The sequence below is a fragment of the Oceanobacillus jeddahensis genome (assembly GCF_000750635.1).
Lineage (GTDB): Bacteria > Bacillota > Bacilli > Bacillales > Amphibacillaceae > Oceanobacillus > Oceanobacillus jeddahense.
In genome coordinates, this window is record NZ_CCDM010000001.1 from 1,557,132 (window position 1) to 1,614,802 (window position 57,671).

A 57,671-nucleotide genomic window follows, 5' to 3' on the forward strand; every position below is an offset into this window, starting at 1 on the left:
GAAGGATTTTCCGTTATTGGTGGAGGAGACTCCGCAGCAGCAGTTGAAAAATTCGGTCTTGCAAGTGATATGGACCATGTATCTACAGGTGGAGGAGCTTCCTTGGAATTTATGGAAGGGAAAGTTCTCCCGGGAGTAGACGCATTAAATGATAAATAATAAAAATAGATGAGGTGAGCGCATGCGAAAAGTAATTATTGCAGGAAACTGGAAAATGAATAAAACATTAGCAGAAGCATCTGATTTTATGGATGCAGTGATTCCAAAAGCTCCAGGCGGGAATACAGAAGCAATTGTTTGTGCACCTTTCGTACATTTACCTGCTCTTGTTGAAAAAGCAAAAGGTTCTAATGTGAAAGTTGCTGCTCAAAATATGCACTTTGAAGAATCAGGTGCTTACACTGGGGAAGTTAGTCCAACAATGTTAACTGATATCGGTGTAACACATGTTGTTATTGGACACTCCGAGCGTCGTGAATATTATGCAGAAACAGATGAATCTGTTAACCAAAAAACAAAAGCTGCCTTTGCACATGGCTTAACACCAATTGTTTGTGTAGGCGAAACGTTAGAACAACGTGAAGCAAACGAAACAATGGATGTTGTCGGCGGCCAAGTGAAAAAAGCATTAGCAGGATTATCTGATGAGCAAGTGACGCAAACCATTATTGCTTATGAACCAATTTGGGCAATTGGAACAGGTAAAACAGCTTCCAGTGAAGATGCCAATGAAGTTTGTGCTAAAACACGTAAAGTGATTGCAGAAATTACTTCCGGGGACATTGCTGACCAAGTCGTTATTCAATACGGTGGAAGCGTTAAGCCGGCGAACATTGATGAATTGCTTTCTCAATCAGATATTGACGGCGCATTAGTCGGCGGTGCAAGCTTAGAGCCTGAATCATTTGTTCAATTAGTGGAGGCAGGTACAAAATGAGTCAAGATAAATTAGCTGCATTAATTATTTTGGATGGCTTTGCGATCCGCGATGAAGAAAAAGGAAATGCAGTCAAGCTAGCTAACACACCAAATTTTGACCGCTATTGGAATGCTTATGCGCATAATCAGCTGACTGCATCCGGAAATGCGGTTGGCTTACCTGAGGGGCAGATGGGTAATTCTGAAGTGGGTCACTTAAATATTGGAGCAGGCCGCATTGTTTATCAAAGTTTGACACGTGTAAATTTATCGATTGAAGAAGGCGACTTTTTCAAGGTAGAAGAACTTGTGAATGCTGTCAAACATGCGAAAGAAAAAGGTAAAGCATTGCACCTGTTCGGCCTGTTATCTGATGGCGGTGTCCACAGCCATATCAACCATCTTTTTGCTTTATTAAAAATGGCAAAACAGTATGATTTAGAAGAAGTATATGTACATGCATTTTTAGATGGACGTGATGTTGGTCCGCAAACTGCTGGTGAATATCTGCAGCAAACCGAGGATAAAATGAAAGAACTCGGTGTAGGTAAAATTGCAACGGTATCCGGCCGTTATTATTCCATGGACCGCGATAAGCGCTGGGATCGTGTGAAAAAAGCATATGATGCGATGGTTTATGGCGAAGGACCTTCTTATCATAGCGCTGCTGAAGTGGTGGAAGACAGCTATAAAAACGAAATCTATGATGAATTCGTAATTCCATCTGTGATTACAGATGAAAATGACAAGCCTGTTGCAACCATCCAGGACGAAGACGCGATTGTTTTCTATAATTTCCGTCCTGACCGCGCGATTCAAGTTTCCAGAACGTTTGCGAATGATGATTTTAGAGATTTTGACCGCGGCGAGAAAGCGCCAAAAGATCTTGAATTCGTGATGATGACCAATTTCAGTGAAACAGTGGATGGACATGTAGCATATAAACCAGTTAATCTGGACAATACCATTGGTGAGGTTTTAGCACAAAATAACCTGAATCAACTGCGAATTGCAGAAACGGAAAAATATCCACATGTAACGTTCTTTATGAGCGGTGGACGCGAAAAAGAATTTGACGGCGAAAAACGTATTCTGATTGATTCACCAAAAGTAGCAACGTATGATCTGCAGCCGGAAATGAGTGCTTATGAAGTAACCGATGCGTTATTAAAAGAGCTGGATGGCGGGGAGCAAAATGCGATTATCTTGAACTTTGCAAATCCGGATATGGTTGGTCATTCCGGAATGCTACAGCCAACCATTGATGCGATTGAAGCAGTGGATGAATGCTTAGGGAAAATTGTTGATAAAATTACAGAGTTAGGTGGACATGCTATTATTACAGCGGACCATGGTAACTCCGATGAGGTTATCACTTTAGAAGATAAACCAATGACTGCTCATACAACAAATCCAGTTCCTGTTATCGTGACAAAAGATGATGTTACATTACGGGACAGCGGTATTCTAGCTGATTTAGCACCAACTTTATTAGATTTACTTGATGTAGAGAAACCGGAAGAAATGACTGGTTCATCGTTAATTAAAAAATAAAATTTAAAATGCTACATTTAAAGGAGAGAATAAATTATGCCATATATTACTGATGTGTACGCAAGAGAAGTATTAGACTCAAGAGGGAATCCAACTGTTGAGGTAGAAATTTTCACAGAATCTGGAGCATTCGGCTCTGCTATTGTCCCAAGCGGTGCTTCTACTGGTGAATATGAAGCAGTAGAATTACGCGATGGTGATAAAGACCGTTATTTGGGAAAAGGCGTTGAAAAAGCAGTAGAAAACGTAAATGAAATCATTGCTCCTGAATTAATCGGTTTAGATGCAACACGTCAAAACATCATTGATGCCTTAATGATGGATTTAGACGGTACAGATAATAAAGGAAAATTAGGTGCGAATGCTATTCTTGGCGTATCAATGGCAGCAGCCCGAGCAGCAGCTAACCATTTAGAAGTACCTTTATATAACTATCTTGGCGGATTCAACGCTAAAACACTTCCAACACCAATGATGAACATCTTAAATGGTGGAGAGCATGCGGATAACAACGTAGATATTCAAGAATTTATGATTATGCCTGTAGGCGCAGTTTCTTTCAAAGAAGCATTACGTACAGGTGCTGAGATCTTCCATTCCTTGAAAAAAGTATTAGGCTCCAAAGGCTACAATACGGCTGTAGGGGATGAAGGCGGATTTGCTCCAAACCTTGGTTCCAATGAAGAAGCACTTCAAACGATTGTTGAAGCAATTGAAGCTGCCGGCTACAAACCAGGCGAAGAAGTAAAACTTGCAATGGATGTAGCTGCATCTGAAATCTACAGCGACGGTAAATACAACCTTAAAGGAGAAGGCGTCGTACGTTCTTCGGAAGAAATGGTTGACTGGTACGAAGAAATGATTTCAAAATACCCAATCATCTCGATTGAAGATGGTTTAGACGAAAATGACTGGGACGGTTTCAAAATCTTAACAGACCGCATTGGCGATAAAGTACAACTTGTAGGTGACGACCTATTTGTTACAAACACTGCTAAACTTTCTAAAGGTATCGAGCAAGGAATTGGGAACTCCATTCTTATCAAAGTAAACCAAATCGGTACACTGACAGAAACATTTGAAGCAATTGAAATGGCTAAACGTGCAGGCTACACTGCAGTAATTTCTCACCGCTCCGGGGAAACAGAAGATACAACGATTTCTGATATCTCCGTTGCTACAAACGCTGGTCAAATTAAAACAGGAGCTCCATCCCGTACAGACCGCGTAGCAAAATACAACCAGTTACTTCGCATTGAAGATGAATTAGCTGGCATGGGCGAGTATGGCGGATTAACTTCTTTCTATAATTTGGCTGATAAATAATAGATCAATTTAAAGGAAGGACCCTCTGTTTACAATGATGAATTCATTGTAGGCAGGGGGTTTTTATTGTCCTAAAAATTCGACATAGAATAAGAAGGGTATAATGTTGAAGCTTCGTATAAATGAATTTATCGCAGTGTAACTGACTGGGAGTAGAGCTGAAGCTGGGGCTGCGATTACTCGCCCCACCGAAGGGATTTTGTAAGACTCTCACTTCAAGAATGGAGAAGAATCGAAAATTCTAAGTGGGAGATCCTTGCATTTTAAAGAAAAACCACATCACTATTTGAACAATAAAAGAGCGGAAAATCGTAAAGATATCTTTACTTTTTCCACTCTTTTTATTAAAATATATGTAAAGATATCTTTACGGTTGTTTTTATTAAGGTAAACAATCGACTTTTCAGAATTGAAATATTACGTTTTGGGAGGCGTCCGCTATAGCAGTAATCAATCATATCCGCGAAATCCGCCGGAGAAAAGGAATCACGCAAATAAAAATGGCAGAAGATTTACAGGTTACACGCCAGACAATGAATGCGATTGAAAAGAATAAATATAATCCAAGTCTGGAGCTGGCTTTAAAAATAATTGCCTATTTTGATGTGCCGATTGAACAAGTGTTTATTTTGGAAGAGGAGGATGATGAATGAGTAGAAATAGCAATAGAAAGCAAGGAAAATCCATAGAAAAGTGGACGCCATTTTTAGGTATTATAGGTTCATTGGTTGGAGTGGTTCTTGGATCATCTCTTTATTACTTTTTTCAAGGAGAAGAATTTCCGTATGATGTATTACTGGGCGGAATAACTGGAGCGATTATTATAGCCGTATTTGTATGGATAATGAAAAAACGAAAAAAAGATAATACTCCGGAAGCAGATGAAAGAGTGCAGCACAATGTATTTCGCTTTTCTGCCTATGCATCCCATCTGTCTTTAGTTATTTTATTTTTGGGGCTGATGGTTATTACACTGTTTGGCATTGAATCCGTATCCATTATGTATCTGTGGATTTTCTTCTTTGCTTATATTTGGATTACAGGAATCGGCACGGTTATCGCGAGAAGACGATAATAAAAATAGAACAATTTTTCAAAATACAGAGTGAGTTATCTATCATTTGAATAATAAAGCAGCTATTCTTTTCAAATCTTTTAAAGAATAGCTGCATTATGTTAAATCGAGTTCGGTTAAGGAACTAAAAACGTACGAACATTTAAGAGAATATTTTTCCTGGATTTAAAATCCCTTTTGGATCATAAAGCTGCTTCGTTCGCTGCATCATTTCCAAAGCTGCGCCATGCTCGGATACCTGAAATTTTTTCTTGCCTAATCCAACTCCATGTTCACCTGTGCAAGTACCGCCAACTTCAATTGCCAGATTAACGATTGCATCGTTGATTTGTTCGGCTAATTCCTGTTCTCCATTTACCTCTGGATTATACAGAATACTAGTATGGAAATTTCCATCCCCAATATGTCCCCAGATTGCTCCTTGTAATCCGCTCTCGTCCATACTATTACGAGTAAAGGAAACCATTTTTGGAAGTTGTGAGATAGGGACACAGACATCGCCGCCAATTTCTTTCATTCCTTTTAAATCTTGAAAGGAAACAGCTAATTGTACTCTTGCTTCCCATAGTTTCTTTTTCGAAGTAGAATCACTTGCAGCATCCCAATTTTCGCAGCCAAGATCATGCATGATTTTTGAAGCGAGCTTCACTTCTTCTGCAACGGTATTCTTTGGACCTGCAAACTCCAAAAACAACGAATGCTTTACAGGAAAATCGTGTCCGCATTGCTTATTAATGATCCCGATGCTTACAGAATCAATTAACTCCATCCGCATGATTGGAATGCTGTTTAACAGTATATTCTGCGCTGCAATAGCACATAATTCCGGTGTTTCAAAGGTGCACCTTGCTACGGTGGAATAGTCAGGGATGCTATGTAGTTTTAAGGAGATCTCTGTAATGATCCCTAATGTACCTTCTGATCCGGTAAATAGGCTAGTTAAATGATAGCCGGAAGAGGATTTTTTTGCTTTTGTTCCCGTATGAAAGCTCATTCCGTCGGCCAGTACAACTTCTAAATCCAGGATTTGATCTCGCATGACACCATAGCGGACGGCTCTGGTGCCGCTCGCATTTGTTGCTGTCATTCCGCCGATAGTCGCATCGTAATCAGGACCTCCCGCAAAAAATAACCCTTGCTGACTGATGAACTGGTTCAGTTCACTTTTCATTATCCCCGGCTGTACGGTAACGCGCATATCTTCTGGAGAAAACTCCAAAACCTTATTCATGTTTTGAAAATCGAGGCTTATTCCTTTCTGAATTGGAATAACCTGTCCTTCCAAACCGGAACCTGCACCAAACGGTGTGACAGCTATCTGATATTCCGAAGCAATATGAAGAATGATTTGTATATCTTCCTTTGATTCTGGAAAACATACCACATCTGGATAGACGGCATCGTGCATGGATTCATCTTTGCTGTGTCTTTTTAATTCAGTTTCCTGTTGGGTTACTTTCTCTGTACCTAATTTTTCGTAAAGTTTTTCAATATATAACAAGAACTTACCACCTGCCAAATGATGATTTAGATATTAATAAATAATATGGGCGATTAAAGCAATAATCGGTAATGAAATAAGCGTACGTTCAAGGAAAATAACAAGTAAGTGCCATAATTTAACCGGTATTTTTGAAATCAGCAGCAGGGTGCCCATCTCTGTTAAATAAATGATTTGAACTAACGATAAAGCACCAATCACAAATCTTGTTATCTCTGCTTCAATTCCAGAGGCCAGCACAGCTGGTAAAAACATATCGATAAAGCCAATAATAGATGCTGGCGCAGCAGCTGCCGCTTCAGGAATCTGCAATAGATGTAAAAGCGGAATCATCGGCTGGGAAATCCAATGGAAAACAGATGTGAATTCAGCAATAATAAGAGCTATGGTCCCAATCGCCATGACTTGCGGTAATAAGACGAAAATAATTCCCAGAAATATTTCAGAGCCCTGCTTTAATTGATCTGTTAACGTGCCTGCTTTTTTTGCTCTTCTGACAGCCTGATCAATTCCCCATTTAAGCGGGGAAGTGTTTGCTGGAATTTCTTCTTGAAAATGACTTTCTTTATAATACGTATCCGGAATTCTGGAAACAGGAGGAATTCTCGGAATAATGATGGCACTTACGACTCCTGCAATCACAATCGTTAAATAAAAGACAGGAAACATATGTCCAACATTCAGCATGTTCGCAATGACGAGACAGAATGGCAGAGAGACGGTTGAGAAGCAGGTTGTAATTGCTGCTGCTTCACGTCCAGTATAAAATCCATCCTGATATTGCTCTCTTGTAAGAACAACGCCAACATTGACATTTCCGACCCATGACGCCAATAAATCAATGGCAGAACGGCCAGGCAGTGTAAATAATGGTTTAATGACTTTCCGAAGTAATGTCCCCACAAATTCCATCGCCCCAAAATTAATGAGATAAGGCAAGAGATAGGAGGCTACAAAAAACCAGACAATCAAGGTTGTCAATAATCCGAACATCACTTGACCGGTAATTTCGGAATGGATAAATGTAATCCCGGCTCCGTAGAATGTCATCACAGCGAAAATAGTTCCGAGCACTCGGACAACCATCCAGAAAAAAGATACATTAAATAAGGATGAAAGAAACTCTGAATTTACGATGAATGATGGCTTTAACAGCATTGCAATGAGCGTAAGAACAGTAGAAATAACCATTGTAAATGTAATGATACCAGGCAGGAGGTTCTCCAGCTGTTCAATAAGAAATTCAGTTATAATGCCCAGCGGTATATTAAACGTATCTCCATCCACGATGGGAAAAAGAAATATAAAAATACCAAATAAGGAGGGCAGCAAAAATTTCAGGAAATCTTTTTTGGAATGTTTTTCGGACACGATATGCTCTTCTGTTTGTTCACTATTATGGTTCAATGGTCTACCTCCTTATAAAAACGTGAGCTTATTTTTCGTTTTGAACAGCAGTCAATGCCTCTTCAAGTACTTTTATTCCTTCATCTACTTGTGCTTTTGTTACCGTTAATGGAGGAATCATCCGGATAATTTCACCGGCATTTCCGCATAAATAGAAGAGAACACCTTTCTCTAGACAGCTGTTTAATACATTCATCACAGCTTCCCCGTCAGGTTCACCGGTTTCTGCATCTTTTAGCGCAATTCCAATCATTAATCCAACACCGCGGACATCATGAATAATCGAAAATTTATCTTTTAACTGCATCAGCTGGTTAAGGGCATAATCCCCGACAGTACGTGCATTTTCAAGAAGTTTTTCTTCCTTGATGACTTCAATGGATGCCCGTGCTGCTGCGCAGGCGATGGGATTTCCGCCGAAGGTTGTTGCGTGAGAACCCATTGGCCATTGGTCCATTAATTCCTTGGAAGCAATCGTAACGCCAAGCGGCATCCCTGCTGCAATTCCTTTCGCGACAGCCATGATATCTGGTGTCACGTCAAAGGTTTGTGCTGCAAACCAGTTTCCTGTCCTGCCAAACCCGGTCTGTACTTCATCAAAAATCAATAAAATGCCATGCCGGTCACAAATCTCCCGCATTTTCTTCAGCCATGATTTAGGCGGGATAACATAGCCGCCTTCACCTAACACAGGCTCTACAATCATACAGGCAACTTCTTCCGGGTCAACCTGATGGCGGAATAAATTCGCTGCTTCTTTTTCAAGCTTTTCTGCAAAAAATACCTCTGGATCTTCCCCGGCCAGACAGTCCTCCGAATGTGCGTAAGGGAGCTGATAAGTTAACCAGGAAGGCTGAAGATGTTTTCTATATTTGCTTTTAGAGGTAGAAACGCTGAGTGAACCGATTGTCCGTCCGTGGAACCCGCCTGTAAAAGAAATTACATAAGGACGGTTAGATACATGCTTTGCGAGTTTTAGGGCTCCTTCAATTGCTTCTGTGCCGCTATTTCCAAAAAAGAAGTTATCCAGCTTGGGCGGAAGTATTTCCTGAAGCTCTTCTGCCAGCTTTAAAATAGATTCATAGATAATCACGCCGGATGGTCCATGAATCAAATGATCCGCGCTGTCTTTGATAGCCTGCACGACTTTGGGATGACGGTGTCCAACATTTTCAACAGCAATTCCCGAAGTGAAATCTAAGTATTTTTTGCCGTCTGTCCCATAGTAATAACAGCCCTCTGCCTTTACAACAGGTAAATTTGGATGGTCTTTTGCCATACTCGGAGCAAGGAAATTTCCAATCGAATCAACTAAATGCTCCCAATCTTCTTGCTTTCTTTCCATTTTAAATCCTCCATTTCATTACATTGCGATAAAACGAAACTTCATTCAGTGGGAGTTTTCGCCCTTCTCCCGCTGAATGAGCCTGAGTGATTCAGGGAGTTAGCGCCCGTTATCTCCCGCCTAAATAAATTTATTTTCGCTCTTTATTTTGAGGCGGGAGTTTTACGGGCGGTTCTCCGTGATAAAACAATTATTGCATAAGATGTATGATAAATATACATTATTATAAAAGACATAAAATATAATTTATCTAATATTTTTATAGTTATTCTAAAGGTTAGATGAAAAATAGCTTCGTTTAATTATAATACGTATTGTATAAATATACAATACGTATTTAATGGTTTTTTGAATGTGAATAAAGGGGATATTATATCGGCATCCGAGTAATAGAGATTCAACGATTCAGTATAGTTATTTCACTGCTTTAATCAATGTCCATCTGTCTCTTTCAACAACTTCTTCCATATCATCTCCAATCGAATAATCGATATAATCGCTTAAATACTGCAGCTCCCCATCTGATAATTCATGTAAAATACTGCGCCCGGCTCTGGATTGAATATCAGCGAGAAGTGCTTGTTTGTTTGGATATGTTTTTCTAATCTCCCAGAGGCGATGCGCTGCTATCTCTTTAAAACCAGCCTGCTGAAGACTTATTTTTATATCATCACTGGAGTATCTCCGTTTCTTTTCAAATTCTCTTAATCTCGGAAAAGCTTCAAAAAAGTATCCGCGGATGTGCTCTTTACTCCCTTCCAGTAAACAATCGTCCAATGTCCGGTCTTGAATAAGATAATAGCCATTGCTGTTTAATACCCTGTATGCTTCTGCAAATACGGAATCAAGACGTTTAAGATGATGGATCAATGCTCTGCTTAATATCAAATCAACACTTTCCGATTCCAGACTGGTTTTGTCTGCCAGCCCAAGCTGAAAAGAAATCCCCGGATACCTGCTGCAGCAGTTCTTCGCAACATCTAATATTGGCTTAGAAGAATCGATGGCTATGATAAAAGGTATTCCGATAGCAGCTAAAGCTTTTGAATAAATTCCGCCTCCGCAGCCTATGTCCGCAGCATGATGAATGGATGGAATATCAATAAGTTCTCTGATTTTTTCTTTCCACGCTGTATCCGCATCCCGGCCAGTATAACTGTACATATTATCTTTACTGTGAAAATCCAAATCATTCCCTCCTTGAATAGTGTTGTTATCATTCATTATAGCCTTCTTTGTTATCTGTGGATAATAGTGTTTTTTAATCGGAGGAGATAAGAAAATATGATATGGAATAGACTTAAATGGTAAAATAGAGAAAACGGTTAAAAAGGATGGAAAATAAATGGATGAACGCTATAAAATCAAATATCAAACACCGAGTATCGATGCTTTCAATCAATTAAGAGTGGAAGCGGGACTCAGCAGCAAGGAGAGGAAAGCAATTGAAATCGGCCTTCCTAATACATTATTTGCTGTGACCATTTATGATGAAGATACTTTAATTGGTCTTGGGAGAGTTGTCGGTGATGGCGGAGTTGTATTTCATGTGGTGGATATTGTTGTAAAGCCTTCCTATCAGGGGCAGGGAATTGGTAAAAAAGTGATGGAAGAAATTACGGACTATTTAGATGAACATGCCTATCAAGGTTCTTATGTAAGTTTAATTGCAGATATTCCTGCTGATAAATTATATGAACAATTTGGTTTCCAATATACAGCTCCGAATTCTGTGGGAATGTATCGGATGTATAAATAATAAAGTAATGATTTCTGTAAAAGCAGGGAACCCTTGCTGTGTTGTTAAAAGAATTCATATACCGGCTTTGCATGGTAAGTTTGGTGCCTTTGTAGTAGAATCAAAATATCTAAAAACAGATAGACTTGACTGGGTACTATTAAACAATCAAGAGAAATCATTTTCAACCTTATTTTTTAACTATTAAGAAATATATATATTAAACAATGATGGGGGAGAATGACAATGGCTCACAAGATTATTATGACAGTCGGGTATCCGGAGATGGCAAATACGATAAGACGTATTTCCAGGGAGCTTGGCTTTGATGTAGTTATTGTTGAAGGAATATTGCAAGAAGCCGCAAAAGAAGTGAAGAGAAATGTGGATACAGGTGATTATGAAGTAGTTGTCAGTCGCTCAGGTACCGCGAAGGAAATAAGTAAGATCGTTGATTTGCCAATTGTTTATAGTGACTCAGACCATTTTGACTTAGTAAAAGGATTTAAAAAAGCTAAAGAACTAGGCGAGAAAATTTGCTTTATAACGTATCCTGAAGAAGGATTTATGTTCAATTTTAAGGAAATCATTGACATTATTGGTTTTGAAGTTATGATCTTGCCTTATAAAACGCAAGAAGAATTAATTAGTCAAATAAAGTTTGCGAAAGAGTCAGGAATTGAGGTCGTGGTTGGCGGCGGAATTAGAGCGGCAGAGTTTGCCCAAAGCTATGGAATGAAAAGTATGTACCTATCCATTAGTGAACGCTCTATAAAAAGAACATTAATCTTAGCTGATAAAGTGGCTAGGGATAGAATAAGGATTAAAAAAGAGGCGGAAAGTCTGGATGCCGTAATTAATGCATCTGAAGAAGGAATTTTGTTTTTAAATGAAGAAGGAAAAATAGAGGCTTGTAATCAAGCGATAGAACGAATTTTCAATGTGAAAATAAAGGATTTAAGAAATAAGTCACCTGAAGATTTAAAGAATGATGAATTAGGAAAACTATTAAAAAACCAAAAAATATATATGGAAAAAGGGAATTTTACTTTGGGAAATATTAATATTTCTTATGAACCCGTTATTCTAAATAAAGAACGAATCGGAATAGTGATTACAGTAAGAGAAGTCAGCCAGGTCCAAAAGTTAGAGACAAAAATTCGGCGTGATCTACATAAAAAGGGATTATTAGCACGGTTTACATTTTCAGATATTACGCACCAAAGTGAGCAGATGAAATCTGTTATTCAGCTTGCGAATGAATATGCAGTAACGGACTCGACTATATTAATTATCGGTGAAAGCGGAACAGGGAAGGAGCTCTTGACCCAAAGTATTCACAATGCGAGTAATCGAAAAGAAAGGCCATTTGTTGCTGTAAACTGTGCCGCTTTGCCAGAGAATTTATTAGAGAGTGAATTATTTGGTTATACAGAAGGTGCTTTTACAGGAGCAAATAAAGGCGGGCGTCAAGGTGTTTTTGAATTGGCGCATGAAGGAACGATCTTTCTTGATGAGATTGGGGAGATCCCGTCCCATATACAAACCCGTCTGTTACGTGTTTTGCAGGAGAAAGAAGTCATGCGAATCGGGGCAGACCATGTTACGCCTGTGGATATCCGAATAGTCGCCGCAACAAACCAAAAGCTCTGGAATTTGGTACAAGAAGGGAAATTTCGATTGGACCTTTATTTTCGCTTGAGTGTATTGCATTTAAACATCCCGCCACTGTTTCAGCGGAAAGATGATATCCCGACTTTAGTTAATCATTTTTTAAGCAAGGTTAATGCTGATCAAACATTTGAAGATTTCTCAACGCAATTACAGCATTTTTTTATGACATATCGCTGGCCTGGTAATGTAAGACAACTTGAAAACGTTGTAGAACGCTACTATTTAAGAGTCCATCATACCAATATGGAAGAACAAGCATTTATGAATGAAATTTTAAATGAAACAGAGGTAGAGGAATCGCAAATAGGTGGACATGATTCAATGATTGTGGAAACCGGCACAATTGGAGAAATTGAAAAACAGGTTATTTTGCAAATGCTTGACCGGCATAATGATAATAAAACAATCGTTGCGGAAAAACTTGGGATTAGCCGGACAACGCTTTGGAAAAGGCTAAATGAAGATTAAAACGGGGATTTTTCCCGCTTTGGCACAATAATTGCTGCTCAATATATAAAAAAGAAAGGGATGAAATCATGACAGAACAGAGTAAAAATACAATGACGTACAATCCATATTGGGAACATATTGGATTGAGAGAGGTCGAATTAAAAGATGGACATGCCGTTTTGGAGCTGCCGATTATTCATGAAGTGACGCAAAGCAGACAAAATGTCCATGGGGGTGTTATCGCAAGTATGGTGGATGCAGCGGTTGGTGCAGCACTCCGTTCATTGCTTGAAGTGGGGAATGCCGGGGTCACCGTAGAGATGAAATTAAATTATTTGAGACCGGCGAATGGGAAGAAATTGATTGCTAAAGGTGAAATTATAAAAAAAGGAGGCTCTCTTGCGGTCGGTAATGCTGTCATCGAAAATGATGCAGGGGATGAAGTTGCTGCAGGGATGGTAACCTATATGATAAAAAGTAAAAAATAACGTAAAAATGCTGATTATTGTAATCAGCATTTTTTTAGTGGAAAGATTTTAAAGGACTGATTAAAGTTTCAATCTACACGATAGGAAAGAAAACGATGTATTCACTTAAAGACGAGTGAATACATCGTTTTTCTAATGAACAATATGCATATCAATTGTTCGAAATGTAAACACCATTCTTTGCACGCACTTTTCTTTTGATGAGAATACAGGCTTGTTAAATGGTATTACGCAACGGGGTCGAAGCTAATATGGAAAGTTGGCATGATAATTGCATTGTTAAAGTGACAAAGCATTCATGATTATAAAGTGAAACTTTCTAAAGCGGGTGTTTACAAAAAAACTTCGATAGGGCGAGTAATCACAATGGTTTTCAGTGGGTCGGGTTATCGCAGCCCCAGCCCCATTCCCGCTCCCGGCCTGTTACACTTCGATAAAATAAGAAGGTGGTGAACATTTCATGGAAAAAAATCGTGTAGTGGTAAATCAGAACAAAAACATAGCTTATATTCGTTTAAACGAACCTAAATCGCTAAATGCATTAAGCAATACATTAAAAGAGCAGTTGCTCTTAAAGTTAGAAGAAATTGAAAAAAATAAAGAAATAAAGCTCATCATTTTAGCTGGAGAAGGGAAATCCTTCTGTGCCGGCGGGGATTTGCGGGCCATGAAAGATCCTTATGACCCTATGGAAATTAAAAGGGGAATGGATTTATCAAAAAATATTGTTTTAAAACTTCGCAGTATGCCTAAAATCATTTTGGCTGCGGTTCATGGATATGCTGCCGGGGCAGGCATGAGTTTAGCTCTGGCGGCTGATCTTGTCTTTGCAGAAGAGGACGCTAAATTTGTGCTTTCTTTTAAAAATGTGGGGCTCATTCCTGATCTTGGTCTTCATTATCATTTATCCAGGCAGGTTGGTGAATGGAAAGCAAAGGAATGGATGTGGACAGGGAAAACGTTAACAGCAAAAGAAGCAATGCAGTATGGACTGGTGATGGAACAAGTACAAAAAGATCAATTATCCGATAGAGTTACGGAATTTGCACAAACACTTGCTGAAGGTCCGGTCGATGCCTATATTATGTCTAAATTAATGATTAACCAGTCTGCCGCAATGAGAATAGAAGATATGATGGAACAAGAAAACAATATACAATCCATTTTACGCGGCTCCACAGGGCATCAGGAAGCATTAGAGAATTTTTTAAATCGGAAAAAGAAATAGAGATATTCGTCTGGAAGGAGAAGTTTTATCACGGAGAACCGTCCGTAAAACTCCCGCCTCAAAATAAAGAGCGAAAATAAATTTATTAAGGCGTGAGATAACGGGCGCTACCTCCCTGAATCACTAAGGCTAATTCAGTGGGAGAATGAAGGAAGCAGACTAAGTTCGCAGGACTGCGATTACTCGCCCCATCGTAAAGAGTTGTGCGTCGAAAAACTCCCACTGAATGAAATTTCGTTTTATATGGAATGTAACAATATTCAGATCTATAAAGATGGGGCAATTGGAGTTATAAAAATGAATCGGCCAGATGTCAGAAATGCTTTAAATGCTATGACAATTCAAGAAATCAGCTCTGCATTAAAAAAACGAACACCTGTGTTTCAAGGGAAATAATAAAATGAACGGTGCGTTAACAAAATGAACAATAAAAGGGTATACATTGTTTCATTCGGAATGAAAAAAAAAGCTCTCAAGCTTATTATTATCATAAAACCCAACTTAAAGTTTTAAGTTGGCATGTTATTTGCAAAGGATTTATAGAGAGATATTTTTAATTAGAAGGAGAGTTGCAGATATGGATTTTAATTTGACAGAGGAACAAAAAGAAATACAAAAGTGGGCAAAAAATTTAGCGAAAGAAAAATTTTCGGATAAAGCATATACATGGGTGAGAAAAAATGAAATACCATGGGAAAATGCCAGGATTTTAGCGGAACAAGGTCTGATGGGGATGACAATTGCCGAAGAGGACGGCGGCCAGGGGATGTCATTAATTGAAGCTATTATTGTCATGGAAGAGATTGCCAAAGTCTGTCCAAGTACAGCAGATATGTTCCAGGTAGGAAATTTTGGTGCGATCCGTCAGCTTGCTGCTTATGGATCTAAAGAGCTTAAAGAAAGGACCTTACCGGGGATTTTGAATGGTGAAAAACTTATCTCTGTGGCTATGTCGGAGCCGAATGCCGGATCAGCGACAACGGATTTACAAACAAAAGCAAAAATTGTGGGGGACAAAGTAATTATTAACGGTTCAAAAGTGTTCAATACACATGGCCCTCATAATAGCTATTATGTTGTTTGGGTTCGATTTGGAGAGAGTGTGAAAACATCTGGCGCTATTTTAGTGGAGCGTGATTCTCCAGGATTTACTTTAGGTAAAACAGAAACACATATGTCGGGAGAAGAGCATAGTGCACTTTTCTTTGAAGATTGTGAAGTACCTGTAGAAAATATTTTAGTGCCGGAAGATGGTTTCAGGAAATTATTTACGATGTTTAATATTGAACGAATGGGAAATACCGCCCGGTCACTGGCACTAGCGCAAGCAGCTTTTGACATGGCAGTGGAACATGCGAAAGAAAGAGAACAATTTGGCCGTTCGATTGCAGAATTCCAGGGTATTCAGTGGAAAGTCGCTGATATGAAGATGAAATTGGATGCTGGAAGACTTCTCCTCTATCGGGCCGCAACGAATGCTGATAAAGGTGCACCAAGTCCATTGGAGGCTTCGATGGCAAAAGCGTATATTAATACAAGTGCGTTTGAAGTAGCCCATGAAGCGGTTCAAATTTTTGGTGGATACGGGTATTCTACCGATTACCCACTGGAGTACATTTTCAGAAGAGTAAGAGGCTGGATGATTGCTGGCGGTACACCGGAAATGCTCAAAAATAAAATTGCTGAAGATGTGTTTGGTATGCGCTTTAGCCAGAGAAAAAAGTAACGGAAAGGAGGTTTCATCATGTCTGAAAGCAGCTTGTTAAATAAACAGAATACAGAAAAAGAGACTTATTTTTTAATGGAGCATGAAGGGGCTGACTTAATCAGTAAATTTAAGTTGCCTGTGGCCGCTTCAAAACTTGCCAAGGATGAAACGGATGCCGTACTTTCAGCGAATTCAATCGGTTATCCCGTTGTTTTAAAAGGAATGTTCAAAGATATTGTTCATAAAACGGAGGCTGGTATCGTCAAGCTGGCGATAGAAAATGATTTACAACTAAAAGAAGCATATACAGAAATTATTGAAAATGCAAAAAAATATGATCCTTTAGCAGTCATGACGGGTGTACTCGTACAAGAAATGGCGGATAAAGGAATTGAATTAATTTTCGGTGTAAAAAGAGATCCCATATTTGGCCATCAATTAATTATCGGATTTGGCGGCACACTCGTTGAAATTATGAAGGATTTTTCGGTGCGGATGCTGCCTGTTAATGAAACTGAAGTGGAAGAAATGGTGAAGGAATTAAAAAGCTATCCCATATTGAAAGGGTATCGAGGTCAATCGGGAATTAATTTATCTGAGGTAAAAAGAATCTGTATGGGATTAAATAAATTAGTTCAAGAAAAACCGGAAATTGCAGAACTCGATTTAAATCCTGTTATTTTTAATGAAGAGAAAGCAACCATTTGTGATGTACGTATATTAATCGATGAACAAAAGGTAGAGCAAAATCAGAGCCGTTCTCTGGAGGCAGTGGAAAAAATGATCAACCCGCAATCTGTGGCAGTTATTGGAGCATCCACAAATGAAAACAAAAATGGCGGGCGTCTTTTCCGGTATTTAGTTGAAAATAAGTATCCAGGTAAATTATATCCAATTAATCCTGGAGCGAAGGACATAAAAGGATATAAAGCATATCCCAATTTAATAGATGTCCCTGGCGATGTTGATCTTGCATGCATTATTGTTTCATCAGACCGGGTTTCAGGTGTGATGAGAGATTGTATTACAAAAGGAGTAAAAGCGGCAATTATTTACTCTTCCGGATTTGCGGAGATAGGGGGAGAAGGGGAAAAATTACAAGAAGAAGTGCTTGCTCTTGCGAAAGAAGGTAATATTCGTGTATTAGGCCCTAATTCCATTGGTATTGCAAGTCCAGAAAAGCAAATTTATACAGCGTTTGGTGCTGCATTGGAATCCAAGGTAAAAGTGCCCGGCAATATCGGATTTATTTCTCAAAGTGGAGCTATGGGAAGTGCCTTGCTTAGTAAAGCGTGGGAACAGCGTGTCGGTTTCAGCCGCTGGATTAGTGTTGCCAATGAAGCAGATCTTTCCGCAACAGATTTTATTGAAGTATTGGCAGAAGATGAATTAACCAATGTCATTAGTGTGTTTATGGAAGGATTAAAGGATGCTGCTGCATTTGAAAGGGCTTCCAAAAAAGCGTTAGAAAATGAAAAACCCTTACTTATATACAAAACAGGGCGTTCGGATGTAGGCAAAAGGGCTGTTCAATCTCATACTGGTACGATTGCCGGGGATGATACGGTTTATTCTGCTGCATTTGATAAATGGGGAGCACTTCAAGTCAATCATTTAGAAGACCTTATTGATGTATCTGTTGCCCTTGATGTACAGCCGTTGCCAAATGGAAACAAAATTGGTGTGATGACCGCTTCAGGTGGGGCGTGTAGTGTGATTGCTGATTTATGCTCGGAAAAAGATTTGGATTTACCAGAATTAACAGAGGCGTCGGATAAAATTCTGGAATTAATTCCTCCTTTTGGCTCTGCGCAAAATCCAATCGATGTTACAGCGGAAATAATTGCTCAACCTGAGATGTTTAAGGAAGTTCTGGAAACGTTAACCCAAGACCCGGATATCGACGGTGTTATTGTTATGCTGACAACCAATGCAGACCCGGGTGCATCTGTTATCGCAAAAGCAATCCTTGATGTGTTTAAACGAAATGAAAAGCCGATTGTTGTGGGACGTCTTGGTGCGACAGCAATTGCCCCGCAAGCTATGGAGCTTTATTCAAATCATCATTTTCCAGTTTATTCTACACCTGAAAAAGTAGTCAATGTGATGCACTATTTAGTACGGTACAATAAATTATTTCAAAAAAAACAACGGTAGAAACATGATGTGAGGTGGTCAGGATGAAAAAAATCGCTGTTATTGGAAGCGGGTTAATGGGGAGAGGCATTGCGCTGGTAGGTCTGCTGAACGGATTTGACGTTCGTCTTCATGATATAAAAGAAACGCCATTAAAACAGGCTCAAGATTATATAGCATCTGAAATAAAAAAGGCGGTAGAGAAAGGGATTTATCAAGTGGACGTGGATACTTGTCTCGAGCATTTATCATGTTTTACGGATTTAGAGGACGCAGCGAAAGAAACAGATCTTGTGATTGAAGCAGTTCTTGAAAAGATAGAGTTAAAAATAGAGATTTTTAAAAAACTTGATGCTATCTGTCCAGCTCATACTATTTTAGCAACGAATACTTCTACCATGAGTCCAACGGAAATCGCTGCCCAAACTTCACGTCCTGAAAAATGTATCGCTATGCACTTTTTTAACCCTCCACATAAAATGAAGCTTGTGGAAGTAGTAAAAGGATTAGATACAAACAATGAAACCGTTCAATTTGTAAAGGAAATAGTTGCTGAAATGAAGAAGGAAATGATCGAAGTAAATGAGTTTCCAGGATTCGTAACAAGTCGAATGAATTGTTTAATTGGGAATGAAGCAATGAATATGTTGATGGAAGGCGTTGCTTCTGCGGAAGATATTGATAAAGCAATGAAGCTGGGATTAAATCATCCAATGGGACCGCTTGAACTCGCTGATCTTGTTGGTCTTGATACAAGGCTAAGGAATATGGAATATTTACATGAAACGCTTGGTGAAAAATACCGGCCATGTCCACTGCTCTCCAAATATGTGAAAGCTGGCAGATTTGGAAAAAAATCAGGTAATGGATTTTACAACTACAATTAAACAGAAGGATGGATACGATGCAAAATGCGGTAATTATTGATTCCGTACGCACCCCCATAGGAACACTAGGTGGAAGTTTGAAAAATATAGAAGTAGACAGCTTAGCTTCAACAGTGATTTCTGAATTATGTCATCGAACAGAGGTTGATAAACAGAGGATTGATGAAGTAATCATTGGACAGGCAAAACAGAGTGCAGATAGTTCGAACCTGGCCAGGCTTGCGTTATTAAGGGCAGGGCTTCCACATGAGATTCCGGGATATACCGTTCATCGACAGTGTGGATCAGGTGTGCAGGCAGTAAATAATGCTGTCCAGCAGATACAGCTTGGTTTATCAGATGTAGTCATTGCCGGAGGAGCAGAAAGTATGAGTACGGCACCGTATTACATGAGAAACGCGCGCTATGGTGTCGGGGCAGGAAATACCTTATTACTTGATCCAAATACAGAGAGTCAACCAAGATCACAGCCCTGGGAGGAATATGGTGAAAAGTTAACCATGGGAATGACTGCGGAGAACTTAGCGGAGAAATATAACATTTCCCGGGAAGAACAGGATCAATTTGCTGACCGCAGCCAACAGCTTGCACAAAATGCGATCGACAAAGAGGTATTTAAAAAAGAAATTGTCCCTTATAATGTATCGACTCGAAAGGAAACAAAAATCTTTGATACGGATGAACATCCGAGAAAAACTTCTTTAGAAAAATTATTAACCTTACGCCCTGTATTTAAAACAGGAGGAACAGTTACAGCAGGAAACAGCAGCGGGCGGAATGACGGTGCTTCTGCATTACTGCTTATGTCTGAGGAGCAGGCATTAAAGAATGGGTACCAACCAAAAGCGAAGATCATTGCCCAGGCATCGGCAGGCGTATCTCCAGAATATATGGGGATTGGTCCTGTTCCAGCTACATTGAAAGCGCTAAAAATTGCCAATCTTACATTGGATGATATTGGTTTAATAGAATTAAATGAAGCATTTGCGGCTCAGGCGCTTGCGGTTATAAAAGAATGGGGTATCGATGCTGATAAAATTAACGTAAATGGAGGAGCCATTGCACTTGGTCATCCGATTGGTGCAACTGGTGCTATTCTATTAACCAAACTGCTGCATGAAATAGAACGCCGCGGTGAAAGGTATGGTATGGTCACTCTCTGTATTGCCGGAGGTTTAGGAATTACTACGATTATAGAAAATTTACAAGTTTAAAAGTATTTTTTAATAGAGCGAAAGCAGGAGGGTAATAAATGGATATTTTTGTATTGATGAAACGCGTTTTTGATACGGAAGAAAAAATTATTATTAATAATAAAGAAATTGATGATAGTGATGCTGAATTTGTATTGAATCCATATGACGAATATGCAGTGGAAGAAGCGGTTCTTTTGAGGGATCAGCATGGTGGAAAGATTACGATTGTTACGGTTGGCGATGAAGACGCAGAAAAAGAGCTTCGAACAGCTCTGGCAATGGGAGCGGATAATGGCGTGTTAATTGACAATGAGGATATAGCGTATTCGGACTCTCTTACAACAGCTAAAGTACTCTCATCTTATTTAAAAACACAGGACTATGACCTTATCATTGGCGGAAATGTGTCCACAGATAATGGCTCCGGGCAAGTTGGACCAAGTATCGCTGAGCTTTTAGATATCCCGCAGGTAACGACAATTACAAACATAGAGATCCAAGGGGATACAGCAACGATTGAACGGGATGTTGAAGGAGATGAAGAAACAATCGAGGTGTCTCTTCCAGTTCTGGTTACAGCTCAACAAGGGCTAAATGACCCGAGATACCCATCTCTTCCAGGTATTATGAAGGCGAAGAAGAAACCTATTGAAAATGTAGATCTGGATGATATTGATGTTGAAGCAGAAGAGATAGAAGCAAAATCAAGGGTTACAGCAGTATTCCCGCCCGCGAAAAAAGAAGCGGGAGAAATGATTGAAGGAGAACCGGAAGAACAAGTGAAAACGTTACTTTCATACTTAACAACAAAAGAAAAAATACTCAATCAATAGGGAGTGATTAGAACAATGAAGAAAATATTAGTTATTGGTGAAATAAAAGATCAGGAGCTGCGCAATGTTTCGTTTGAAGTAATAACAGCTGCAAGAAAAGCTGCAATTGGTGGAGAAGTCGTCAGTGTACTGCTTGGTAATGAATGTGAGGAAATGGCTGGCCAATTATTTGATCATGGAGCAGATCGCGTTGTTATTGTAGATCATCCTGATTTGAACCGATATACAACGGATGCATATAAACAAGCGCTTTTGCAGGTTATTGAGAAAGAAGAACCAAACGGCATCATGATGGGGCATACATCAATAGGAAAAGATTTAGCGCCGCGGGTAGCCACGAAACTTGATTCAGGTCTCATTTCTGACGTGATAGCTATTGAAGAGGAAGATGAAGAACTTGTTTATACAACACCGATTTATTCCGGAAAAGCATTTGAAAAAAGAACGTTTGAAGATGATTTTATTTTCATAACTATTCGTCCAAACAACTTTGAATTACCTGAAGTGGATAACAGCCGATCCGGCGAAGTGATAAAATATGATGCCGAGATAAAAGATATTCGAATGATCATAAAAAATGTAGCTAAAAAAGCATCCGAAGGCGTTGATTTATCCGAAGCTAAAGTGGTTGTCGCCGGGGGACGGGGATTAAAAGATGCAGATGGATTTAACAGCTTATATGAATTAGCGGATTTATTGGGGGCAGCTGTCGGTGCTTCCCGCGGAGCATGCGATGCAGATTTTTGTGATTATTCCCTTCAAATAGGTCAAACTGGTAAAGTGGTTACTCCGGATTTATATATTGCGGTCGGTATATCAGGAGCTATCCAACATTTAGCGGGTATGTCAAATTCTAAAGTGATTATTGCAATTAATAAAGACCCGGAAGCGGATATTTTTGGCGTGGCAGACTACGGTATTGTAGGAGATCTGTTTGAAATTATTCCTATTTTAATAGAAGAATTAAAAGAATTGAATTTAGCAAAAACGCACTAAGAAGAAGTGAAAGGGAAATGTTGTCTAAATGTCTTTTTAACATCGGAGAAGGCAGGGGCAGCCTATCCTTTTCTTTCTTTTTAAAGGGGTTTTCTATCAAGTTTCCGAGTAACAATGATTTTCCAGATTAGAATAGGAGGATTTAGCCATGAAAAATCAATTTTCACTTGCGCATCTAACTGTATTAGAATGTTCACCTGCAGAGATGACTTATATTGCAGCGAAAGCCGGTTATGATTTTGTGAGTTTTCGTCCAATAGGTTTAGGAACAGTAAATGAACCACAATATCCATTGGCTGAAAATAAAAAGATGTTCCATGAAACGAAAAAAGCTTTGAATGAAACAGGTCTTCAATTACTTGATATAGAGATGGTGCGTATTTATGACGAGGTAAACCTGGAAGATTACTTACCTGCTTTTGAGGTTGCAGCTGAATTAGGCGGTAAACATGTACTTACGACGATTCAAACGGATGATAGAGAATTTGCGACGGAAAAATTTGCGGAAATTTGTGAATTAGCCAAGCCTTTTGGATTAACGATCGATTTAGAGTTTATTACATGGTATAACATTTCTACACTTAAGGATGCTGGTGACATTGTACGAAGGGCGAATTGTGATAACGGAGGTATTTTAATTGATTTACTGCACTTTGACCGCTCCAATGTAAAACTTGAGGAACTTGATTCTCTACCTGAAGAATGGTTTCATTATGCACATGTATGTGACGCACCAAAAGAAGTATCTGGAACTACAGAGGGATTAATATATACGGCGAGAGAAGACCGCTTATACCCAGGTGAAGGGGGCATTGATATGAAGCCTATTTTAAATCGATTACCCAAAATCCCTTATTCATTAGAAATTCCTAATGCGAAGAGGGCCCAGGAATATGGTTATGAAAAATTTGCCCGCTATTGTCTTGAAAATGCAAAAAGTCACTTGAGTACAGTTAAAAATTGATATAATAATAGAAGTGCCTTATCGTGGTTTTTAAATGAAAAATCCGTAATCATGTGAAAAATGATTACGGATTTTTTTCTCCTGGCATAAAAGGAAGTATGATGTTATTTATTAATCGTTTTTTCCGCTAAAGCAACAACTTCTTCTGCCGTACTTAAAGATAAGAATTGATCTTTAAGGCTTGCAAGTTCTTTTTTGTTCAGCCCAAGAATTTGTGTTCTTGCTGGTAAGATAGAAGTTGCACTCATGCTGAATTCATCTAGTCCGAGAGCAAGAAGTAGTGGAATAGCTGTAGAATCTCCAGCCATTTCTCCACACATACCAGCCCATTTGCCTTCTGCATGAGCAGCTTCAATCACATTATTTACTAGGTTCAAGATTGCAGGGTGGTATGGTTGATACAGATATGAAACCTGCTCGTTCATACGGTCTGCAGCCATGGTGTATTGAATCAAATCATTTGTTCCGATGCTGAAGAAATCAACTTCTTTTGCAAATTGTTTTGCAATCACTGCAGTAGACGGGATTTCTACCATGATTCCAACTTCGATACTTTCCGAAACTTCAACGCCATCATTTTGAAGATTGTCTTTTTCTTCTAATAGCAATGCTTTTGCTTGGCGGAATTCTTCTAATGTTGCAATCATCGGGAACATGATTTTTAAATTACCGTATGCACTTGCACGTAACAAAGCACGGAGCTGTGGACGGAATACATGCTCATTTTCCAGACAGAAACGGATAGCGCGGAATCCTAAGAATGGATTCAATTCATGCGGCATATCTAAGTAACTGATTTCTTTATCGCCGCCGACATCGAGTGTTCTAACAACGACAGGCTTGTCCCCCATTTTTTCCAATACCGATTTATATGCTTCAAACTGAACATCTTCTGAAGGCAATTCAGAGTTCCCCATATAAAGGAATTCTGTACGATAAAGGCCAACGCCCTCGCCGCCATTATTAAGAACTCCTTCCACATCGTTAGGTGTACCAATGTTAGCAGCCAGCTCCACTTGTTCGCCATCAGCAGAGAAAGTAGGTTCATCTTTTAATTTTGCCCATTCTGCCTGTTGTCTGGCGAAAGCAGCTTGTTTCTCTTCATATACTTTAATTTCTTCATCTGTCGGATTAATGATAACTGTACCTTCAATTCCATCAACGATAATTTGATCGTCTTTTTTCACTGCACCGGTAATTTCTTTTGTACCTACAACAGCAGGGATTTCTAAGGAACGGGCCATGATTGCAGAGTGGGATGTTCTGCCGCCAATGTCCGTTGCAAACCCTTTTACAAATTCGCGGTTTAACTGAGCAGTATCAGAAGGCGTTAAATCCTTAGCAATAACAATTACCTGCTCATCAATTAAAGCTGGGTCCGGGAACGTAACTTGAAGCAGGTGGGACATTACGCGTTTTGTAACATCCTGAATATCCGCTGCACGTTCACGCATGTATTCATTATCCATGCCTTTAAACATCTGGATAAACATTGTAGCAACTTCATCTAAAGCAGCTTCCGCGTTAACTTTATCATCATTGATTTTATCTTTTATCGGAGTAATAAGCTCTGGGTCCCCTAATACAAGCAGGTGCGCAGAGAAGATTTCTGCATGCTCTTCTCCAAGTTCTTTTAATGTATGTTCTTTGATTTTTTCCAGCTCTTGTCTGGAAATTTCTAGTGCGCTTTCAAGACGCTCAACCTCTGTTTCTGGATTATCAATTGATGTCTTGTCAAAGTTTAACTCAGGTTCTTTCAGTTCATATACTTTAGCAATGGCAATACCACTAGATGCAGCAATTCCATTCATTTTCTTCATCATAGAGCATCCTTTCTTTAATAAAGCTATTGTGATAATTATAACATATCTATACTAAATTAGCGTGTGTCAATGTGCAAGTCTAAAAGGCTATGTTAAAGTCAACATAAAAGGGATTAATTTACATTTTCTTTTAACCAATCACCGATAAATGCAAATACTTCTTCCCGGCAGGTATCATTTAACAGCTCATGCTTGCCTCCCTCGTAAACTTGAACAAGAATATTTTCAAGCCCGCTTTTTTGAAAAAGGTAAGCAGTTTTCCAAACTCCCTTACCATATTGACCAATCGGATCCTCATTCCCGCTGATAAGGAGAAGAGGGAGATTTTTACGTATGTTTTGATTAAGGCTTTGCTTTCTCGTCTGATAGATACCTTCCAATAAATCATAAAAGAAACGGGCTGTCGGAATAAAACCGGTATAGGAGTCTTCCTCATAGGCGTCTGCATATGCTTTCTCTCTTGTAAGCCATTCATGTTTATAATGTTTATCTTGTTTCATACTGTTCCCTAAAACGAGCTGATTCATGAATGGGGAGTTTTTCTTTGGCGGCAAGAAGGAAGCGATCGTTTTTCCTGCTATGGAGAGAACCCTGGAATAATGTCCTGTACCAGTTAATATTAATCCATCGATTTCGGTACTATCATGTTGAATGAAGTTTCGCATTAAAAAAGACCCCATGCTATGTCCCAAGAAGTAATAGGGGAGGCGCGGGAAAGCTTTTTTTCCGTATTGCATAATTTCATACAAATCTGTAACTACCCGCTGAAAACCGTTTTTCTCTGTGAAGTAGCCCTGTATACCTAAATCACCGGTTTTACCATGACCGCGATGATCATTACCAATAACGATAAATCCTAAAGAAGTACAATAAGAAGCGAAATCATGATAACGTTCAATATGTTCCACCATTCCATGAGCAATCTGCAGGATGCCGACTGGTCTTCTTTCGGGCAGCCATTGTTTGATATAAATGCTGGTACCATCAGAAACTGTCAGCCAATTTGTTTTTATCTCCATTTTTCCTCCCCTTTCTTTCATTACAAGAGCCTGCTATATTTATTATACGTTGCATACAGGCTTTTGGACAAACTCAAAAAAAGGAGTATTTCACAAATCAATCTTGCGCAATAAAATCAAAGTATGATAAAGTAAGAGTTAGGGATTGTCGGAACATAGGAGGAGTATGAAGACATGTTGTTAACTGTGGTTAATATTATATTAGTAATTGACGTTATTGTTATGATTGCACTAGTGTTATTGCAGTCTGGAAAAAGCGCTGGCCTTTCTGGAGCGATTTCCGGTGGTGCAGAACAGTTATTTGGAAAACAGAAAGCACGCGGAATTGACCTGGTGCTTCATCGTATGACAATTGTTACAGCGGTGCTTTTCTTTTTATTAGCTTTCTTGGCAGCGTACGTATTACAATAAATGATATTCCTTATCACGGTTGTGTGGTAAGGTTTTTTTATTTTCGCTTTTAACAATACAGGGTATACTAGAAATGGACTAACCAAAAAATGGTTTATCGCAACTTTACTAACAATAGGTTTTCTACACTTGTGAATGTAGAATTTTAAGTGAGGGACCATTTTTAGTATGAGAGAAAGTTCAAAAAGTCCAATAAAAATGTCAACGGGGCGAGTAATCGTAACCCAAACGGAATGTAGTTTATTTAAGAGAAGATGAAGGGAATGGATAATTGTGAAAATAAAGTTACCACAGCCGTTTACATTTGAAGCAGGAGAACGTGCTGTATTATTATTACATGGATTTACCGGACACTCTGCAGATGTCCGGATGCTTGGGCGATTTTTAGAAAAGAAAGGCTACACGAGTCATGCGCCAATTTATCGTGGGCACGGTCTGCCACCAGAAGAATTAATTAAAAGTAATCCAGATCAGTGGTGGGCCGATGTAAAAGCGGCATTTGATCATCTGAAGGAGTTAGGATATCAAGAAATTGCTGTTGCCGGTCTTTCTCTTGGAGGCGTATTAGGTTTAAAACTTGCATATTCGGAGAAAATTAAAGGTATGGTAACGATGTGTGCCCCAATGTTTTTTGATAATGAGGAAAAATTAACCAAAGGATTCCGGGAATTCTCCAAAGAGTTTAAACAGCTGGAGCAAAAGGATGAAGCGGTGATTAAAGAAGAACTCGATACCATCATGGATCAATCCAAAAATCTCTTTGAAGGTGTCAGAGATACAGTAAATGAAGTGAAATCTAATATTGATATGATTTATACACCAACCTTTGTGGTACAGGCAGAGAAAGATGAAATGATCAATCCAGACAGCGCAAATTATATCTATGATAATGTAGAATCTACACAAAAGGATATGAAATGGTACGCCAATTCAGGACATGTGATTACAATGGATAAAGAAAAAGATCAGCTTCACGAGGATATCTACAGGTTTTTAGAAAGTTTAGATTGGGAAGTATAGAATAGAGAGCAAGAAAGATGAATAGAAAGAAGGTGAAATAATGAAAGAACGTATTTTAACGTACATTAAAGAAAATAGTACGAAGCCCTTATCTGTCCAAGAGTTAGAAGAGGGATTGGCTTTAGAAGAAGCATCAGAATTTAAGGAGCTCGTTATTGCCCTGAATGAATTGGAATTAGAAGGGGAGCTTGTCCGTACCAGGAAAAATCGGTTTGGATTACCGGATAAAATGAATTTAATTAAAGGAACGATTCAAATGCATGCGAAAGGCTTTGCTTTTCTTATTCCGGAAGATGAAGATCAAACAGATGTATATATTCATGCCAATGATATGGCATCTGCAATGAATAAGGACAAAGTACTTGTGCGTCTGGAAAAGAAAGATTCAGAAGACGCTCGCCCGGAAGGAAAGGTTATCCGTATTTTAGAGCGTGCAGTCGTTACAGTGGTCGGCACATTTGAAGATAATCGTTCTTTTGGATTTGTTATCGCGGATGATAAGCGGATTCCGAATGATATTTTTATTTCTAAAGGAAGTACACATGGAGCAATTGACGGCCATAAAGTACTTGCACGTATTACCAAATATCCAGAGGGAAGAAAAAGTGCAGAGGGAGAAATTATCCAAATTCTAGGTCATAAAAATGATCCGGGAATTGATATTCTTTCCATTATTTATAAGCATGGCATCCCGATTGATTTTCCAGAAGAGGTTATCGAGCAGGCAAATACCGTCCCGGAAGAAATTAATCCGGATGATATTCACGGAAGAAAGGATTTGCGGGAAGAGGTTGTTGTGACGATTGATGGCGCAGATGCCAAAGACCTGGATGATGCAGTAAGTGTAAAACGTCTGGATAATGGAAATTATCAGCTCGGCGTTTATATTGCGGATGTCAGCCATTATGTAAATGAGGGCACGCCGCTGGATAAAGAGGCATTTGAACGTGGAACGAGTGTTTATTTAGTCGATCGTGTGATACCGATGATTCCGCATCGACTATCAAACGGAATATGTTCCCTTAATCCACATGTGGACAGATTAACACTTGGCTGTCAAATGGAGATTGATGCGAGTGGACAAGTCGTTCACCATGAAATTTTCCAAAGTGTGATCAATTCAAATGAGCGAATGACTTATTCTGATGTGAATAAGATTTTGGTGGACAAAGATGAAGAACTGCGAAAAAAATATGAACCGCTTGTTCCAATGTTTGAGAATATGGAAAAGCTCGCGGCAATTTTACGTAAGAAACGATTTGGACGCGGTGCCATTGATTTTGATTTCAAAGAAGCAAAAGTACTTGTCGATGAAAAAGGACATCCGACTGATGTTGTCATTCGAGAACGCTCTGTCGGAGAAAAATTAATTGAAGAATTTATGCTTGCAGCGAATGAAACAATTGCCGAACATTTCCATTGGATGGATGTACCGTTTATCCACCGTATCCATGAGGACCCGGATGAAGGAAAGCTGGAGAAATTCTATGAATTTTTAGCTGGACTAGGTATTTCTGTAAAAGGAACGGCCAATGAAGTTCATCCACAGCAGCTGCAAAAAGTGCTGGAATCGATCAAAGATGACCCGGAGGAAATGATTGTATCCAAATTAATGCTGCGGTCGATGCAGCAGGCAAAATATTCTCCGCAAAGTGTTGGTCACTTTGGCTTGGCAACGGATTTTTATACACATTTTACGTCGCCGATCCGCCGTTATCCAGATTTAATTGTGCATCGTTTAATCCGCACCTATTTAATTGAAAATAAAATGGATAAGAAAACAATGATCCATTGGAAAGACCGGATGCCGGAAATTGCCCGCCATACTTCGGAAATGGAACGCCGGGCAGTCGATGCTGAACGGGATACGGATAATATGAAGAAAGCAGAATTTATGAAAGATAAAATTGGTGAAGAGTTCACTGGTATTATCAGCTCTGTAACGAATTTTGGTATGTTTGTGGAATTGGAAAATACGGTAGAAGGTCTGGTGCATGTCAGCTATCTAACCGATGACTATTATCATTATGATGAACGCAGTCAGGCGATGATTGGAGAGCGGACAGCCAAAGTATTCCGTGTCGGTGATGAGGTTGATATTAAAGTAGCTGATGTCAATCTGGAAGAATACACCGTTGATTTTGAACTGACATCCTTAGGTTCACCGCGCCGTAAAGAAAGAAAACAGAAGTCTGAAGGAAGAGTTATCCAGTCTCCCGGAAAGGCGAAAGAAAAATCAAAAAACAAGCCAAAAGGCAAAGCAAAACCAAAAAACAAGAAAAAGAATAAACCGAAACGATAGAATCTCTTCCAGGAGATTTTATCGTTTTTTTCGACCCGTGAATTGCAGCGGATTAAATGTGTGAAAGCTTTGAGGTAAGGCATGTTTTTTGGTAAAATATAATGAGGATTCATTCATGGAGAAATGGATTTCTTTATGGATGAATAAGAACTTTTCAAAGTTCGATGGAAGAGGATGATTTCAAATGCCAAAAGGAAATGGAAAAACCATTGCACAAAACAAAAAAGCTTCCCACGATTATTTTATTGAAGAAACGTATGAGGCAGGTATTGTCCTGCAGGGTACAGAAATCAAGTCTATTCGTAATGGCAGAGTGAATATTAAGGATGCCCATGCCCGAATCGACAGAAAAGGGGAAGTGCAATTAGTGAATCTGCATATCGCTGAATATGAGCAGGGAAACCGTTATAATCACGACCCGACCCGCTCAAGAAAGCTATTGCTTCACCGCAAGGAAATCGATAAATTAATTGGATTGACCCAGCAGCAGGGCTATGCATTAGTTCCATTAAAGATTTATATTAAAAATGGCTATGCGAAAGTATTGATTGGCCTTGGAAGAGGGAAGAAGAAATACGATAAGCGTGAAGATTTGAAACGGAAACAAATGAAACGGGATGTCGACCGGGCTATTAAGGATCATATGCGTTAATCTGAAACCTGCTTGACAATTCGGCATGATTTGTTATAATGTAAGATACCCTATTCGCGGTACGCTGTGAAATAAACAGTCCATACCTTGACTACAGGGTACAGTTGAATAATTAAAAGTTGCTTAATTATTCCCTGTATTTTTATGATACGGGGACGTTACGGATTCGACAGGGATAGATTGAGCTCAAGTTGCACGTCGAGGTTACGGCTCGTAAAACGTTACGCCTAAATATAACTGGCAAAGAAAACAATCAACCTGTTTTAGCAGCTGCGTAAGTAGCCTAAAACGATCCTTCCTGCCATCGCCCGTGTGGCAGATTGAAGGGTCTCAAATGAAGCGGGCTATACTGCTATCCACCGTCTGAGGATGGGCAGAAGAACTAAATCAGACTAGCTCCATGAAAGCCTGTTGGTAGGCCGACATGTGAGCGAATGATAATATACCAACTAAGCGTGTAGATACTTGAGTGGCGATATCTCTGGACGAGGGTTCGACTCCCTCCGTCTCCATAAATATGAGGGTCAGAAAGCTTGGTATAAAAGGGTTTTAAAGGGTAAGGAGTTTCGAACCTCTTTGAACTCAAGGTAAAAAGCCCCTTTTTAGTACCCAGGTAAAACATCTCTTTTGATTCATTTTTTAATGAATCAAAAGAGATGTTTTTTTGTTTAACAGCCTTTTATATAGTAGAAAAACATCAGAAAAACTCTTAAAGAAGGGATAAATCATGTTATTGGTGGTGAAAGATATGGAACGTAAAATCACGAAAATCGAAGCAGCTATGGTGTAACAACCCCTATTTTACTTATTAACGGTTACAAAGGGCTACCTAAAGGATGGCTTTTTATTTTGCAATGAAACCCTTTAACCGTTGTATATAAATGAATCGTAAAACGCAACTTCATTCAGTGGGAGTTTTAAGAGCGGTTCTTCGTGATAAAAATTAAAGCTGCGGCCTTTTCAGAAAAGTGCTTTCAATTGGAAAGGAAAAAATTCATGATATAATGACTCTTGTCTGATTTTTTTGATTTGTTATACTTATACTGAAATGGAATTAACAGTAAAGAAATATGATTTTAGTAAAGGAGATATTATTTTTAACGCTATACAGCTGATAATTTTATTTACATACAAATTTAGTGCTAAGAAAGTTTAATAAAAAGAATAAAAAGGATAGTGGAACGATGACAGACGCTTATTGTAAAAATTGTGGTTCGAAATTAAATGAAGATAGTAACTTTTGTTTGGCATGCAGTTATCACTCAGATAATGATGCAAACGAGAAAAATGAGGAGTTAGAAATAGTAGCCTCAGGCAATAATTTAAAGCATGGGATCCTGAATAGTGTATTGTTTCTTGTGTTAGCATGGGCAGCGTTCAACTATTATACTATTATGTTTGCCATGGTATTTTTAGGTGAGCGCGTTAATAATTCGATCATCAATACGATGTTTGGCGGTGCTGGATACGATGATGCATTTATTATAAGGACGCTGATTATAATACCCGCTTGTTATTTATTGGGGATTATTATCATATCCAAACTATTTAAGAAAATGGCAGCATCTAAATTATTTGTTAAAATTACCTTTCTTACATGCCTTATTTTAATTGTTGTATTTGCATTCCAGATGGTACATACAGCTGTTGTCTATTTTATTAGTGACAAAGCGATAGAAATGGTATATCCGCATAATATCGATTCCGTCCCTGACGAAGTAATGTTTGAGATTAGTCAATCTGTATTGAGATGGAAGCTATTCGTTTTACTGGCAAATATTTTAGCTGCGGGCGGCTTTGTGGCACTGATGCTGAAAAGATATTTTAAAAAACAGTCACTGACATTGAAAAAAGGATTAAAAACCTTACTGACTCAGCCTAAGCATTTTGATTTTATCAGTATGTTTAAGCAGTTATCCTGATCTTTCCAAGTATAAAAGCACTTCTTAGAGCCCGTTTTAATACGGTTGAAAGAGGGTGCTTTTTACTGTGTAAAACAGTATACTGTATAAAAAAGGCGAATTACATTTTACATGCAGAAGGGGAGATGTATTTTGAAAGTGAGATTAAGTTCTTATAATTCTGAATGGGTAACGGCGTACCAACAGGAATGTGAACGGCTGCATCAAATATTTGGCGATCTTATCATTGATTTTGAACACTTTGGAAGCACTTCTGTTGTTAATATGAAAGCCAAGCCTGTCATTGATATGATGGTTATTGTTAAAAACATTGAAGAAGTTGATACATTTAATCTGTATTTAAAAGAATTAGACTATGATACAGCAGGAGAATGGGGCATTAAAGGAAGAAGGTTATTACGAAAAGGGGGAGAGAATAGAACGCATCATATTCATATTTATCAAGAGGGAAATATGGAGATCGACAGACATTTGATAGTCAGAGATTATTTAAGGGTACATACAGAGGAAGCTATGAAATACAGTGAATGTAAAGAACAGTTAGCAATGAAGTTTCAGGATACCAAAGAATACAGTAAGGCAAAAAGGAGTTATGTGAGTGAATTGGAGCAGAGAGCTATGGAATGGCACAAAAAAGAGAGCAGGTAAATAGAGATCCGGTGAATGGTCTCCTTAATAGAGGGATAAATCATCAACATATTTATCCATTAAAGAACCACTCCATCATAGTATACCGATTTAATTAAAAATCCCCCTATTGACAATATTGTCAACAGGGGAAGATTCCTATTTTAATAGGGATGCTGTAACTAGATGTCTTGTAGCATCCCTGATAATACGGTATTTTTATTTTCTAAATTAATCCAAATTCTCCACAGCGTAATCTGCTTCTTCCTGTGTAAATTGTCCGCCGTAATCTGAACTCAGCTGATCTCTGATTGCTTCATGTGACATGTCCATTGTTTCCTGATAACTCTTGGCTGACTCCAGTGCGTTCGCATTCCAATCAGCTTGTATATTGTCTATCGCATATTGTGCTTCTTCAGTAGTGAATTGACCGCCATATTCAGAAATCAACTGATCGTATATCCCCGCTTTGGACATATGCATCAAATCACTGTACGATTCTGCTGAACTTAGTGCATTTTGATTCCAATCAGCTTCCATATTATCAATGGCATATTGAGCGGCTTCTTCAGGGAATTGGTCGCCATATTCAGAAGTTAACTGATCGAAAATTCCTGCTTTAGACATATCCATTAAATCGGAATAGCTTTCTGCTGAATTTAATGCGGATATGTATTCGGTCGGAACATCGTCTTCTGTATTTTGTTCTTCTACTTCTTCCACTTCTTCTGAATCTTCATCAGCTCCATCATCAGCGCTTTCTTCCGAATCGTTTGAAGTGTTTGCTGTCTCTGTTTGTTCAGAGTCCGTATCATCTTCTGCTTCAGTGCTTTCTTCCGCATCGTCTGAAGCATCTGCTTCCTCTGTCTCTTCTGGTTCTTCATTTTCTTCTTCGTCTTTACTATCCTCTGTTGAATCATCTTCTTCGGACTGGTCAGCGGAGTCGTCATTGTCATTTTCATTTTCTGCTTGAACAGATTCTACTTCATTATCTGCAGCTGTATCGTCTTCATCCATGTTAGCACCAACTGCTCCGATAACTAAAACAACGATAACCCAAAACCACCACTTTTTAAAAATAGGTTTTTTTACTTTTTCCTCCATAAATAAACTCCCCTTTTATAATTAAAATTTACTAGTAATATACTTAGCATAATCATAATTATTTAGAAAGTCTAGATAGATTTAGAAAAACATAGAAATTTTTTCAAACATTTTAATTAAGGTAGAGATATGTATTAATTCATCCAGGTAATTAGTGTCTGCTTTTTTATACGATAGGAAAGTATAAGAAAAACCGGACACAAACTGTTCAAAAAATCAATACAATTCAAAAAAAGAATATGCTACACTAACAGTAGAAGGAATTACTTCTTAATAGCTTCATAAGAGGCAGCTATATATTTTTTAAATATAATTGTGAATTTATTCACATAATAATTTTTAATAGTTCATGTGATTTATTTCACAAATGGAGGGGTGTACCATGAAAAGAAAGCTTGTAATGATTGGGAATGGAATGGCTGGAGTCAGGTGCATAGAGGAAATTTTAAAAAGAGATAGGGAAACATTTGAAATTACGATTATAGGTGAGGAGCATTATCCAAATTATAATCGGATAATGCTTTCACATGTTTTACAGGGGAAAACAGAGGTCGATGAAATAAACATGAATGATTGGGAATGGTATAAGGAAAATGACATTACCTTGTTTACCGGTGAAAAAGTAACGGAAATGATACCGGAAAAGAAACGCATTAAGACAGAAAAGGACAGTGTTATCCCTTATGATGAATTAATTATAGCGACAGGTTCCAGTGCATTTATTTTACCTGTTCCGGGAAGTGAACTGGAGGGTGTCGTCGGCTTTAGAAATATTCAGGACACAGAATATATGATAGATACATCAAAACAATATAAAAAAGCAGTTGTGATTGGTGGCGGATTGCTTGGTTTAGAGGCAGCCAGAGGGTTGATGGATCGAGGGATGCAAGTTCAGGTTGTCCACCTGATGCCGAGACTGATGGAGCAGCAGCTGGATAATTCTGCAGCTAAGATGCTCAAGAAGGATTTAGAATCACAGGGAATGGAATTTTTAATGGAGAAGCAGACAACTGAAATATATGGAGAAGATCGTGTAGAAGGAATTACATTTTCAGACGGTTCTTCTGTAGAGTGTGATCTGGTTGTGATGGCGGTAGGAATCAGATCGAATGCCGCATTAGCAAAACAGGCTGGACTGGATGTCAATCGCGGGATTGTTGTTAATGATCAAATGCAGACTTCCGCCTCTTCTATTTATGCAGTAGGTGAATGTGCAGAGCATAATGGCATTACCTATGGGCTGGTTGAACCTCTTTACGAGCAGGGAGTTGAACTTGCGAAATACCTGACGGGAGAAAAAGCAGCTGGTTATCATGGCAGTGTTTTATCTACGCAGTTAAAGGTGGCAGGTTGTGATTTATTCTCAGGAGGAAAAATGGAAGAGGACGAAAATACGGATGCAATTATCGTTCAGGATCAGTTTTCCGGTGTATATAAGAAAGTCCTGGTTTCCGATAACAAAGTAGTCGGTGTCGTGCTTTATGGTGATGCTTCAGATGGAACACGGCTATTCAGTATGCTGAAGAAGGAAACAGATATCAGTGAATTCACAAGTGCGGCGGTGCTGCAAAAAGCAGGAGAGGATGCCGTCGATGAGATGATTGCTGATATGAGTCCGGATGAGACAGTCTGTGGCTGTAATGGCGTCACAAAAGGGACGATTGTTCAGGCTATTTTAGAACAGGATTTAAAATCATTTGAGGAAGTAAAGACCTGTACCAAGGCTGGTGCTTCATGCGGGAAATGTAAGGGAATAGTTGAGGGGATTTTATCGCATACGCTGGGAGACAGCTTTGATCCGGCTGCGGTGAAAACTGGAATGTGTGGATGTACAACATTAACACGGGATGAAGTCGTTGAGGAGATTAAAAAGAAGGGCTTGCAATCTCCGAAAGAAGTACGTAATGTACTTGGATTTGCAAATGAAGAAGGCTGTCATGTCTGCCGCCCGGCGCTCAATTATTATATGCGAATGATCAGACCGGAAGAATATGAAGATGATAAAGCTTCCCGCTTTGTTAATGAACGGATGAATGGAAATATTCAAAATAACGGTACATTCTCTGTAGTCCCGCGGATGTATGGAGGGACCACAACGGGTGATGATTTGATCCGGCTTGGAGAAGTTGCGAATAAATATAATGTTCCGTTAGTAAAAATCACTGGTGCGAGCCGTGTTGGTTTATACGGTGTGAAAAAAGAAGATGTGCCGCAAGTATGGGAAGACTTAGGAATGCGTTCGGGATATGCTTACTCTAAATCATTACGAAATGTTAAATCCTGTGTCGGTGCTCAGTTTTGCCGCTTTGGAACGCAAGACTCTTTAGGGCTCGGTATCCGTCTCGAAAAAGAGCTGGAAATGGTTGATACGCCGCATAAGATGAAAATAGGTGTATCAGGCTGTCCTCGTAATTGTGCAGAAGCACTAACCAAAGATTTCGGTGTTGTCTGTGTTGAAAATGGATTTCAACTTTACTTTGGAGGAAATGGCGGAACAGAAGTCCGTGAATGTGATTCCTTTACAACGGTGAAGACGGAAGAAGAAGTCATTATGATGGCAACAGCTTATATGCAATATTATCGGGAAACAGGTATTTATAATGAGAGAACTGCGCCGTGGGTTGACCGGATTGGCGCGGAGAATATCAAATTAGTGCTTTTAAATGAAAAACAGAATGCAGAATTGGTCGAACGTTTTCATCATGCAAAAAATACGTATAATGAAGCGTGGAGCAGCACCCTTAAAAATTTAGAAGAAAAAGAAATGTATGAAATTGTGAAGAAGTGAACAATTAGTGAGATATAAATAGAATTCTTTTTAGAAAGGGAGGTTTTTATCATGGAAGCAAATAAAGAAAGAATAAAAATTATTAAATTGGAAGACTTACCAAAGCAAATTGGAAAAGAAGTCCATGTAAACGGAACGTCTATTGCTCTTTTTCACTTGAGCAATGGAGACGTTCAGGCGATCGGAAGCAGATGCCCGCACGCTGGAGGGCCTTTAGCGGAAGGAATTGTCTCTGGAGAATTTGTTTTTTGCCCGCTCCATAACCGGAAAATTTCACTGGTCACTGGAGAAGTACAAAAACCGGATGATGGTTGTGTAACAACGTATGAAACAGAAGTTATCGATGGTTATGTACACATCACGGTGTAGCTTATGGAAACGCAAAAAGGTTTTGTCTCATTTGTCGGTGCTGGCCCTGGAGATACAGGGCTGGTGACGAAAAAAGGGCTGCAATGTTTAAAAGAAGCGGATGTTATTTTATATGATCGTCTTGCTAATCCGAGATTGCTGCGTTATGCGAAAGAAACCTGTCACTTTATTTATTGCGGTAAACTGCCAGAGAGACATACGATGCGGCAGGAGAAGATAAATAAACTGCTTGTGCAATTTGCCGGTAAGGGCTGTTATGTCGTCCGTTTAAAAGGAGGCGATCCTTCTGTTTTTGGAAGAGTTGGTGAGGAAGCGGAAGAGCTTGCAGCAAATCATATTGCATTTGATATTACTCCGGGTGTCACCTCCAGCGTTGCAGCAGCGGCCTATGCCGGAATTCCCGTTACGCATCGTGATTACAGCACCAGCTTGACACTCAGAACAGGACATACTTGTGAAAATAATGCTAATTTGCATGATGATGGACAGTTTTTGGGAGATACAATTGCTTATTATATGGGGATGAAAAAAATGCTGGTTAATTGCAGAGAATTAATTAATCAGGGGAAACCAGCGGATACCAAAGTGGCTATCATCCAATGGGGTACTTTAGGGAAACAAAAAGTAGCGGAAGGAACATTGGAGACGATTCAAGCCACGATTGAAAATGGGCGTATTCAAAGCCCGGCGATGATGATTGTCGGCGAGGTTGTGGGACTTAGAGAGAAGCTTAGCTGGTTTGATAAGAAAAAGTTTAGCGGAAGAAAAATGCTTATTGCTAAAGCGTCTGGAAGTCCGTTTACTTTGGAAGAGTACTTTACAGAACATGGAGCAGAAGCTTATTCTTTTCCAGTTCTTAAACAAAAGGTTTATTCGTTTACAAAAGAAGCATTAAAAACAATCATCCAAGGAGATCGGCTTGTTTTTACAGATTCAGCAAGTGTCGATATTCTTTTTCATCAATTCAGTCAAGCGCAATATGATATTCGTGATCTGCCGCGCAGCATAAAATATCAGACGGAAAAGACAAGAAAAGCATTAGCTGCGAGAGGAATTACAGCAACGAAAGCACAAAATGTTGATGTCTCCTCCATCGTGATTGGCTCAAAAATAGATCTAAATCATGCAAAAGAATCCTATTGTACGCATGAATGGCAGGTTGATGAACGTTTTGATGAAATTAATGCACGAATGCTGGCTGAAGATGATTGGGAAACGGTTATTTTTCCAAATAAAGCAGCGGTGATAAGCTTTACAAATGAGATAAAAAAGCTTGGGATGCAGCATTTATTGGATATTAAGTTTGCATACATGGGAGAGTCTGTGAAGGAATATGCGGTGAAGCAAGGTTTCTGTACAGTTGATGAAGCAGTTCAGTCGGAATTGAAACGAATGGAATTGGAGGGATGAACATGTTTGATGCAGTGATTTACATCGGTCATGGAAGTCGTCGGGAAGAAGGAAATGCACAATTTAAGAGATTTATAGAATCGGTTATGGAGGAAGTTGCTTGCCCAAAGCAGGAAATCGCATTTTTGGAATTAACCAATCCAACCATTGCGGAAGCTCTTGAAAACTTAATAGCCCAGGGAGCAAAACGATTTTTAATTGTTCCTGTCCTTCTTTTTTCAGCACTTCACCATAAATTGGATATTCCGGAAGAATTACGTGCTGTGCAAAAGAAATATCCTTTTATTTCGTTTAAAATGACAGAACCTTTTGGGACACATCCATATATGGTGGACCTCGTAGTGAAACGTATTCAAGCTGAAAAGCATGAAAAAAATACAGCGATTTTGCTTGTTGGCAGAGGAAGCAGCCATCTCAGCCCTATTCAGGAATTGCAACAAATTGGAAAACAAGTGGAACGGAAATTAGATATTCCTGTGTATTCCGCTTTTTTGAAGCTTGGTAAACCTAGTCTGGAGGAAGCAATGGCATTCCTTCCCTACCGATACAAAAAAGTCTATGTCATGCCATATTTGTTATTTACAGGTTTGCTGCTTGAAAAAATAAAAGAGACAGTTTTCTCCTCCAAGGATACGTTTGCTATCTGTCCAAATTTAGAATTTGATGCGCTGATGAAAAAAGCGTTAATTAAACGAATAGAGGAAGCTTGTGATGGAGAAGCTGTATCCGGTAATGATAAAGCTAAGCGGGAAAACAGCTTTGCGTAAAGCAAAAGGACTGATAGAAGCGGGGGGGTGAAATGACAGTGATCCATTCAGGGGTTTGAGAGAAGCTATTTAAAATGCATGATCGTGTGTGGAAGCAGAAAAAATTTGAAGCAAAAATATAAGGGGAGCACATCTCATATTTGCGGCAACGGATAATGAAGCGGTCAATACGTATGCTTGTCAATTTGCAGCAGATAATCAATAGGTCCATGATACGAGTCAGAATGAACAATCTAACTTACAAGACTCAGATAGGGAGAATTGACTGTGGAGCTTTCCGTCTCAGACGATAGCCAGTACTCACTAAAGAGTTGAAAGAGGAACTGGAATAACAGGATTGAAGCCAACCTGAGAATGCAATAGAACGTTATGCAAAGAGGAGGAATAAAAAATGATGGAGACCATAACTACTTTCAGTAACGCAGCTGTTTCCAAGGTGAAACAATTAAATCATAGTAAAAGCAAGTATCTCATCATGACGATGCTGGCAGGATTTTTTGTCGGTCTTGGAATCATATTAATTTTTACTATCGGCGGAACGCTTGCTCCAACAGAGTTTGCTGGAACATCGATTGTGATGGGTGTTTCCTTTGGAATCGCTTTGAGTCTGGTCATTATGGCTGGTTCTGATTTGTTTACGGGGAATAATATGATTATGACGATTGGCTTTTTAACAAAAAAAACAAGGGTTTTAGACGTGTTGCGGATATGGGGGTTCAGTTATTTTGGTAACTTTGCCGGGGCTATTGTTGTAGCTGGATTATTCTTTTATTCCGGACTGGCTACGGGAGGAACGGCAGATTTTATTATTTCTTCTGCAAGCTCCAAGATGAACGGACCATTTATGGAGCTTTTTGTTCGTGGTATCCTGTGTAATATTCTAGTCTGTCTGGCAGTCTGGTGCTCTGTTAAGCTAAAGGATGAAACGGCGAAGCTCATTATAATTTTCTGGTGTTTATTTGCTTTTATCACATCTGGATTTGAACATAGTGTGGCAAACATGACCTTGTTGTCAACTGCTTTAATGATTCCGCATCCGGAAACCATCTCTTTTGCAGGTCTTGCTGCAAACTTAATCCCGGTATCACTGGGAAATATTGTCGGTGGAGCAGTTTTCATTGGAGCAGCATATTGGTATGGAATAACGGAGAAAACATCCAAATTACATTCAACTGCAGATAAGAAATATAAGAAGGAAGCGTAGATGGCAGGAAAAGGTGCGGAGCTCTATTTAAGGTAAGCGTCGTACCTTTTGTCACGGAGAAGCGCCCGTAAAACTCCCGCCACAAAATAAAGAGAGAAAATAAATTTATTTAGGCGGGAGATAACGGGCGCTAACTCCCTGAATCACTAAGGCTAATTCAGTGGGAGAATGAAGGAAGCAGACTAAGTTCGCGACGTCCTGGGACTGGGACTGCGATTACTCGTCCCATCGAAGAGCTTTTGCGATTACTCGTCCCATCGTAAAGAGTTGTGCGTCGAAAACTCCCACTGAATGAAGTTTCGTTTTATATATGAAATTTTTCCTGAAGTTATGATCATAGCAGGAGTTATCTCATAGATGTAGAAATAATTTAAAGAGAGGACATAAGCAACGGGTTTGAATACCTACTAAAAAAAGGGGAGATAACAATGAGCAAAGAACAGAAAGTGTTGTTTAACCAGCTTTCTGCTTATCGGACTAATGTGTTGATGGCAGTAGAAGGGCTTTCGAAAGAGCAGGCAGAAATCGTACCAGCAAATTTTAATAATAATATCCGCTGGAATCTCGGACATATTTATTTGGATCAATTTCTGTGGATAGAGGTGTTGACCAAAGAAACCTCTGAGGCCACGAAGTATTTTAACCAATGGTTTGGTTTTGGAACATCACCAAAGGACTTTACTTCGGAAACACCAACCTTTGAAGCGTTGAAGAGCTTATTAAAAGAACAGCCTGATGTGATTAAAAAGCAGTATCAACATCGATTGAAAGAGGAATTTGCCCCGACTGAAATGGGAATGTATACAATCGAACAAGTTTTAATGCGGACGGTGTTTCACGAAGGAATGCATCTGCAGGCAATTATGGATATTAGAAAATGTCTTCCAAAAGAGAGGTAAACAGAAATTCAACGATAAATAAATGAATTGAATGAGAAAAACTCGGATAATTGCTCGTCTTTTACTAGCATAAGGAGATGCTGCCTTCAACGTTCCCGCAAGGACGTAGAGATCTTTGGCAAAAGCTCCTTTGGATCCGCAGTTTTTCTTTTGCTATCTATCCATAAGTATTGGTGAATAAGGTATAGACTTCAATATGATCAAGTACTCTGAATAAAGATTCACTTTTCTTTGTTCTTATTTTGATTGTTTAATATAATGTATTGAATATAATTTTTCCATATGCGGATTTCCTGTTTTAGAGAATCGCAATGTCTTTTTTGGCTCTTTTCCCCACGATTTATCACGGAGAACCGCCCGTAAAATTCCCGCCTCAAAATAAAGAGCGAAAATAAATTTATTTAGGCAGGAGATAACGGGCGCTACCTCTCACTGAATGAAGTTTCATTTTATGTTGATTTTATCAGAAATAAGTAAATTTACACATGGATAAGTGTAGTTTTTACTTATAGTCGGTAATAATCTGTTATGGTTGCTTGTGAGACATATAATTTATATTAAATGGAGCACTTACTCATTGTAAAACGTAAAAAATGTAGTATGATGATAAATAGCATAAAAAGAAAGGCAGTAGATAAATGTTGAAGGGATTAGTATTTTTTGACTTGGATGGTACATTATTAAATGAATATTCTGATGTAGGTGAAACAGAAATTAAAGCTGTGAAACAGTTGCAGGAAAATGGCTATATGCCGATTATTGCCAGTGGAAGAACCGTTATTGAAATTGAAGATATACTTGAAAAAACAGGAATTAATTCTATTATTTCCATGAATGGACAACATGGTATTTTCGATAATGAAATTATTTTTCATAAACAAATTGACAATAATATATTAATAAATTTAAAACAGATGGTTCTATCTCGTGATGAGGAGCTGGCATTTTATAATAATGAAAAAATACGTATCACCGGCCATGATGATATGGCGAAAAAGTGTTTCGAGCGTATTCGCTCAGATGTACCGCCGATTGATGGTGAAATGTACATAAAAGATCCTGTATATATGGCATTGGTATTATGCAATATTGGTGATGAAGAGTATAAAGAGGCCTTTCCAGAACTGGAATTTGTCAGAAACGGACCGTACAGTATTGATGTATTTTCGAAAGGCAGCTCTAAAGCGACAGGAATTAAAACGTTAATGGAAAAACTGCAATTACAGCAAATACCTACATATGCTTTTGGTGATGGTCTGAATGATTTGGAAATGTTTGATTTGGTTGACTATCCTGTAGCAATGGGAAATGCAGTAGAAGAATTGAAGGAAAAAGCATCATACGTTACAGAAACGAACCTGAATAATGGTATTGTTCAAGGATTACGGCATTATCATTTAATCTAGGTAAGTAATAGGGAGAATCCTTTATCATGATTGTTAAAAGCAATTGTAGATAAAGGATTTTTTACGTTAGGAAAGCGTAAGAAAAACGATTATATTTCAATACTATGAAACTTATATAAAGTGAAGCTTCCTTCAGTCGGGATTTTGGGAGCACAACTCTTTACGTTGGGACGAGTAACCGAGGCCTGGTCCCACCCAGTTATACTGTAATAAATTATTTATAGATAGGTAGTTATATAGATTATCAAAATGATGAAAGCGGTTTATAGACAAACCAAGAAATCTATTATACAATAATCATGAAATTAATATTTTATCTTTGAAATTAATTTCATCAAATGGAGAGGGATTATATGTCAAATGAAAATTTAAGTCAATTAATGCGAGTAGCAAAAAAATATTACCTATTAGATATGAAGCAGGATGAAATTGCAGCAAGTGAACAAATTTCCAAGTCAACGGTCTCCAGACTCATTAATAAGGCAAGAGAACTTGGATATGTTACGTTCAATTTAAATTTCCCATCTGTAACAGACGAAAATTTACAAAATGAGCTTCAGGAGATATTTCAACTAAAGCATATATTTGTTGCAGAATCAGATAAGACAGATGAGAGGATTACGTTTTCAAACGTATCAGATGGGCTCTCCTCTTATTTGAATGAAATTATTTCAGATGGGGAGATAGTTGGCGTTTCATGGGGGAAGACGATGACTTATATGTCAGAAAATCTTGATCCAGCTGCGAAAAAAGATGTTAAATTTGTTTTGTTAAATGGAGGTGTATCCAATCGGAATGTTTCCACATTAAGTGATCAAATGTTAATCAAATTTGCTAAAAATTATGGAGCTACATGGCATTTTTTACAGGTTCCCTCTTTTGTAGATAATTCGCATATTGCAGGAATTATTAAACAAGATTCTAAGATTAATGAAATCTTCCGTTTAATAGAAGAAACAGATACTGTTATTTATAGTGTGGGGTTTGTAAATAAAGATTCTGTACTTGTAAAAGCAGGTTATTTTACAGAAGGAGATTATGAGAATTTGCGAAAACAAGGATTTGTTGGTGATATATGCTCCAGATATATAAAAAATAATGGAGAACATGCAGAAGGAGAATTATACGATAGAGTGATAGGTATCAGTTTGGAGGAGATCAAAGAAAAGAAGAATAGTATCTGTGTTGCTATTGGTAAAGAGAAAGCAGAAGCTATTTTAGCCTCTTTAAAGGGGGGATATACCAATACATTATTTACTGATGAAATAACAGCTAAGGAAGTATTAAACCTGTATAGAAAGGAAGGAGTTTAAAAGATGAAAGCAGTTCAGATGTTTGCTGTGAAAGATTTACGCGTTAATGAAGTAGAAAAACCTGCACCTCAAGACGATGAAGTATTACTGAAAATTATGGCAGTAGGAGTCTGTGGATCTGATATTCCACGTATTAATCACAAGGGTCCACATGTATTGCCAGTAATCCCTGGTCATGAATTTGCTGGTGAAGTGATTGAAGTAGGTAAAGAGGTAACTGGTTGGGAGGTTTCTGATAGAGCAGCTGTTGCACCACTAATTCCATGTAACCAATGTGAATGGTGTGAACAAGGATTATATTCTTTATGTGAGGATTATAAATATTATGGCTCAAGAAATGATGGTGCGTTTGCAGAGTACCTAGCTGTGAAGGCTGAAAATCTATTGAAGCTAAATAAAACAACACCATTTGATTGGGGAGCAACAGTAGATCCAGCTGCAAATGCAATTCATGCATTCTTTAGAGGAGATATTGGAAAAGAAGATACATTGACAGTATTTGGAATGGGGGCTATCGGTCTCTTTGCTATTCAATATGCAAAAGCAATCGGTATTACGAAGATTATTGCTGTTGATATTAATACAGAGAAGTTAGAAACTGCTAAATCTTGTGGAGCAGACTATCTTATTAATTCAGGTAATGAGAGTGTTATTGAAAAAATAAAAGAATATACAAATGGAGATGGTACTACAGCTGTTTTAGAAATGTCTGGTGCTGCCATTGCCCAAGTACAGGCTGTACAAGTAGCTGCAAAAATGGGAAGGATCGTTTACCTTGGAATCAATAATGGTAATCTTGATATTCCAAACGATGCCATTAACAAAATTTTAAGAGGACAGCTTTCCATTATTGGCAGCTGGAATTCCTTTTCTAATCCATTTCCAGGTAAGGAATGGACAGAATCTGTTCGACTGATGGAAGAAGGTAAGTTAAATCCAGATAAATTAATTACGCATCGCTTAGAGCTTGATGATGTGCCAGAAGTATTCCGCAAAATTGATAAAGAACCATTTCATTTTAATAAAATTATGTTTTACCCGCATGGGGAGTAAGATTTTCATTTAAGGGGGGAAGAAAAAATGAATAAAAATGATTTGTTTTTAGGTGCTGATTTTGGTACCCAGGGAGTTCGTGTTGGTGTAGTCAATCGAGAGGGAAAAATAATTTCTTCTAATGAAGTCAAGTATTCGATTGACTATCCAAAATCAGGATACGCTGTTCAAGATAGTGCAGACTGGTGGAAGGGTTTTAAAAAAGCTTTAACAGTAGTTATTGGGGATTATTCAGCAGAAGAGAAAAAACGTATTAAAGCTATTTCAATTTGTGCAACCTCCTCAACAGTACTACCTGTTGACGAAACTGGGAATGCGCTTGATGAAGCAATGATGTGGATGGATATTCGTTCAAAAGAGCAGGCCAAACGAATTAATGATACAAGTCATTCTGTGTTAGGTTATTGTGGTGACGCTGTATCACCAGAATGGTTTATTCCAAAATTATTGTGGATTAAGGAAAATAATCGGGAGATTTATGAAAAAGCGGATAAAATTGTTGAGCAAATTGATTTTATCAATCATAAGTTGACAGGAAATTGGGCTGCTAGCAAAGTAAATGCAGTATGTAAATGGAATTATGTAGAGGATGAAGCATTTAATGAGGAGTATATGACCTTAATTGGCTTGGAAGACTTTCGCGATAAAATGATTACCAATGTAATACCAATGGGGGAGCAGGTTGGTAGTTTGAATAAATCATTTGCGAATGAATTTGGTTTGAACACTATTCCAGTTATTCAGGGTGGGATTGATGCACACATTGGTATGCTTGGAATGGGGGTTGTTGCTCCTGGGAAAATGGCTGCAATTATGGGTACGAGTTTTGTACAATTATTATTTACAGATAAAGATTTACCGGTTAAGGGGATATGGGGACCTTATAAGGGAGCAATGATACCAGGCTTGACGCTGTTAGAAGCTGGACAAATATCTGCAGGCTCAATTATTAAATGGTATCAAAATATTTTTAATTTACATGATGGGGAAGCATTTAACAAGATGCAGGAAGAAGCCCGAAACATACCGGTTGGTGCAGATGGGATTCGTGCACTGGACTTCTTCCAAGGTAATCGTACACCCTACAAGGATAATTATGCAACAGGCTCATTTCATGGTTTAACCTTGAATCATAGCAGGGCGCATTTGCATCGTGCAATTATGGAAGCGGTTGCTTTTGGATTTAAAAATATTATTGAAAACTTTGAGCAAAGTGGTGTCCCAATTAATAAGGTGGTTGGAACTGGAGGAGTGACACAAGATAAAGTTTGGATGCAAATTATTGCTGATGCAACAGGAAAAGAATTTACAATCAATGAAAATACAAATTATGGAACCATTCTAGGGTGTGCTGTTTTAGGAGCAGTAGGTAGTGAATCGTATAACTCTTTAGAAGAGGCAGCTGACAACATGGTTCATGAAAAAGAAACAGTATATCCAGATAGCGAAAATACGAAAGCCTATGTTGAACCATTTAAGGAATATTTAGAGCTTTATAAAGCTCTAAAAATATCCTAGGAAAAGGTCGTGTAGTAGGATGATGGATGATATAGGTACAGTAGTTATAAACGGACTATACTAGTTATGTTAGTTATACTGGGAAACTATTATTCAATTCATTAAAAAGAAATGCCATCAAATAATGATAAAAAAGGAACTGGCTGTTTATAAAGAGGTTGTTAATAATCAAGGGTGTATCAAATTAAACGTTAAACTTGAAAGACAAGACTTTTTATATAAGTTTCTGTATATTGCCTTAAGCACGAACTGTGACAAGCAGACAAGTCATTTCGTTTTTCAAAAGTTAATATAAATAAAGCAGCAGGAAAATCAAGTGAAATTTACTAATTATTTACTTGGTTTTTCTGCTATTTTTATGTCTTCTCTCCCAATTGTGGCAATTTCATGGTAAATCTGAGACAGCTTTTCTATTATCGAAATAAATTTGAAACAAGAATGTAAGTTTACAAATGGGTTTTAAAAGGAATAATGTAGATAATAAGATGACCTATGTTTTAAAACTAAAATAAATTTTATTACGATGGAGGGTGTGTATCATGAAAGGAATTATTCTGGCTGGAGGAAGTGGAACACGTCTGTCTCCGAGTACGGATAGTATGAACAAGCACCTGCTGCCCGTTTATGATAAGCCGATGATTTATTACCCGTTATCTGTCTTGATGCTCGGCGGTATTAAAGAAGTAATGATTATTAGTACACCGGAAGATATCGCTCGTTTTGAGATGTTATTAGGAGATGGATCTGCATTAGGTATTCAAATTGCCTATCAAGAACAAACAGAACCAAAAGGAATCCCTGAAGCTTTTATTCTGGCTGAAGATTTCATTGGGAAAGACGATGTTACGTTGATTCTTGCGGATAATATCTTCTTTGGCCAAGGATTCACGACATTATTGCGGAACGCAATAAAAAATCATAAGCATGCAACTGTTTTTGGATATCGTGTCAAAGATGCAGAACGTTTTGGGGTGGTTGAATTTGATCATCATCAAAAAGCGATTTCCATAGAGGAAAAGCCGGAAGATCCGAAGTCAGATTTTGCCGTAACTGGATTGTATATTTATGATTCCAGAGCGGTTCAAATTGCCAAAAAGCTCAAACCTTCTGAACGTGGTGAGTTAGAAATTACAGATTTAAATAAAGAATATTTAAAATGGAATCAACTTCATGTTGAATTATTAGGCAGAGGTTTTGCATGGATGGATGCAGGAACACAAGAATCCTTATTTGATGCAGCTGAATTTATTAAAACAACTCAGCAGCGCCAAGGGTTCAAAATTGCTTGTCTGGAGGAAATTGCTTTCTATTTGGGATATATTTCTCGAGAAGTACTTCATGAAAAAGGAAAATCGATGGAGAAAACCGATTATGGTCAATATTTAATGGAAATTGCAAATCGGAAGCATAGCCAGCAATACTGGGACACCATCGATCATCATCCAATGTTAGGACTGGTCGAAAATGAGTAAGACGATCTTAATTACAGGCGGAGCTGGTTTTATCGGTTCCAACTTTATCCATTATTATCAGCAGAAGTATCCCGAAAAGCAGTTGGTTAATATCGATAAACTAACCTATGCCGGCTCCTTAACTAACTTAACAGAAGCTGAGGATAACGGGAATTATCACTTTATCCAGGGTGATATTGCGGATATGAAAACAGTAGCAGCGATTTTCAAAGAATATGATATTGAAGGAGTTATTCATTTTGCCGCAGAATCCCATGTAGACCGTTCTATTCATGATGCGAGCCCATTCATTGACACGAATGTTGTTGGTACGCTAAATCTTTTGCAGGCGGCGAGAGCAGATTGGGAGGAAAAAGGGGAACTTGGTGAGCGCAGATTTCACCATATATCAACGGATGAAATCTATGGCTCATTAGGTGAATCTGGAAAATTTACAGAGGATACGCCCTATGATCCAAGAAATCCATACAGCGCATCGAAAGCTGGTGCGAACTTTTTAGTAAAAAGCTTTGGTCATACGTATGGAATGAATGTGATTATTTCCTCCTGCTCGAATAATTATGGTCCAAGACAGCATGACGAGAAGCTTCTGCCCACCATTATCCGGCAGGCTTTGGCAAATGAGCCGATACCTATTTACGGGGATGGAAAGAACATCCGTGATTGGCTATTTGTCGAGGACCACTGCAGGGCAATTGATATGATTTATCACCAGGGTAAAACGATGGAAACCTATAATGTTGGTGGAAATAATGAACAAGAAAATATCGCCATCACCCATGCTGTTTGTTATTTATTAGATGAGCAAAAACCAGATTTACTGAAAAAATATAATTTAGAGCATTTTTCTGATTTGATTACCTATGTGGCAGATCGGAAAGGGCATGATAAAAGGTATGCCATTGATGCAAGTAAAATTCAAAATGAACTAGGCTGGCGTCCGCAAGTTAATTTAGAGGATGGACTGAGAAAAACTGTGGAATGGTATGTATCAAAATGGAAAACAAACGTACTGATTTGATTTCAGTTGTCATCCCGGTCTATGGCTGTGAACGCTGCCTTGTTGAGCTCGCGGATCGCATTATTCAAACTATCCAGTCCATTCCAGCAGATTATGAAATTATTATGGTAAATGATGCGAGCCCGGATCATGCCTGGGAAACAATTCTTAAACTTCATCAAAAAGATAAAAAAATAAAAGGAATTAATTTATCCCGTAATTTTGGGCAACACCATGCTATCACAGCGGGACTTGATTTTACATCTGGGGATTGGGTGGTTGTAATGGATTGTGACCTACAGGATCGTCCGGAAGAAATCACTTCGCTATATGAACGAGCTCAGGACGGGTATGATGTTGTTTTTGCACAACGTATGCAAAGACGCGATCGGAATTTAAAAAAGCTATCGTCTAAAGCTTTTTATAAAGTCTATGATTATTTTACTGGGAAAAAGACGGACGCATCGATTGCTAATTATAGCATTTCTCGAAAAAAAGTAGTAGAAAGTTTTCGGACACTGCGTGAGCAAAATCGTTATTTTCCTTTCTTCATTCAATGGATGGGATATCAACAAACAAAAATAGAGGTGCAGCATGATTCGAGAAAAGAAGGGAAGTCATCTTACCAATTAAAAAAATTATTTGCTCTAGCAACAGATGCAATTGTTTCCCAGTCGAATAAACCACTTCGTCTTTCAATTGGTGTAGGCTTTTTGATGGCGTTTGCTTCGTTTATCTATGCGTTATATTTATTTTCCCGCTACTTCTTTTTGGATGAGACTGTTCAAGGCTGGACCAGTGTGATGGTATCGATCTTCTTTATTGGCGGTTTACTATTCTTCCAGCTTGGAATCATTGGTCTCTATCTTGGGAAAATTTTCAACGAAGCGAAGAACCGTCCAATTTATTTAATTAAAGATATAAAAGGGGAAGTTCCAAAAAAGGAATCCATGGAAAAAGAAACTTCTACTAAGAATGTCTACAATCTGTGGTAGTTAGAGAGAGGAAGAAGAAAATGAATGAATATTTAAAACCGACACCTTGGGATAGTCGAAATTTTCCATTACCAACTTTTCAATTAACCGAGTATAGTGAAGCGGCATTGCAGGCGGCAACAGATGTTGAGGGCCATTTTAGTGTTAAAGTAGACCCGCTGGACGATAAGGCGTTACTGCAAAAATACGGGTTTTATTATGCTGATACATTAATGGAGCCTTACTGTTACCGTGATAAATTTTTGGAAGAAGAAGCAGGGGATGTTTTCTTCCATGAAAATTATGATGCAGATGACATTTTAACGATTGCCGAAGAAGCATTTCAAGGAGGCAGATATCACCGTGATTTTCAAGTTCCAAATGAGATGGCTGATCTCCGCTATCGAAATTGGGTAAAAGACTTAATCGATCAGAAGCTGATTCTTGCTTATAAACAAGATGGAAGTGTGAAAGGTTTCTTTGCCTATCAGGAAGAAAATATTCTGCTTTTAGCGATGCATAAAGATATACGTGGGCAAGGGTTTGCTAGGCCTTTTGCAGCTGCTTGTGTCAAAGAGCAATTTGAGCGGACAGGTAAAGATCAATTGATTACATCGATTTCTCCCAGCAACCCAGCTTCATTAAATGTTTTTATTGGCCTGGGCTTCCGATTGCGGGCTGGGAAGGACATATATCATAAGGTGAATGGTTCCTTCTATTAAAAAACATACATCCATTGATCTAACTCACGAATTATCGTTATAGAAATACACATAGGAACGTCAGGGGGAGAGAGGTTTGGGCTATTTTTATATTGCTGGAACCATTTTGTTTACTGTTTATGGACAGTTAATTATTAAGTGGACAATGGATCGGCAGGGAGAGTTGCCAGATGGGCTTTTTGATAAATTTCTATTTTTATTTCAACTCGTCTGGAACCCTTGGATACTCTCCGGATTTCTTGCGGCTTTTTTAGCGGCATTGAGCTGGATGGCAGCGATGACTAAATTTGATATCAGCTATGCTTATCCATTTATGAGTCTTTCTTTTGTTCTCGTTTTTATTTTATCGGTTCTTTTATTTGGAGAACCAATAAGTACACAGAAAATCATCGGCTTTGCTTTTGTCGTGATAGGTATTCTGATAATGAGGTGATCCCATGATACCATTCAATGTACCATGTTATATAGGAAAAGAAGATACAGCAATACGTGATGCAATCGAAAAAAAGAAGTTATCAGGAAACGGTGCTTACGGAAAGAAATGTATTAACTGGTTGGAAGAAAAGATGCATGTCCAAAAAGCCATGCTCACCCCTTCCTGCACAGCAGCATTGGAAATGGCAGCATTACTGACAGAGGTAGAAGAAGGAGATGAAGTCATCATGCCTTCCTACACCTTTGTTTCGACAGCAAATGCGTTTGCCCTGCGAGGCGCGAAAATTGTTTTTGTAGATGTCGAACCAGGGACAATGAATGTCGATCCAGAACAAATTGCAGCAGCAATAACAGAAAAAACAAAAGTTATTGTTGTTGTTCATTATGCTGGTGTTTCCTGTGATATGGACAGCATTATGGAACTTGCTGAAAAACATCGTCTGTGGGTTGTGGAGGATGCAGCTCAGGGGTTAATGAGTTTTTACAAAGGTAAGGCCTTGGGAACAATCGGACATCTGGGGACACTCAGCTTCCATGAAACAAAAAATTATGTTTGCGGGGAAGGAGGGGCATTATATATTAATGATCCTTCTTTTATAGAGCGTGCAGAAATGATTCAAGAGAAAGGAACAGACCGTTCTCAATTTATTCGTGGGGAAGTGGATAAATACTCGTGGAGAGATATTGGTTCCTCCTATCTGCTCAGCGAACTGAATGCTGCTTATTTGTCTGTTCAGCTGGAACATGCTGAAGAAATTAATGAAAATCGTCTTGGAACATGGAAAATGTATCAGGAGGGATTGGCTAATCTTGCTGATGCAGGAGAGCTGGAGCTTCCTTTTATCCCAGAAGACAGAGCATTCAATGGACATATTTTCTTTATGAAAACAAGAAATTTAGACGTTCGGGGGCAGTTAATTCAATATTTAAAGCAACGTAACATTGTAACGGCAACACATTATGTTCCGCTGCATTCATCTGTCGCAGGAAAGCAATGCGGCGTCTTCTCAGGAGAAGACAGATACACAACGATAGAAAGTGAACGTTTAGTACGGTTACCACTTTACTATGGAATAAGTAAAGGGGATGTGGAATATGTCATTCAAAGCATTCAGCAATTTTATGCACAATAAATGGATATGGGTAGGCTGTCTGGTTTTACTTGCCTATCTGTCCCCTTATGTGATTTATGGTGAAGATGTACATATTAGAGTCCATGACAACATGGACTCTAATATTGTCTGGTATAAAGTGCTTGCTGAGAGCGGATCTATTTTTACATTAACAGATGAAGCTTTGCCGTATGCGATAGATGGGCTGCCGAGGAGTACTTTACCATCTGCTTTTGATGCAGCACTTTGGCTGTATGTGTTGTTTGAACCAATTACAGCGTATACTATCAGTCAAAGCCTTATGCGCTTTGCAGCGTTTTTTGGCATGTATTTATTATTAACGCGTTTTATTGTGAAAAAAGAAACAACTCCATGGATAACGGTTGGTGTTTCTTTAGCTTTTGCGATGCTGCCATATTGGCCGTCTGGTATCCTTTCCATCGCCGGAATACCACTGGCATTGTATGTCTTTTTAATGATCCGGAAATACCGGACAGAAGCACCGAAGCATGCGTGGATACTGCTGTTCCTGATTCCGTTTTTTGCGAATTTTGTCCTCAGTTTCGTGTTCTTTTTGGCAATCATCGGTTTGCTATGGCTGATTGACTGGATTCGTACAAAAAAATGGAATGGTGCGTTTTTTGCTGCCATTGCTATCATGGCAGGCATCTTTGTGATGAAGGATTACTTATTAATTACATCCATGTTTTTTGATGAGAGTTTTACTTCCCATCGAGAGGAGCTGGAGCTGAGCGGGAATACTTTTGAACGAAGCTATGAATTAGCATGGGAAAACTTTTTATATGGACATACCCATGATGAAGCGGTGCAGGCTTATATTATTATCCCGGTTATTTTATTAGCTGTTTTGCTTGCGCTATTTAAAAACAGGCAGCCGAAGTGGCTTTTCACCCTGTTCTTAGTTAATTTAGCCTTGTCCTTCTGGTACGCCTTCTGGTATTGGGAAGGCTGGCAGCCATTAAAAGAGAGCATCTCCGTTTTAAATACATTTAATTTTGCACGAATCCATTTTATGGATCCGCCGATTTGGTATATTGCTTTTGCGCTTGCTTTACTTATTTTTTGGCAATGGAAAAGGATTGGGAAAGTACTTGTTGCCGTACTGATTATTTGGCAAAGTATATTGTTGTTCGGACAGGCGGAAGAGTTTAAATACCGGGAAGTTAATACCCCGACATTTAAAGAGTTTTATTCAGAGGATCTGTTTACATCCATCCAAAATTATATTGGAGAGGACCCAAGTGATTACCGTGTAGTCAGTATTGGTTTACATCCGACCATCGCGCAATATAATGGCTTCTACACATTAGATACGTATAACAATAGCTTTCCATTGGATTATAAGCATGATTTCCGTGAAGTGATTGCTGGTGAGTTGGATAAGAGTCCAACATTAGAAAACTATTTTGATACATGGGGCGGAAGGTTATACATGTATATTGCTGAGCATGGTAAGGATTATATGTATACCAAAGACAAAAATGAACCAATTCAGGAGCTGGCTATTGATACGGAGGCTTTGAAAGAGCTGGGAGGAGATTACATCTTATCTGCTGTAGCGATTGAAAATGCGGAAGATATCGGATTATCGCTAGAGGAAACATTTGAAGACCAGGATTCCCCTTGGGAAATTCATTTATACTCTGTTTTGTAATTGGATTGTAATATTACATCTATAAGTATTCGTATGACAGGCTTTAAGGAGAAAGTTCCCTTGTAACGATACAAAAATGTAATATTTCTATAATCTCTTTGCAATCTATAGATGTTACACTTCATTAGGAATTTATATAGTGTTAAATTTATCCTATGATTCACAAAACTGCATAATAACAAAGGATGACTTATCCTTTTACAGAGAGAGCTATGTAGTAGTGATGCAGGAACAGGGGGAAAAGAATTGAAGAAATCATTTTTGCTAGCGATAGTAATGATAGTTGGTTTCATGAGTTCCAGTATTATACCAGTTCAAGCAGAAACTGCTGAAGATCTTGAAGAAATTCGTGGTCAGCGTTCAGATGTTAAAACAGAATTATCTGATTCTGAACAACAAATTGCTTCCGTATTAGAAGAGTTGGAACAGTTAAAAACAGAAATTGAAAGTGCGGAAATAGAACTAGAAGAAAAGCAACAGGCAATTGATGAGACAGATCAAGAGATCGATGCTTTATTAGAAGATATTTTTGTATTAGAAGATGAAATGGAAGAGCTTGAAGAAAAGATAGAGCAACGTTTTGAAATATTGCAAGACCGGATGGTATCTGTTCAGCATTCCGGCGGAGATGTAAATTATTTAGAGGTTCTTTTCGGAGCACAAAGCTTTGAAGATTTTATCACAAGGGCGAATGCTGTTAACAAGATTGCTGATTCGGATGCTGCATTAATTGAGCAGCAGGAAACAGATATTGCATCTTTAGAAGACAAGCAAGAAGAAGAAGTAGACAAAATGAATGATTTGAATGATTTAAAAGATGAGCAAAACGCTGCAAAAGAAAATGTTGAACTGGCTCTTGCAGATAATAATGCACAAAAAGATGAGCTGGAAACAAAGCAAGCTGATCTAGAAGCACTTGTGGATGAGCTGGAAATTACAGATTCACAACTAGCATCTTTAGAAGCTGATACGCAAGCGGCTATTGCTGCGGCTGAAGAAAAAGCAAAAGAAGAGGAAGCAGCTAAGCTTGCAGAAGCGGAAGAAAAAGCAGCTGAAGAAGCTAAAGAGGAAGAAGAAACCAAGGTTCATCAAGAAAAAGAAACAAGTGTAGCATCAAAAAGAATAACCAATGAACCTGAAGAAGAAAAAGTAGAAGAGGCTCCTGCTAAAACGGAAGAGTCTGAGCCTGAGAAAGAAGAACCAAAAGAAGAAGCTAAGGAAGAATCGAAAGAAGAACCGAAAGAAGAGACTTCCAAACCAAAAGAAGAGCCTGAAGAAAAAGAAGAAAGTTCAAGCAATGAAGAAAGCTCAGGTAAAACATTTACAGTTTCGGCCACAGCTTATACAGCTGATTGTAGTGGATGTACTGGTATTACAACGACTGGATATAATTTAAAGAACAACCCAGATGCAAAAGTAATTGCAGTTGACCCTAGTGTTATTCCGCTTGGTAGTGTTGTAGAGGTGGAAGGCTATGGTGTAGCTGTAGCACGTGATACTGGTGGGGCAATCAATGGTAATAAAATTGATGTATTCGTACCGGATCAATCCCAAGCACTTAGCTGGGGTAGAAAAGATGTAAAAGTTACGATACTAAGATAATGTAAATTTAACGCATGTGTTCTGAATATTATTTAGAACACATGCTTTTTGTTTGGGGTGATTTACGTAGCCGGGATTACTTTCTAATAGTGACTCTGCACATGCAAAAAAGTCTCAAAATAAACACATGTTCATTTTGAGACTTTATTCCATTTAATAAAAGACAATCAGTTGATCACAATGCTTTGAATAAAAGCAAAGTACCCCATGACGACAAAAAGCAGTGAGGCAAGCCAGGAAAGAGCCGGATGATTTTTAGTTTTAAAAATATATATACTGCCGACAAGACAAGCAAGTGCTAAGGCAATAAAGAAGAAAACAGATCCATCTAAAGCTAAACCAATTCCTGCGCCAGCCATTGTTCCATCATAAAACATATTTAGAATCGGAGCGTAGCCGCTATGTTCGATAAGACTTTCCATATGGAGCGGAGGTGATTGCTCATTCATGATGCCTGTCAGAAACAGGATACATAAAATAATAAAAAACTCTACACGTATCCAAGGTCTTGCCTGAAAGCTTGCATCAACCTGTAAACGCCGTTTCATCCAAATTCCATTAAAGATAGCATATATCAATAATGGAATGATAAATAATTGTTTTAAGAATAAACTTTGTCCATAAGAAACAAGTAAAGCTTCGTCATACTGTCTGAAATCAACAGTGAATTGTGCCAGTAAAATACCGCTTGCGACTACAATAACAAAACAGATAAGTGCAAAAGGGTGGTAGCTATTGACAAAACGCAGCCAATCCATCGACTTTGGGGCCAACCAGGATACCATCATCAGCGTTCCAATCCAGGCGCTTACTGCGAGCATATGCACCCCATGTGTGAATACACCAAGGAATCCTTCAAAAGAGCCTGCATGGCTGGCCCAGCCGACACCAAATGCCACAAAACCGGTAAAAATCATCCCGACCCATGCTGCCTGTTTACTGTTTGTATCTTTGATAGAAGCAATATAAACACTGAAAAGAATGCAAATAATAAATAGAAATAGCCATGCATTTCCAATTCGAAAAGATAATAATACATCTTCAAACGCAGAGCCCAGAGAAGAACGGCCAGCGATATGGCTGATTAGCTGGATGAGAGGGACAAATGCAAATAGAGCAATCCCCCAGACAGCAGCAAGCTGCAGATTGGAAGATACATTAACCTTGATATGGGAAGTGGCAGGAAGCAATCGAATCAGAAAGCTTCCTGCTAAAAATGCAAGAGAAAGATATAAGAACGTTTCTGTAAGAATCGTTACATAAAACATACATTATTTCTTCCTTTTTAGTAGTACAATAGCGATGACAGCGACAATAGCAATAACTAGAACAGCGATTAGCAATGTATTGGAATTCGTATCATCTGCTGCTTCTTCCTGTACATTGTTTTCTGAGGCTGCTTCATTTTCATCTGCCTGCTCCTCAGATCCATCTTCTGCATTCTCTGTATCTTCAGCAGCATCTGTGTTTTCTTCTTCCTCAACTGCTGTTTCTTCGATATCCACTTCAAATGAAATAGAATCTTCCATTGGATGACCATCTACGCCGATAATATCCCAGCTGATCGTGTATGTTCCATTTTCTAACGGCTCTGTTACATCCGCTGAAAATTCATCGTCATTAACTGTAAGGTTATCAAGGGCAACCT

General features: G+C 38.6%; 51 protein-coding genes and 1 other RNA gene (2 of these 52 cut by a window edge). 43 read left to right on the plus strand and 9 right to left on the minus strand.

What is annotated here, in order from left to right:
• The 6 genes from BN986_RS06835 to BN986_RS06860 all read left to right on the plus strand — a co-directional run.
• Positions 1-159 carry the 3' portion of a phosphoglycerate kinase gene (locus tag BN986_RS06835; protein WP_040978908.1) on the plus strand. 1,023 nt of this gene lie to the left of the window's left edge, so only the last 159 of its 1,182 coding nucleotides appear in the window; its start codon lies off the left edge, out of view; the stop codon is at positions 157-159.
• 22 nt (positions 160-181) lie between these two features.
• Positions 182-937 (plus strand): triose-phosphate isomerase, encoded by a 756-nt coding sequence (tpiA, locus tag BN986_RS06840; RefSeq protein ID WP_040978909.1) that lies wholly within the window; start codon positions 182-184, stop codon positions 935-937.
• Entirely contained in the window at positions 934-2,472 is a 1,539-nt protein-coding gene (gene gpmI / locus BN986_RS06845) for a 2,3-bisphosphoglycerate-independent phosphoglycerate mutase (RefSeq protein WP_040978911.1), read from the plus strand. Before tpiA ends, gpmI begins: the two co-directional genes overlap by 4 nt.
• Positions 2,473-2,508: 36 nt before the next feature.
• Positions 2,509-3,798, plus strand: a complete 1,290-nt coding sequence (eno, locus tag BN986_RS06850) for a phosphopyruvate hydratase (RefSeq protein WP_040978912.1) — start codon at positions 2,509-2,511, stop codon at positions 3,796-3,798.
• A gap of 440 nt (positions 3,799-4,238) precedes the next feature.
• Complete coding sequence (locus tag BN986_RS06855; RefSeq protein WP_040978914.1) at positions 4,239-4,451, plus strand: helix-turn-helix transcriptional regulator; 213 nt, start codon at positions 4,239-4,241, stop codon at positions 4,449-4,451.
• Positions 4,448-4,873: a hypothetical protein gene (locus BN986_RS06860; protein ID WP_052400670.1), complete on the plus strand. Its 426-nt coding sequence runs from the start codon at positions 4,448-4,450 to the stop codon at positions 4,871-4,873. Before BN986_RS06855 ends, BN986_RS06860 begins: the two co-directional genes overlap by 4 nt.
• A gap of 142 nt (positions 4,874-5,015) precedes the next feature.
• Here the strand turns inward: BN986_RS06860 and BN986_RS06865 are convergent, their stop codons facing one another.
• The 4 genes from BN986_RS06865 to BN986_RS06880 all read right to left on the minus strand — a co-directional run bounded on the left by BN986_RS06865 (position 5,016) and on the right by BN986_RS06880 (position 10,314).
• Positions 5,016-6,374, minus strand: a complete 1,359-nt coding sequence (locus tag BN986_RS06865) for an FAD-binding oxidoreductase (RefSeq protein ID WP_040978915.1) — start codon at positions 6,372-6,374, stop codon at positions 5,016-5,018.
• A gap of 33 nt (positions 6,375-6,407) precedes the next feature.
• Positions 6,408-7,781 (minus strand): YjiH family protein, encoded by a 1,374-nt coding sequence (locus BN986_RS06870; protein ID WP_040978916.1) that lies wholly within the window; start codon positions 7,779-7,781, stop codon positions 6,408-6,410.
• Positions 7,782-7,809: 28 nt separating this feature from the next.
• Entirely contained in the window at positions 7,810-9,126 is a 1,317-nt protein-coding gene (locus tag BN986_RS06875; RefSeq protein ID WP_040978917.1) for an aspartate aminotransferase family protein, read from the minus strand.
• 414 nt (positions 9,127-9,540) lie between these two features.
• Entirely contained in the window at positions 9,541-10,314 is a 774-nt protein-coding gene (locus tag BN986_RS06880; RefSeq protein ID WP_244444953.1) for a class I SAM-dependent methyltransferase, read from the minus strand.
• 157 nt (positions 10,315-10,471) lie between these two features.
• On the opposite strand from BN986_RS06880, the gene BN986_RS06885 reads away from it, so the two are divergent.
• The 12 genes from BN986_RS06885 (at position 10,472) to BN986_RS06935 (ending at position 23,424) form a co-directional block, all read left to right on the plus strand.
• The gene (locus BN986_RS06885) at positions 10,472-10,885 is read left to right on the plus strand and encodes a GNAT family N-acetyltransferase (RefSeq protein WP_040978918.1); all 414 of its coding nucleotides are present in this window, start codon (positions 10,472-10,474) and stop codon (positions 10,883-10,885) included.
• A gap of 7 nt (positions 10,886-10,892) precedes the next feature.
• Positions 10,893-11,072 (plus strand): hypothetical protein, encoded by a 180-nt coding sequence (locus BN986_RS26920; RefSeq protein WP_148417074.1) that lies wholly within the window; start codon positions 10,893-10,895, stop codon positions 11,070-11,072.
• Between the two features lie 38 nt (positions 11,073-11,110).
• Entirely contained in the window at positions 11,111-13,006 is a 1,896-nt protein-coding gene (locus BN986_RS06890) for a sigma 54-interacting transcriptional regulator (protein WP_052400672.1), read from the plus strand.
• Positions 13,007-13,074: 68 nt separating this feature from the next.
• On the plus strand, positions 13,075-13,476 hold the full coding sequence (locus tag BN986_RS06895) for a PaaI family thioesterase (RefSeq protein ID WP_052400673.1): 402 nt from the start codon (positions 13,075-13,077) through the stop codon (positions 13,474-13,476).
• Between the two features lie 460 nt (positions 13,477-13,936).
• Positions 13,937-14,704 carry an enoyl-CoA hydratase/isomerase family protein gene (locus BN986_RS06900; RefSeq protein ID WP_040978919.1) on the plus strand — a complete coding sequence of 256 codons (768 nt, stop codon included), beginning with the start codon at positions 13,937-13,939 and terminating at the stop codon, positions 14,702-14,704.
• Positions 14,705-15,281: 577 nt separating this feature from the next.
• Complete coding sequence (locus tag BN986_RS06905) at positions 15,282-16,430, plus strand: acyl-CoA dehydrogenase family protein (RefSeq protein WP_040978920.1); 1,149 nt, start codon at positions 15,282-15,284, stop codon at positions 16,428-16,430.
• A gap of 18 nt (positions 16,431-16,448) precedes the next feature.
• Positions 16,449-18,569 (plus strand): acetate--CoA ligase family protein, encoded by a 2,121-nt coding sequence (locus BN986_RS06910; RefSeq protein WP_040978921.1) that lies wholly within the window; start codon positions 16,449-16,451, stop codon positions 18,567-18,569.
• 23 nt (positions 18,570-18,592) lie between these two features.
• A complete protein-coding gene (locus tag BN986_RS06915; RefSeq protein WP_040978922.1) occupies positions 18,593-19,435 on the plus strand; it encodes a 3-hydroxyacyl-CoA dehydrogenase NAD-binding domain-containing protein in 843 nt (280 codons plus the stop codon).
• A gap of 17 nt (positions 19,436-19,452) precedes the next feature.
• Positions 19,453-20,649, plus strand: coding sequence for a thiolase family protein (locus tag BN986_RS06920; RefSeq protein ID WP_040978923.1), 1,197 nt, complete (start codon positions 19,453-19,455; stop codon positions 20,647-20,649).
• Positions 20,650-20,687: 38 nt separating this feature from the next.
• The gene (locus BN986_RS06925; RefSeq protein WP_040978924.1) at positions 20,688-21,464 is read left to right on the plus strand and encodes an electron transfer flavoprotein subunit beta/FixA family protein; all 777 of its coding nucleotides are present in this window, start codon (positions 20,688-20,690) and stop codon (positions 21,462-21,464) included.
• Positions 21,465-21,479: 15 nt separating this feature from the next.
• Positions 21,480-22,460 (plus strand): electron transfer flavoprotein subunit alpha/FixB family protein, encoded by a 981-nt coding sequence (locus BN986_RS06930; RefSeq protein WP_040978925.1) that lies wholly within the window; start codon positions 21,480-21,482, stop codon positions 22,458-22,460.
• A 148-nt stretch (positions 22,461-22,608) separates the two neighbouring features.
• Positions 22,609-23,424, plus strand: a complete 816-nt coding sequence (locus BN986_RS06935) for a sugar phosphate isomerase/epimerase family protein (RefSeq protein ID WP_040978926.1) — start codon at positions 22,609-22,611, stop codon at positions 23,422-23,424.
• A 104-nt stretch (positions 23,425-23,528) separates the two neighbouring features.
• Here BN986_RS06935 and ptsP read toward each other — a convergent pair whose 3' ends face one another.
• Complete coding sequence (ptsP, locus tag BN986_RS06940) at positions 23,529-25,244, minus strand: phosphoenolpyruvate--protein phosphotransferase (protein ID WP_040978927.1); 1,716 nt, start codon at positions 25,242-25,244, stop codon at positions 23,529-23,531.
• A gap of 116 nt (positions 25,245-25,360) precedes the next feature.
• The gene (locus tag BN986_RS06945; RefSeq protein WP_040979250.1) at positions 25,361-26,266 is read right to left on the minus strand and encodes an alpha/beta fold hydrolase; all 906 of its coding nucleotides are present in this window, start codon (positions 26,264-26,266) and stop codon (positions 25,361-25,363) included.
• Between the two features lie 174 nt (positions 26,267-26,440).
• On the opposite strand from BN986_RS06945, the gene secG reads away from it, so the two are divergent.
• The 7 genes from secG (at position 26,441) to BN986_RS06975 (ending at position 33,221) form a co-directional block, all read left to right on the plus strand.
• Positions 26,441-26,677 carry a preprotein translocase subunit SecG gene (gene secG / locus BN986_RS06950; protein ID WP_379556138.1) on the plus strand — a complete coding sequence of 79 codons (237 nt, stop codon included), beginning with the start codon at positions 26,441-26,443 and terminating at the stop codon, positions 26,675-26,677.
• A 273-nt stretch (positions 26,678-26,950) separates the two neighbouring features.
• Positions 26,951-27,697: an alpha/beta hydrolase gene (locus BN986_RS06955; RefSeq protein ID WP_040978928.1), complete on the plus strand. Its 747-nt coding sequence runs from the start codon at positions 26,951-26,953 to the stop codon at positions 27,695-27,697.
• Between the two features lie 40 nt (positions 27,698-27,737).
• Entirely contained in the window at positions 27,738-29,999 is a 2,262-nt protein-coding gene (gene rnr / locus BN986_RS06960) for a ribonuclease R (protein WP_040978929.1), read from the plus strand.
• A 184-nt stretch (positions 30,000-30,183) separates the two neighbouring features.
• Positions 30,184-30,651: an SsrA-binding protein SmpB gene (gene smpB / locus BN986_RS06965; protein ID WP_040978930.1), complete on the plus strand. Its 468-nt coding sequence runs from the start codon at positions 30,184-30,186 to the stop codon at positions 30,649-30,651.
• A gap of 151 nt (positions 30,652-30,802) precedes the next feature.
• Positions 30,803-31,166, plus strand: a transfer-messenger RNA (tmRNA) gene (gene ssrA / locus BN986_RS26105).
• 669 nt (positions 31,167-31,835) lie between these two features.
• Positions 31,836-32,573 carry a zinc ribbon domain-containing protein gene (locus tag BN986_RS06970; RefSeq protein WP_040978931.1) on the plus strand — a complete coding sequence of 246 codons (738 nt, stop codon included), beginning with the start codon at positions 31,836-31,838 and terminating at the stop codon, positions 32,571-32,573.
• 132 nt (positions 32,574-32,705) lie between these two features.
• Entirely contained in the window at positions 32,706-33,221 is a 516-nt protein-coding gene (locus tag BN986_RS06975; RefSeq protein WP_040978932.1) for a GrpB family protein, read from the plus strand.
• A 210-nt stretch (positions 33,222-33,431) separates the two neighbouring features.
• Here the strand turns inward: BN986_RS06975 and BN986_RS06980 are convergent, their stop codons facing one another.
• Positions 33,432-34,304, minus strand: a complete 873-nt coding sequence (locus tag BN986_RS06980; protein ID WP_040978933.1) for an Ltp family lipoprotein — start codon at positions 34,302-34,304, stop codon at positions 33,432-33,434.
• A 382-nt stretch (positions 34,305-34,686) separates the two neighbouring features.
• Here BN986_RS06980 and nirB point away from each other — a divergent pair, with 382 nt between their 5' ends.
• From nirB to BN986_RS07070, 18 genes are all read left to right on the plus strand, one after another.
• The gene (gene nirB / locus BN986_RS06985; RefSeq protein WP_040978934.1) at positions 34,687-37,092 is read left to right on the plus strand and encodes a nitrite reductase large subunit NirB; all 2,406 of its coding nucleotides are present in this window, start codon (positions 34,687-34,689) and stop codon (positions 37,090-37,092) included.
• 51 nt (positions 37,093-37,143) lie between these two features.
• The gene (gene nirD, locus BN986_RS06990; RefSeq protein ID WP_040978936.1) at positions 37,144-37,461 is read left to right on the plus strand and encodes a nitrite reductase small subunit NirD; all 318 of its coding nucleotides are present in this window, start codon (positions 37,144-37,146) and stop codon (positions 37,459-37,461) included.
• A 3-nt stretch (positions 37,462-37,464) separates the two neighbouring features.
• Positions 37,465-38,871: a uroporphyrinogen-III C-methyltransferase gene (gene cobA / locus BN986_RS06995; protein WP_040978937.1), complete on the plus strand. Its 1,407-nt coding sequence runs from the start codon at positions 37,465-37,467 to the stop codon at positions 38,869-38,871.
• Positions 38,872-38,873: 2 nt separating this feature from the next.
• Positions 38,874-39,638 (plus strand): sirohydrochlorin chelatase, encoded by a 765-nt coding sequence (locus BN986_RS07000; RefSeq protein WP_074435622.1) that lies wholly within the window; start codon positions 38,874-38,876, stop codon positions 39,636-39,638.
• A 391-nt stretch (positions 39,639-40,029) separates the two neighbouring features.
• Positions 40,030-40,842 (plus strand): formate/nitrite transporter family protein, encoded by an 813-nt coding sequence (locus BN986_RS07005; RefSeq protein ID WP_040978938.1) that lies wholly within the window; start codon positions 40,030-40,032, stop codon positions 40,840-40,842.
• A gap of 428 nt (positions 40,843-41,270) precedes the next feature.
• Positions 41,271-41,741 carry a DinB family protein gene (locus BN986_RS07010; RefSeq protein ID WP_040978939.1) on the plus strand — a complete coding sequence of 157 codons (471 nt, stop codon included), beginning with the start codon at positions 41,271-41,273 and terminating at the stop codon, positions 41,739-41,741.
• A 638-nt stretch (positions 41,742-42,379) separates the two neighbouring features.
• Complete coding sequence (locus BN986_RS07015) at positions 42,380-43,147, plus strand: Cof-type HAD-IIB family hydrolase (RefSeq protein WP_040978940.1); 768 nt, start codon at positions 42,380-42,382, stop codon at positions 43,145-43,147.
• A 353-nt stretch (positions 43,148-43,500) separates the two neighbouring features.
• Complete coding sequence (locus BN986_RS07020; RefSeq protein ID WP_040978941.1) at positions 43,501-44,460, plus strand: sugar-binding transcriptional regulator; 960 nt, start codon at positions 43,501-43,503, stop codon at positions 44,458-44,460.
• A gap of 3 nt (positions 44,461-44,463) precedes the next feature.
• Positions 44,464-45,513, plus strand: coding sequence for a galactitol-1-phosphate 5-dehydrogenase (locus BN986_RS07025; RefSeq protein WP_040978942.1), 1,050 nt, complete (start codon positions 44,464-44,466; stop codon positions 45,511-45,513).
• Between the two features lie 27 nt (positions 45,514-45,540).
• A complete protein-coding gene (locus tag BN986_RS07030) occupies positions 45,541-47,031 on the plus strand; it encodes an FGGY-family carbohydrate kinase (RefSeq protein ID WP_040978943.1) in 1,491 nt (496 codons plus the stop codon).
• 539 nt (positions 47,032-47,570) lie between these two features.
• Positions 47,571-48,503, plus strand: coding sequence for a glucose-1-phosphate thymidylyltransferase RfbA (gene rfbA, locus BN986_RS07035; protein WP_040978944.1), 933 nt, complete (start codon positions 47,571-47,573; stop codon positions 48,501-48,503).
• Positions 48,496-49,524 (plus strand): dTDP-glucose 4,6-dehydratase, encoded by a 1,029-nt coding sequence (rfbB, locus tag BN986_RS07040; protein WP_040978945.1) that lies wholly within the window; start codon positions 48,496-48,498, stop codon positions 49,522-49,524. Before rfbA ends, rfbB begins: the two co-directional genes overlap by 8 nt.
• On the plus strand, positions 49,500-50,498 hold the full coding sequence (locus tag BN986_RS07045) for a glycosyltransferase family 2 protein (protein ID WP_052400674.1): 999 nt from the start codon (positions 49,500-49,502) through the stop codon (positions 50,496-50,498). Before rfbB ends, BN986_RS07045 begins: the two co-directional genes overlap by 25 nt.
• Before the next feature lie 20 nt (positions 50,499-50,518).
• Positions 50,519-51,199 (plus strand): GNAT family N-acetyltransferase, encoded by a 681-nt coding sequence (locus tag BN986_RS07050; RefSeq protein WP_040978946.1) that lies wholly within the window; start codon positions 50,519-50,521, stop codon positions 51,197-51,199.
• A 76-nt stretch (positions 51,200-51,275) separates the two neighbouring features.
• Positions 51,276-51,632 carry an EamA family transporter gene (locus tag BN986_RS07055; protein WP_040978947.1) on the plus strand — a complete coding sequence of 119 codons (357 nt, stop codon included), beginning with the start codon at positions 51,276-51,278 and terminating at the stop codon, positions 51,630-51,632.
• A gap of 4 nt (positions 51,633-51,636) precedes the next feature.
• Positions 51,637-52,767, plus strand: a complete 1,131-nt coding sequence (rffA, locus tag BN986_RS07060; protein WP_040978948.1) for a dTDP-4-amino-4,6-dideoxygalactose transaminase — start codon at positions 51,637-51,639, stop codon at positions 52,765-52,767.
• Positions 52,730-54,421, plus strand: a complete 1,692-nt coding sequence (locus BN986_RS07065; protein ID WP_052400675.1) for a DUF6044 family protein — start codon at positions 52,730-52,732, stop codon at positions 54,419-54,421. Before rffA ends, BN986_RS07065 begins: the two co-directional genes overlap by 38 nt.
• Positions 54,422-54,667: 246 nt before the next feature.
• Positions 54,668-56,023 (plus strand): PcsB-like coiled-coil domain-containing protein, encoded by a 1,356-nt coding sequence (locus BN986_RS07070; protein ID WP_040978949.1) that lies wholly within the window; start codon positions 54,668-54,670, stop codon positions 56,021-56,023.
• 167 nt (positions 56,024-56,190) lie between these two features.
• Here the strand turns inward: BN986_RS07070 and BN986_RS07075 are convergent, their stop codons facing one another.
• Both BN986_RS07075 and BN986_RS07080 read right to left on the minus strand, forming a co-directional pair.
• Positions 56,191-57,291 carry a copper resistance D family protein gene (locus BN986_RS07075; RefSeq protein ID WP_040978950.1) on the minus strand — a complete coding sequence of 367 codons (1,101 nt, stop codon included), beginning with the start codon at positions 57,289-57,291 and terminating at the stop codon, positions 56,191-56,193.
• A gap of 3 nt (positions 57,292-57,294) precedes the next feature.
• A protein-coding gene (locus BN986_RS07080; RefSeq protein ID WP_040978951.1) for a copper resistance CopC family protein crosses the window boundary here: on the minus strand, positions 57,295-57,671 show its 3' portion. 205 nt of this gene lie beyond the right edge of the window; the window shows 377 of its 582 coding nt (coding positions 206-582); the start codon falls outside the window, past its right edge; the stop codon is at positions 57,295-57,297.

Bases quoted from the DNA above. Each gene is read 5' to 3' on its own strand.
- BN986_RS06925 (WP_040978924.1), top strand. From the start codon at position 20,688: ATGGATATTTTTGTATTGATGAAACGCGTTTTTGATACGGAAGAAAAA.
- BN986_RS06970 (WP_040978931.1), top strand. From the start codon at position 31,836: ATGACAGACGCTTATTGTAAAAATTGTGGTTCGAAATTAAATGAAGAT.
- BN986_RS07030 (WP_040978943.1), top strand. From the start codon at position 45,541: ATGAATAAAAATGATTTGTTTTTAGGTGCTGATTTTGGTACCCAGGGA.
- BN986_RS06875 (WP_040978917.1), bottom strand. From the start codon at position 9,126: ATGGAAAGAAAGCAAGAAGATTGGGAGCATTTAGTTGATTCGATTGGA.
- nirD (WP_040978936.1), top strand. From the start codon at position 37,144: ATGGAAGCAAATAAAGAAAGAATAAAAATTATTAAATTGGAAGACTTA.
- ptsP (WP_040978927.1), bottom strand. From the start codon at position 25,244: ATGAAGAAAATGAATGGAATTGCTGCATCTAGTGGTATTGCCATTGCT.
- BN986_RS06980 (WP_040978933.1), bottom strand. From the start codon at position 34,304: ATGGAGGAAAAAGTAAAAAAACCTATTTTTAAAAAGTGGTGGTTTTGG.
- tpiA (WP_040978909.1), top strand. From the start codon at position 182: ATGCGAAAAGTAATTATTGCAGGAAACTGGAAAATGAATAAAACATTA.
- BN986_RS06920 (WP_040978923.1), top strand. From the start codon at position 19,453: ATGCAAAATGCGGTAATTATTGATTCCGTACGCACCCCCATAGGAACA.
- BN986_RS06900 (WP_040978919.1), top strand. From the start codon at position 13,937: ATGGAAAAAAATCGTGTAGTGGTAAATCAGAACAAAAACATAGCTTAT.
- BN986_RS06860 (WP_052400670.1), top strand. From the start codon at position 4,448: ATGAGTAGAAATAGCAATAGAAAGCAAGGAAAATCCATAGAAAAGTGG.
- rfbB (WP_040978945.1), top strand. From the start codon at position 48,496: ATGAGTAAGACGATCTTAATTACAGGCGGAGCTGGTTTTATCGGTTCC.
- BN986_RS07005 (WP_040978938.1), top strand. From the start codon at position 40,030: ATGATGGAGACCATAACTACTTTCAGTAACGCAGCTGTTTCCAAGGTG.
- BN986_RS06915 (WP_040978922.1), top strand. From the start codon at position 18,593: ATGAAAAAAATCGCTGTTATTGGAAGCGGGTTAATGGGGAGAGGCATT.
- BN986_RS07075 (WP_040978950.1), bottom strand. From the start codon at position 57,291: ATGTTTTATGTAACGATTCTTACAGAAACGTTCTTATATCTTTCTCTT.
- BN986_RS07065 (WP_052400675.1), top strand. From the start codon at position 52,730: ATGTCATTCAAAGCATTCAGCAATTTTATGCACAATAAATGGATATGG.
- rffA (WP_040978948.1), top strand. From the start codon at position 51,637: ATGATACCATTCAATGTACCATGTTATATAGGAAAAGAAGATACAGCA.
- eno (WP_040978912.1), top strand. From the start codon at position 2,509: ATGCCATATATTACTGATGTGTACGCAAGAGAAGTATTAGACTCAAGA.
- BN986_RS07010 (WP_040978939.1), top strand. From the start codon at position 41,271: ATGAGCAAAGAACAGAAAGTGTTGTTTAACCAGCTTTCTGCTTATCGG.
- BN986_RS07050 (WP_040978946.1), top strand. From the start codon at position 50,519: ATGAATGAATATTTAAAACCGACACCTTGGGATAGTCGAAATTTTCCA.
- cobA (WP_040978937.1), top strand. From the start codon at position 37,465: ATGGAAACGCAAAAAGGTTTTGTCTCATTTGTCGGTGCTGGCCCTGGA.
- BN986_RS07015 (WP_040978940.1), top strand. From the start codon at position 42,380: ATGTTGAAGGGATTAGTATTTTTTGACTTGGATGGTACATTATTAAAT.
- BN986_RS06905 (WP_040978920.1), top strand. From the start codon at position 15,282: ATGGATTTTAATTTGACAGAGGAACAAAAAGAAATACAAAAGTGGGCA.
- BN986_RS06910 (WP_040978921.1), top strand. From the start codon at position 16,449: ATGTCTGAAAGCAGCTTGTTAAATAAACAGAATACAGAAAAAGAGACT.
- BN986_RS06935 (WP_040978926.1), top strand. From the start codon at position 22,609: ATGAAAAATCAATTTTCACTTGCGCATCTAACTGTATTAGAATGTTCA.
- smpB (WP_040978930.1), top strand. From the start codon at position 30,184: ATGCCAAAAGGAAATGGAAAAACCATTGCACAAAACAAAAAAGCTTCC.
- BN986_RS06890 (WP_052400672.1), top strand. From the start codon at position 11,111: ATGGCTCACAAGATTATTATGACAGTCGGGTATCCGGAGATGGCAAAT.
- BN986_RS07000 (WP_074435622.1), top strand. From the start codon at position 38,874: ATGTTTGATGCAGTGATTTACATCGGTCATGGAAGTCGTCGGGAAGAA.
- BN986_RS06885 (WP_040978918.1), top strand. From the start codon at position 10,472: ATGGATGAACGCTATAAAATCAAATATCAAACACCGAGTATCGATGCT.
- BN986_RS06945 (WP_040979250.1), bottom strand. From the start codon at position 26,266: ATGGAGATAAAAACAAATTGGCTGACAGTTTCTGATGGTACCAGCATT.
- secG (WP_379556138.1), top strand. From the start codon at position 26,441: ATGTTGTTAACTGTGGTTAATATTATATTAGTAATTGACGTTATTGTT.
- gpmI (WP_040978911.1), top strand. From the start codon at position 934: ATGAGTCAAGATAAATTAGCTGCATTAATTATTTTGGATGGCTTTGCG.
- BN986_RS06930 (WP_040978925.1), top strand. From the start codon at position 21,480: ATGAAGAAAATATTAGTTATTGGTGAAATAAAAGATCAGGAGCTGCGC.
- BN986_RS07045 (WP_052400674.1), top strand. From the start codon at position 49,500: ATGGAAAACAAACGTACTGATTTGATTTCAGTTGTCATCCCGGTCTAT.
- BN986_RS06895 (WP_052400673.1), top strand. From the start codon at position 13,075: ATGACAGAACAGAGTAAAAATACAATGACGTACAATCCATATTGGGAA.
- rfbA (WP_040978944.1), top strand. From the start codon at position 47,571: ATGAAAGGAATTATTCTGGCTGGAGGAAGTGGAACACGTCTGTCTCCG.
- BN986_RS07025 (WP_040978942.1), top strand. From the start codon at position 44,464: ATGAAAGCAGTTCAGATGTTTGCTGTGAAAGATTTACGCGTTAATGAA.
- nirB (WP_040978934.1), top strand. From the start codon at position 34,687: ATGAAAAGAAAGCTTGTAATGATTGGGAATGGAATGGCTGGAGTCAGG.
- BN986_RS26920 (WP_148417074.1), top strand. From the start codon at position 10,893: ATGATTTCTGTAAAAGCAGGGAACCCTTGCTGTGTTGTTAAAAGAATT.
- rnr (WP_040978929.1), top strand. From the start codon at position 27,738: ATGAAAGAACGTATTTTAACGTACATTAAAGAAAATAGTACGAAGCCC.
- BN986_RS07020 (WP_040978941.1), top strand. From the start codon at position 43,501: ATGTCAAATGAAAATTTAAGTCAATTAATGCGAGTAGCAAAAAAATAT.